Source organism: Pseudarthrobacter sp. CC4, assembly GCF_048957775.1.
Classification (GTDB): domain Bacteria; phylum Actinomycetota; class Actinomycetes; order Actinomycetales; family Micrococcaceae; genus Arthrobacter.
On sequence record NZ_JARCCZ010000035.1, the window covers coordinates 1 to 42231 of the forward strand.

General features: G+C 65.9%; 30 protein-coding genes. 11 read left to right on the forward strand and 19 right to left on the reverse strand.

The window, feature by feature from the left end:
- Nucleotides 1-584 precede the first annotated feature (584 nt).
- From PV768_RS19450 to PV768_RS19465, 4 genes are all read left to right on the forward strand, one after another.
- Complete coding sequence (locus PV768_RS19450; RefSeq protein WP_009358243.1) at nucleotides 585-872, forward strand: HU family DNA-binding protein; 288 nt, start codon at nucleotides 585-587, stop codon at nucleotides 870-872.
- Between the two features lie 115 nt (nucleotides 873-987).
- Complete coding sequence (locus tag PV768_RS19455) at nucleotides 988-3156, forward strand: cytochrome c oxidase assembly protein (protein WP_421093955.1); 2169 nt, start codon at nucleotides 988-990, stop codon at nucleotides 3154-3156.
- Nucleotides 3156-5183, forward strand: a complete 2028-nt coding sequence (locus PV768_RS19460; RefSeq protein WP_421093956.1) for an NHL domain-containing thioredoxin family protein — start codon at nucleotides 3156-3158, stop codon at nucleotides 5181-5183. The genes PV768_RS19455 and PV768_RS19460 overlap by 1 nt, the downstream gene beginning before the upstream one ends.
- Nucleotides 5184-5405: 222 nt before the next feature.
- Nucleotides 5406-6224, forward strand: a complete 819-nt coding sequence (locus tag PV768_RS19465) for an endonuclease domain-containing protein (protein WP_421093957.1) — start codon at nucleotides 5406-5408, stop codon at nucleotides 6222-6224.
- Nucleotides 6225-6370: 146 nt separating this feature from the next.
- Here the strand turns inward: PV768_RS19465 and PV768_RS19470 are convergent, their stop codons facing one another.
- From PV768_RS19470 to PV768_RS19500, 7 genes are all read right to left on the reverse strand, one after another.
- Nucleotides 6371-7363 carry a hypothetical protein gene (locus PV768_RS19470; RefSeq protein WP_157240421.1) on the reverse strand — a complete coding sequence of 331 codons (993 nt, stop codon included), beginning with the start codon at nucleotides 7361-7363 and terminating at the stop codon, nucleotides 6371-6373.
- A 70-nt stretch (nucleotides 7364-7433) separates the two neighbouring features.
- A complete protein-coding gene (locus PV768_RS19475) occupies nucleotides 7434-9134 on the reverse strand; it encodes a helicase HerA-like domain-containing protein (RefSeq protein ID WP_421093958.1) in 1701 nt (566 codons plus the stop codon).
- 152 nt (nucleotides 9135-9286) lie between these two features.
- Nucleotides 9287-10084, reverse strand: coding sequence for a polyphosphate--glucose phosphotransferase (gene ppgK / locus PV768_RS19480; protein ID WP_157240424.1), 798 nt, complete (start codon nucleotides 10082-10084; stop codon nucleotides 9287-9289).
- On the reverse strand, nucleotides 10084-11760 hold the full coding sequence (locus PV768_RS19485; RefSeq protein ID WP_421093970.1) for an alpha-amylase family glycosyl hydrolase: 1677 nt from the start codon (nucleotides 11758-11760) through the stop codon (nucleotides 10084-10086). The genes ppgK and PV768_RS19485 overlap by 1 nt, the downstream gene beginning before the upstream one ends.
- 92 nt (nucleotides 11761-11852) lie before the next feature.
- Nucleotides 11853-12743 carry a carbohydrate ABC transporter permease gene (locus PV768_RS19490; RefSeq protein WP_157240426.1) on the reverse strand — a complete coding sequence of 297 codons (891 nt, stop codon included), beginning with the start codon at nucleotides 12741-12743 and terminating at the stop codon, nucleotides 11853-11855.
- Complete coding sequence (locus tag PV768_RS19495; protein ID WP_421093959.1) at nucleotides 12740-13678, reverse strand: carbohydrate ABC transporter permease; 939 nt, start codon at nucleotides 13676-13678, stop codon at nucleotides 12740-12742. The genes PV768_RS19490 and PV768_RS19495 overlap by 4 nt, the downstream gene beginning before the upstream one ends.
- A gap of 39 nt (nucleotides 13679-13717) precedes the next feature.
- Entirely contained in the window at nucleotides 13718-14995 is a 1278-nt protein-coding gene (locus PV768_RS19500) for an ABC transporter substrate-binding protein (RefSeq protein ID WP_421093960.1), read from the reverse strand.
- An 80-nt stretch (nucleotides 14996-15075) separates the two neighbouring features.
- On the opposite strand from PV768_RS19500, the gene PV768_RS19505 reads away from it, so the two are divergent.
- Nucleotides 15076-16296 (forward strand): ROK family protein, encoded by a 1221-nt coding sequence (locus PV768_RS19505; protein ID WP_421093961.1) that lies wholly within the window; start codon nucleotides 15076-15078, stop codon nucleotides 16294-16296.
- 72 nt (nucleotides 16297-16368) lie between these two features.
- Here PV768_RS19505 and PV768_RS19510 read toward each other — a convergent pair whose 3' ends face one another.
- Nucleotides 16369-19524 (reverse strand): glucan 1,4-alpha-glucosidase, encoded by a 3156-nt coding sequence (locus PV768_RS19510; protein ID WP_421093962.1) that lies wholly within the window; start codon nucleotides 19522-19524, stop codon nucleotides 16369-16371.
- A 123-nt stretch (nucleotides 19525-19647) separates the two neighbouring features.
- On the opposite strand from PV768_RS19510, the gene PV768_RS19515 reads away from it, so the two are divergent.
- On the forward strand, nucleotides 19648-20871 hold the full coding sequence (locus PV768_RS19515; protein ID WP_321214693.1) for an ROK family protein: 1224 nt from the start codon (nucleotides 19648-19650) through the stop codon (nucleotides 20869-20871).
- Between the two features lie 160 nt (nucleotides 20872-21031).
- On the opposite strand, the gene PV768_RS19520 is transcribed toward PV768_RS19515, so the two are convergent.
- The 4 genes from PV768_RS19520 to PV768_RS19535 all read right to left on the reverse strand — a co-directional run bounded on the left by PV768_RS19520 (nucleotide 21032) and on the right by PV768_RS19535 (nucleotide 26611).
- Entirely contained in the window at nucleotides 21032-22633 is a 1602-nt protein-coding gene (locus PV768_RS19520; RefSeq protein ID WP_157240437.1) for an APC family permease, read from the reverse strand.
- An 89-nt stretch (nucleotides 22634-22722) separates the two neighbouring features.
- Complete coding sequence (locus PV768_RS19525; RefSeq protein WP_421093963.1) at nucleotides 22723-24366, reverse strand: GMC family oxidoreductase; 1644 nt, start codon at nucleotides 24364-24366, stop codon at nucleotides 22723-22725.
- A complete protein-coding gene (locus PV768_RS19530; RefSeq protein ID WP_323058208.1) occupies nucleotides 24367-25884 on the reverse strand; it encodes an aldehyde dehydrogenase family protein in 1518 nt (505 codons plus the stop codon).
- A 100-nt stretch (nucleotides 25885-25984) separates the two neighbouring features.
- Complete coding sequence (locus PV768_RS19535) at nucleotides 25985-26611, reverse strand: TetR/AcrR family transcriptional regulator (RefSeq protein ID WP_421093964.1); 627 nt, start codon at nucleotides 26609-26611, stop codon at nucleotides 25985-25987.
- A 256-nt stretch (nucleotides 26612-26867) separates the two neighbouring features.
- Here PV768_RS19535 and PV768_RS19540 point away from each other — a divergent pair, with 256 nt between their 5' ends.
- Nucleotides 26868-29405, forward strand: coding sequence for a PxKF domain-containing protein (locus PV768_RS19540; protein WP_421093965.1), 2538 nt, complete (start codon nucleotides 26868-26870; stop codon nucleotides 29403-29405).
- 88 nt (nucleotides 29406-29493) lie between these two features.
- Here PV768_RS19540 and PV768_RS19545 read toward each other — a convergent pair whose 3' ends face one another.
- Together PV768_RS19545 and PV768_RS19550 are read right to left on the reverse strand one after the other, a co-directional pair.
- Complete coding sequence (locus tag PV768_RS19545) at nucleotides 29494-30192, reverse strand: type 1 glutamine amidotransferase domain-containing protein (protein WP_157240446.1); 699 nt, start codon at nucleotides 30190-30192, stop codon at nucleotides 29494-29496.
- 24 nt (nucleotides 30193-30216) lie between these two features.
- A complete protein-coding gene (locus tag PV768_RS19550) occupies nucleotides 30217-31089 on the reverse strand; it encodes an aldo/keto reductase (RefSeq protein ID WP_421093966.1) in 873 nt (290 codons plus the stop codon).
- Nucleotides 31090-31231: 142 nt separating this feature from the next.
- Here PV768_RS19550 and PV768_RS19555 point away from each other — a divergent pair, with 142 nt between their 5' ends.
- From PV768_RS19555 to PV768_RS19565, 3 genes are all read left to right on the forward strand, one after another.
- Nucleotides 31232-32221, forward strand: coding sequence for an LLM class flavin-dependent oxidoreductase (locus PV768_RS19555; RefSeq protein ID WP_321214685.1), 990 nt, complete (start codon nucleotides 31232-31234; stop codon nucleotides 32219-32221).
- A 320-nt stretch (nucleotides 32222-32541) separates the two neighbouring features.
- Nucleotides 32542-35172 carry a trehalase-like domain-containing protein gene (locus PV768_RS19560; RefSeq protein WP_421093967.1) on the forward strand — a complete coding sequence of 877 codons (2631 nt, stop codon included), beginning with the start codon at nucleotides 32542-32544 and terminating at the stop codon, nucleotides 35170-35172.
- A 65-nt stretch (nucleotides 35173-35237) separates the two neighbouring features.
- Entirely contained in the window at nucleotides 35238-36716 is a 1479-nt protein-coding gene (locus tag PV768_RS19565) for an MFS transporter (RefSeq protein ID WP_421093968.1), read from the forward strand.
- 6 nt (nucleotides 36717-36722) lie between these two features.
- On the opposite strand, the gene PV768_RS19570 is transcribed toward PV768_RS19565, so the two are convergent.
- The 4 genes from PV768_RS19570 to PV768_RS19585 all read right to left on the reverse strand — a co-directional run bounded on the left by PV768_RS19570 (nucleotide 36723) and on the right by PV768_RS19585 (nucleotide 40369).
- On the reverse strand, nucleotides 36723-37865 hold the full coding sequence (locus PV768_RS19570) for an FAD-dependent oxidoreductase (RefSeq protein ID WP_421093969.1): 1143 nt from the start codon (nucleotides 37863-37865) through the stop codon (nucleotides 36723-36725).
- Nucleotides 37866-37883: 18 nt separating this feature from the next.
- Nucleotides 37884-38810: an AEC family transporter gene (locus tag PV768_RS19575; RefSeq protein WP_321214681.1), complete on the reverse strand. Its 927-nt coding sequence runs from the start codon at nucleotides 38808-38810 to the stop codon at nucleotides 37884-37886.
- A gap of 66 nt (nucleotides 38811-38876) precedes the next feature.
- A complete protein-coding gene (panD, locus tag PV768_RS19580) occupies nucleotides 38877-39302 on the reverse strand; it encodes an aspartate 1-decarboxylase (RefSeq protein WP_197432448.1) in 426 nt (141 codons plus the stop codon).
- Between the two features lie 152 nt (nucleotides 39303-39454).
- Nucleotides 39455-40369, reverse strand: a complete 915-nt coding sequence (locus PV768_RS19585; RefSeq protein WP_157240456.1) for a LysR family transcriptional regulator — start codon at nucleotides 40367-40369, stop codon at nucleotides 39455-39457.
- A 155-nt stretch (nucleotides 40370-40524) separates the two neighbouring features.
- On the opposite strand from PV768_RS19585, the gene PV768_RS19590 reads away from it, so the two are divergent.
- Nucleotides 40525-41988 (forward strand): amino acid permease, encoded by a 1464-nt coding sequence (locus PV768_RS19590; RefSeq protein WP_321214680.1) that lies wholly within the window; start codon nucleotides 40525-40527, stop codon nucleotides 41986-41988.
- Between the two features lie 128 nt (nucleotides 41989-42116).
- Here PV768_RS19590 and PV768_RS19595 read toward each other — a convergent pair whose 3' ends face one another.
- Complete coding sequence (locus tag PV768_RS19595) at nucleotides 42117-42227, reverse strand: IS3 family transposase (RefSeq protein WP_421093971.1); 111 nt, start codon at nucleotides 42225-42227, stop codon at nucleotides 42117-42119.
- Between the last annotated feature and the right edge of the window lie 4 nt (nucleotides 42228-42231).

A 42231-nucleotide genomic window follows, 5' to 3' on the forward strand; every position in this document is an offset into this window, starting at 1 on the left:
TGGGAGAGTAGGTCACCGCCGGACAACCATTAGGTCGAGGCCCCAACCACCAGGTTGGGGCCTCCCGCATTTAACGCGCCCTCCCGGGGGACCCTCTCTCACTTAACGCACCCTCCCGTGGGGGCCCTCTCTCACTTAACGCACCCTCCCGTGGGGGCCCTCTCTCACTTAACGCACCCTCCCGTGCGGGCCCTCTCTCAATTAACGCACCCCCCGACGGGACCCTCTCTCACTTAACGCCCCCTCCCGGGGGACCCTCTCTCACTTAACGCACCCCCCGGGGCCCTGCCGCACTGCCCGGCCGGCCCGCCGTCGACCACCAGCGCCAAACTGCGAGAGCATCCCAGGAAACCCCACATCAACCGAGAGAGCATCGCCGAAAAGCCCGCATCAACTGAGAGAGCGTCCGCTGGCGGCTGAATCCGGGGTGAAAAACCCGGAAAATCCGGTGATTAACCTCAAAAAGTCGCGGAAACACGCGGAATTTGCGGAACGCGGAGGCCCAAGCTGGTAAGTTTTCGAACAGTGGCTTGTACGCATGCCGCGTATAGGCTCCAGAATCATGACCGTCCAGGAGGACATAAATGGCTAAGAACCGTAGTGAACTTGTTGCAGAGGTAGCTGGCAAGGCCGGCACCAGCCAGGCAGCCGTCAACTCCGTCCTCGACGCACTGTTCGAGGTTTTCGAGACTTCTGTCGCAGCGGGCGAGAAGATCACCATTCCGGGCTGGCTCGCCGTGGAGCGTACCGACCGCGCAGCACGCACCGGCCGCAACCCGCAGACGGGTGAGACCATCCAGATCGCGGCAGGCCACAGCGTCAAGCTGACCGCCGGCTCCAAGCTGAAGGCTGCAGTTTCCAACAAGAAGTAGGCTTCTTCCTCCCCGGCACGCGGCCGGCGCGGAAAAGGAGCGGCAACCACCAGGTTGCCGCTCCTTTTGTCTTTTAAGCCGATTCGCGGCCCGGGCAGGCGTAGCGGACAATGGAATGGTGTCTTCTGCCGCAAAACCACGTTCCACCCAGCCCCCGTCCGTTCCCGGCAAGGGAGTTCGGGGCAACGGTGCGCCGGCGGGGGACAGCGGTGCCTTGGGGATCTCCCGGACATGGCAAGTGGCCGGGCTGGCCGCCCTCTTCCTGGGCCTGGCAGCTGCGCTCATCTTCTCCGGGGCTGCCGGCGCCAGGGCAGTCTCTGATCCTGGAGCGCTTGTCCGTTGGGGGCTCCCCGTCAGCAAGGCAATCCACAACGTGTCGCTGGCCACCGTCATCGGCGGCCTCGTCTTCGCCGTCGGCATCCTGCCCAGGAATGCGGGGCCCCGCAGCCGGAGCAAAGAGAGCAGTGAGGCACCCGAACACCCTGCCTTCAGCCGCGCCCTGGCCGTAGCGGCCGCAGCAGGTGCGACGTGGACATTGTCGGCCATCGCGGTCCTGGTCCTCACCTACTCTGATGTTGCCGGACAGGGACTCTCCGGCGATGCCGAGTTCACCCAGGCCCTGGTCTACTTCATGACGGATATCGAGACGGGGCGGGCCTGGCTGGCCGTCACCATCATCGCCGCCGTCGTGACAACGGCCCTGTTCGGAGTGCGGTCCCTCGGCGGCCTGGCGCTGACCCTGATCCTCGCCCTGGCCGGCCTGGTACCCACAGCACTGATCGGCCATTCTTCAAGCTCCTCGGACCACGAAGGCGCCATCAACTCCCTGGGCCTGCACCTGGTAGGGGTCAGCACCTGGGTGGGCGGCATCATCATGCTGGCCCTGCTGTCCGGAATCCTGACCGGCCCCAAAGCCGCAACCGCCACCGACATCACCGAGCCGACGCTCCGCCGGTTCTCGTCGCTGGCCGGTTTTGCCTTCGTGCTCGTGCTCGCGTCCGGCATCATCAACGCCAGCATCCGGGTCACCAACTGGGGTGACCTCTTCGGTTCCCCCTATGGCCAGCTCATCCTGGCCAAGGCGATGGCCACCCTGGTCCTGGGCGGAATCGGGTTCATGCACCGGCAGTGGGTGATCCCGCAGCTGAGCCGCAAGGGCTCCACCATGTCCTCGCGGCGGGTCCTCTGGCAGCTGGTCCTGGCGGAATTCCTGGTGATGGGAGCAACGTCGGGTGTCGCCGTCGCACTGGGGCGGTCCGCCCCGCCGGAGCCCACAGCCTTCGCGCCCGATGCCACGCCCGCCTTCATCCTCACCGGGTACGAGCTTCCCCCGGAGCTGACCCCCGAACGCTGGCTGACAGAGTGGCGCCTGGACTGGCTCTGGATCGCCGCGGCGCTGTTCGGGCTTGTGTCCTACTTCCTTGGCGTGGCCAAGATCTACCGGCGCGGCGACAAGTGGCAGTGGTTCCGCACCGTGAACTGGGTCATTGGCCTGCTGGTGCTCACCTACATCACCTCTGGTCCGCCGTCGGTCTATGGCCGCGTGCTGTTCTCCGCCCATATGGTGGACCACATGGCGCTGACCATGGTGGCGCCGATCTTCCTGGTGCTGGGGGCGCCTGTGACCCTCGCACTGCGGGCCCTGCCTGCCCGTGCAGACGGTTCCCGCGGGGCGCGTGAGTGGCTGCTGGTGTTCGTCCACTCGAAGTTCTCGCAGCTGGTCACGCACCCGCTCTTCGCCGCCGCGAACTTCGCCGGCTCGATTGTGCTGTTCTACTACTCGGACCTGTTCGGCTTCGCCATGCGCGAGCATGTGGGCCACGAGCTGATGACCGTGCACTTCCTGCTGACCGGCTACATCTTCATCCTGAGCATGATCGGCACCGACCCGCTTCCGCTCCGGGCGCCGTACCCCATGCGGCTCGTCCTGCTCCTGGCCACCATGGGCTTCCACGCGTTCTTCGGCGTGGCCATCATGGGCGGGACCAACCTGCTGGCCGCGGACTACTTCGGGAACCTGGGCAGGGCCTGGGGCCAGTCGGCACTCGCAGACCAGCAGACCGGCGGCGCCATGGCCTGGGGCATCGGCGAGGTGCCCACGCTCCTGGTGGCGATCGGCGTCGCCATCATGTGGTCCCGGTCGGACGCGCGGGAGACCAAACGCGTGGACCGGGCGGCAGACAGGAATAACGACGCCGATCTCACCGCTTACAACGATATGTTTGCCAAGTTGGCTGAACGCGATGCCAAGCTGGCTGAACGAAACAAGCTGGAAGGACGCTGATGAGCGAAACCGTACGCACGCATGCCCGGGTCCGGGCTTCCGAACTGGTGGGCCGTAACTGGTTGAACACCGGCGGCAAATCACTGGACCTTGAAGCCCTCCGCGGCAAGATCGTGCTGCTGGACTTCTGGACCTTCTGCTGCATCAACTGCCTCCACGTCCTGGACGAGCTGCGGCCGCTGGAGGAACAGTACTCCGATGTCCTGGTGACGGTGGGCGTCCACTCGCCCAAGTTCGAGCACGAGGCCGATCCCGTAGCGCTGGCTGCCGCCGTGGAGCGCTACGAGATCCACCACCCGGTCCTGGACGACCCGGAGCTGGAGACCTGGAAGGCCTATACCGCCCGGGCCTGGCCCACCCTGGTGGTCATCGATCCCGAGGGCTACATCGTGGCGCACCTCTCCGGCGAAGGCCACGCGGACGGCCTGGCCGTGCTGATTCCCGAGCTGATCGCACAACATGAGGCCAAGGGGACGCTGCACCGCGGTTCCGGCCCGTACGTGGCGCCCGAGCCCACGTCCGGCACCCTGCGCTTTCCCGGCAAGGCGCTCTTCCTCCCGCCGGGCCGCGGTTCCACCGCCTCGGAGGGAACGTCCGACGGCGGTACCGCGGCGGGTGCCGCGGCCGCCGGTGCCGCAGCAAGTAAGGGCTCGTGGCTGGTCACCGATACCGGCCACCACCGGCTGGTGGAGCTTGCCACCGACTTCCACACTGTCCTGGGCACCTTTGGCTCCGGCAGCCGGGGCTACTCCGACGGCCCGGCCGCCGGTGACACAGCCGCGGCCCGGTTCAACGAACCCCAGGGCCTGGTCCTGCTGCCGGAAGACGTGGCAGCCAAGGCGGGTTACGACGTCGTCATTGCCGACTCCGTCAACCACCGGCTCCGCGGGCTGTCCCTCGCGGACGGCAAGGCCTCAACCCTGGCCGGCAGCGGCGTCCAGCGGCTGCTGGAGGCGGGACCCGCGCGCGTGGATGAGGACGCGGCGGGATTCACCGGCGCGCTCGGCGGGCACCCGCTGGATGTTGCCCTGAGTTCGCCGTGGGATGTTGTCTGGTCGCGCAAGCTCAACGCCGTGGTGATCGCCATGGCCGGGACGCACCAAATCTTCAGCTTCGATCCCATCACCGGATCTGTTGCCATTGTGGCCGGCAACGGGCTGGAGGGCCTGCTGGACGGCGCCCCGCACGAGGCCTGGTTCGCGCAGCCGTCCGGCCTGGCCGAGGACGCGGACGGGAACATCTGGGTGGCAGACTCCGAGACGTCCGCCCTCCGCAAGCTGGTGATTGACGACGACGGCAGCGTCACGGTGGAGTCCGCCATCGGCAAGGGACTGTTCGACTTCGGCTTCCGGGACGGCCCCGCCGCAGAAGCCCGGCTGCAGCACCCCCTGGGTGTGACAGTCCTGCCGGACGGATCAGTGGCGATCGCGGACACCTACAACGGTGCCGTCCGCCGCTACGACCCCGCCTCGGGCACGGTGTCTACGCTCGCGCGCGGCCTCCTGGAGCCGTCAGACGTGATTGTGGACCACACGCATTCGGCCGGGTCCGAGCCCCTGCTGGTGGTGGTTGAGGCCAACAAGCACCAGATGGTGTTCGTTCCCATCCCCAAGGAAGCCCAGCAGGTGGATGAGGGAGCGGTCCAGACCCACCGGCCCAAGAGCCCTGTGGCGCCAGGACCCGTTGAACTGGCCGTCCGCTTCACCGCCCCCACCGGGCAGAAGCTCGATGACCGCTGGGGCGATCCCACGCAGCTGAAAATCTCCTCCACCCCGCCGGAGCTCCTGGTGTCCGGCGGCGGAACGTCCGTGGGGCTGCTGCGGACGCTGGAGCTTTCACCTGAGGTGGCCGAGGGCGTCCTGCACATCACGGCCCGGGCTGCTGCCTGTGACGGCCCCGAGACCGAGGACGGCGAAATCCCGGACCACGCCGCCTGCCACCTCTACCAGCAGGACTGGGGCATCCCCGTGGTGCTGCAGCGCGACGGCGACCGTGAGCTGGTCCTGGACCTCCGCGGGATGGACTGACGCGCCGCCGTCGTAATTTAGCTTAAGGCTGCCGTCCGGGACTGACACGTCACGGACGGCAGCCTTTTGGCATTGGGGCCTTACGTCAACCTTGATTTTGCAGGGGTGTGTGGCCGCGAGGGTCGTAAAAGGGTGCTTGCTGTGACGGCGCTGCCGGCTTGGCTGTCCACATAACGGCGGGTGCCGCTGCCGAACACTTCTCAAAGCGGCCACCATGGCCCCATGGACGTGTCAAAAGCCTTGGATCGTTGCGGCGGAGCTGCCCGCCGGCCCGCGCTTGCCCGGCTCGGCGTGGACGATGCCGCCCTTCGCCGCGCCGTCCGCGGCGGGGTCCTGCAGCCGGAACGAGGACTTTATGCGCTTCCGACGGCGCCTGCCGGACTCGTTGCCCTGCTGCAGAACCGGGAGCTGCTGACCTGTTCCAGCGCCGCCGGCCACCACAGCCTCTGGTCCCTGCCGTCGGCGGGACCCCGCCACGTTTACCATCGGAGGGAAGCCGCCGTCCGGGGCGACGCGATCCACCACGCGGGATTGCTGCTGCCGCCGTGCTCCAACCGGCCGGTTGCAGCCCTCGCTGATGTCCTCATTCACGCCTTGCGATGCCTTCCGTTCGCTGAATCACTGGTCATGGTGGAGAGCGCCGTGTCCAGGGGCGACATGACGGTCGAATTCCTCCGGCAGCGCCTCCCCGGCAAGCGCAACGGCAAAGCGCGGGCGGTCCTGCAGTGGGTGGACCGGGGCGCGGACTCACTCCTCGAGACGCTGGCGCGGACCTACTTCCGCCAGGCGGGCATCACGGTTCAGCCTCAGGCCTACCTGGAACGGGTGGGGTACGTCGACCTGCTGCTGGATGGATGGCTGGCGGTGGAACTGGACGGGAGGCACCACGCCGAGTGGAACCAGGTCAAGAAGGACCACCGGCGGAACAACGAGTCCGTGCTCCAGGGATATACAGTGCTGCGGTACTACTACTCGGACGTGGTGTACAACCCCGCCGCCATGGTTGCCCAGGTTCTGGCGGTCCTGGGCCGACGGCGCTAGAAAGGCGCAGCGTCATGGGGAACACGGTTCTGGAATCCTGCCGGGACGGGGCCCGCGGGATTCCGCGGAAGCGGAGGGAAGCTAAGCCCAAAATCGTGCCCTGCGTGACGCAAACAGGCCACTCTGGTTGGTTAGGGGAGCAGGGGCTAGAAGCTCAGCACCGGCGTGACCTTGACCGTGTCTCCTGAGACGTCCAGCCGGGTGGTGAAGCTGAAGTCCACCTCTTCGCTGAGGGGGTACCAGGCGCCGGTGAACAGGTTCTGCTGGAGGGCCTCAACCTTGGCCTTGCCGTCGAGCGGAGCCACCACCCAGCGCCCGTCGAAGGGCTCGATGGACACGTTGGGGTACTCCGTCACGGTCCACTTGATGGTGCCGTCCTGCACCCTGTTGTTGCTGGCGTAGTAGAACGGGCAGTCGGGCTGGAGCTTCTGCTCCTTGGCTGCTTCGGCTGCGCAGCTGTCCAGGAATTCCTTGACCTTCGCCGAGACGTCCTTCTTCAGGGTGTCCGTGGCCTGGGTGAGGAGGTTGAGCGGCGCTACCGGGGCGTCCCGCGCCGTCACGGTGGCCCTGGTGGGTGATGCCGAAAAGTACTGGCCGTTCACGGTGGCCTCGTACTCGCCTGGATAGAACACCGCAAAGGAGTTCCGGCCGTTCGGCATGTTCACCGGCACGCCGTTGACGGTGGCCTCGCTGGCGTTGACCACCGTGATGTCAAGAGTGGGAAGCCTCGACGGAACAAAGGCCCACGTGTTGAAGAAGAGCCACTCGGTTCCGGTTTTCTCCAGCAGGAACTCGGTGCGGAGCCGGCTGCCGTCAATGGTGTATTGCATGGGCACCATGACCTGGTTGTCCGGGAGCTCCACCGCGTCACCGATATCCACGTTCGTGAACCGGGACGTTGCAGTCTGCAGGGCGGTTCCGTCCAGCATGGCGGCGTTGCTGGGCGGCACGGTTGCCCTAAGCAGCCCAAGTGCCTTGCCGCCGTCGCCGCTTTGCAGTGCCTCCAGATACTCCCGGACCGGCTGCTGCGGGCCAGCCACCGTATTGTTGACCAGGTTCACCGCAACGACGGCTCCGGCGACGGCAAGCATGAGTCCCAGCAGCCATCCGGCCGCGATCCTCACCAACGCTTGACTCATCTGCACTGTCATTACGTTACCTGCCAAGCGGCCGACGGCGGCAGTCGGGCATGGCGGATGCGGTACCTGGTCAGCGGCGGCGCCGCCGGGACGACGTGCCGAACACCCCGCGCAGCAGCTCCCGCCCAAGCTGCGTGCCGATGGACCTCGCCATGCTCTTCAGCCCGCCGCCCAGGGCTCCGCCCAGCACGCCACCCAGATCCCCCATCATCGAATCACGCGTCTCGGGCCGTGGTTCCCGCGGTTCTTCCGTCCGGGAGCGGCGCGTTCCATCCCCGGAAGCTGCCGGCCGGCTGCTGGGGCGGCCGAGGATCTCCTCCTCGATCCGGCGTGCCTCGGCGTCGATGTCGGTAGTTCCGCCGGCAGCCCTGCCGGGGACGGCCACCCGGCCATCGGCGGTCGGCCCCGTGGGAGCGGCAGCCTTCCCGGAAAGCTTTTCGAAGGCCGACGGATTGTCCACCGCCGTTCCGTACCTGGCCAGCAGGGCTGACGCCGCCACGGTGCTGCGGACCAAAGCCTCGTCGCTCGGACCCATCACGGACTCGGGCGCCCGCAGGCGGGTCAGCGCCACGGGGGTGGGGGCACCCTTCTCATTCATGACGGTGATGACGGCCTCGCCGATGCCGGCGGACGTCAGGGTTTCCTCCAGGTCGTAGTCGCTGAGCGGAAAGGTGGAGACCGTGGCCTTCAATGCCTTGGCGTCCTCCGGGGTGAACGCGCGGAGGGCATGCTGCACCCGGTTGGCGAGCTGGCCCAGGACCTCGGCCGGGACGTCCTTGGGGGTCTGGGTGACGAAGAAGATTCCCACGCCCTTGGAGCGGATGAGCCGGACCGTGGTGGTGATGGCCTCCAGGAAAGCCTTGGAGGCGTCGTTGAAGAGGAGGTGGGCTTCATCGAGGAAGAACACCAGCTTGGGTTTGTCCAGGTCGCCGGCCTCGGGGAGGTCCTCGAACAGGTCGGCCAGCAGCCACATCAGGAAGGTGGAGAACAGCATGGGCTTGGTCTGCAGCGTGGGCAGCTCCAGGCACGTGATGACCCCGCGGCCGTCCGGGGCGGTCCGCAGCAGCTCCGCGGTATCGAATTCGGGTTCCCCGAAAAACCTCTCCAGTCCCTGCGCCTCGAGGCTCACAAGCTCGCGCAGGATCACCCCGGCGGTCGCCTTGGACAGGCCGCCGAGTTCCTCGAGCTGGTCTTTGCCCTCGTCCGAGGTGAGGAACTGGATGACGGCACGGAGGTCCTTCAGGTCAATGAGTTCCAGGCCGTTCTTGTCCGCAAAATAGAAGACCAGCTGCAGGCTCGATTCCTGCGTGTCGTTCAGTTCCATGATCCGCGAGAGCAGGATGGGCCCGAAGGAGGACACCGTGGCCCGCACGGGGACGCCGTTGCCATCGCCGCCCAGGGCCAGGAACTCCACCGGGAACGTCTTGCCCTGCCATGGCTGCCCGATGCCCTCCGTGCGTGCGGTGAGTTTTTCACTGCCGACGGCGGCGGTGGCCAGCCCGGAGAGGTCGCCTTTGATGTCCGCCAGGAAGACCGGCACGCCGGCGGTGGAGAGCTGTTCGGCCATCATGTGCAGTGTGACGGTCTTGCCCGTGCCGGTGGCACCTGCCACGAGGCCGTGCCGGTTCATCATGGAAAGCGGCAGCCGCACCGGCGCGTCCTTGTGGAGCTCGCCGTCCACGATCGCGGCTCCCAGCTCTATGGTGGCGCCTTCCAGCGTGTAGCCCTTCTGGAGGGTGGCAAGCTTCTCTGCTGTGGTTTTGTTGGCCATGGCGTTAGCTTAGCGGCGGCCGCAACCCCGCACCGGTCCGCGCGTCGTGACTAAGGACCGCTTGGGCGGGTGGCAGCTTCGTTGGAAGGGCCGACGGCGGCGTGGTGAGTGCCGCCGTCGGCCCTTTTTGGGGACGGTTTCGTCGGGTGCCCTCAGGCTGCAGCTGCCTGCAGGGCAGCACCCACGACGCCCGCAGAGTTTTCCAGGCTGGCCGGGATGACCGGGGTGCGCAGTGACAGGCGAGGCAGGTATTCGTTGCTGCATTCCGAAATTCCCCCACCGATGATGATCAGGTCGGGCGAGAAGAGGAACTCCACATGTGACAGGTACAGCTGGAGCCGGTCCGCGTACTCAATCCAGTCCAGGCCTGCATTTTCGCGGGCGACGGCCGATGCCCGGGATTCTGCCTTGTGCCCGTCGATTTCCAGATGCCCCAGCTCGAAATTGGGTATCAGCTTTCCATCAACGATGAGTGCTGATCCGATGCCCGTTCCCAACGTGAGGACCAGGACAACGCCGCGTTTGTCCTTCCCGACGCCGTAATGGGCCTCTGCCATACCAGCGGCGTCGGCGTCATTCACCACGCAAACGGGCCGGCCAAGCCGTTCCCGCAAGTAGGCTTGAACATCCAGTCCGATCCAGCCGGCGTCCATGTTTGCTGCCGACCTGGCCACTCCGTGCTGGACTATCGAGGGGATGGCGACGCCGACAGCAGGGGCGCTATGGCCGGGGCTTTCGGATTCGAGCTCATCGATGAGCTGGTCCAGGGTGTTTGCGACTTCATCAACCGTGCCGCAGGCAGGTGTCCGGAGGCGACGGACGCCGCCGACCGGGGTGCCGCTGCCCATGTTGATGATTGCGCCCTTGATCCACGTCCCGCCGACATCGATGCCGATCCCGAAATCCAGTCCGGACGGCACGTCCGTGGTATTGGCCGAGGGTCCTGTCATCACGCTTCCTGGAGCCAGGCCGTGGCCGCTCCGGGCAGGGAACCTGCCGGGAGGGGCGAACTGGAGACCAGTACCTTGCCGGCGGGCAGTTCGAAGGCTTCCGTGCCGAAGTTCGTTACGGAGGTCCAGCCGTTGGGGCGCCGGAAGGCCAGGACGTCAGGCCGGCCGGTTTCCAGCCATTCCAGCGCTTCAGTGGTCTGCAGCCGTGACCGCAGGGCAAGCGCCCTGCGGTAGAGGGACAGGGTTGACTCTTCCCGGGCCTCCTGGGCTTCCACTGAGTAGCCTGCGAACCAGTCCGGTTGCGGCAGGTGGGCGCCGCCCGTCCCGAAACCGAACGAGGTGCCCGAGCCTGTCCAGGGCAGCGGCACGCGGCAGCCGTCGCGGCCGATTTCCACGCCTTTGTTGCGGAAGAAGGCCGGGTCCTGGCGTTCTGCGTCGGGGATTTCGCTGCCGACTTCCTGCAGGCCCAGTTCCTCGCCCTGGTAGAGGTACGCGGAGCCTGGAAGGGCGAACATCAGCAACGATGCGGCACGGGCGCGGCGCAGGCCGAGTTCCACGTCGACGTCTTCCTGCTTGCCGCCGGCCAGCAGCCACTGCTTGCCGGCCTCGCCGGCCATGATCCCGCCCTCGGCCGAAGGTCCGGAGACTGGCAGCCCGTAGCGTGTGGCGTGCCGTACGACGTCGTGGTTGGAGAAAACCCACGTGGAGGAAGCGCCGGAAGCCTGGGCCTCGGCGAGGTTCTTGGTGATGATCTTCCGGTACTGGGCGCCGTCAAAGTCTGCCTGCAGCAGGTCGAAATTGAAGGCCTGGCCAAGGCCCTCCGGGCTGGCGTAGCGGGCCCGGCGGTCCGAGTGCACCCAGGCTTCGGCGACGGCGGTGCGCGGCGGGTTGTACTCGTTGAAGAGCTTGCGCCACTCGGCGTAGATCTCGTGGACTTCGTCGCGGTCCCAGTACGGATGCGCACCGGCAAGGTACAGCGCCTCGCCCTGGGTTTCGAGGTCTGCCTTGGTGGGCAGGGACTCTTCGAGGTTCTTGGTCAGGGCATGGGCGACGTCAATCCGGAAACCGTCCACGCCCCGGTCGGACCAGAAGCGCAAGGTCTTCAGGAAGTCTTCGCGAACCTCGCGGTTGTCCCAGTTGAAGTCCGGCTGTTCCTTGGCGAAGATGTGCATGTACCACTGGCCCGGAGTTCCGTCGGGTTCTGTGATGCGTTCCCAGGCGGGACCGCCGAACACGGAGTCCCAGTCTGACGGCGGAAGTTCACCGTTGTCGCCGAGTCCGTCACGGAAGATGTAGCGGTCGCGGGCGGGGGATCCCTTCGGGGAGGCGAGGGCTTCCTGGAACCACTCGTGGCGGTTCGAGGAGTGGTTGGGCACGATGTCCACGATCAGCTTGATGCCGGCGGCGTGCAGGGCGGAGGCCATGTCGTTGAAGTCCTCGAGAGTGCCGAGCCGCGGGTCAACGTTACGGTAGTCGTCCACGTCATAGCCGCCGTCGGCGAGGGCTGAAGGGTAGAACGGGCTCAGCCAGACCGCATCGATTCCCAGAGCCTTCAGGTAAGGGACCTTGGCGGTGATGCCGTTGATGTCACCGATACCGTCGCCGTTGGAGTCGGCGAAGCTGCGGGGGTATATCTGGTAGACCGAGGCCTGGCGCCACCAGTCGGGGTCGGTCATCTGCTTGGGCCCGGTGCTGGTTGCCTTGGTGGCGATGGAGGGCAAGACTTTGTCCTTTACTTTTGTGTCTGTGGTCGGTTTGGCGGCTGGCGTCACTTGACTGCGCCCTGGGTCAGGCCGGACATTACCCAGCGCTGGGTAAAGAGGTAGACGACGATCGCCGGCGCCATCGCCATCAGGTACGAGGCGAAGGCGACGTTGTAGCTGTTGCTGAACTGCGTCTGGAAGATCTTCTGCAGCACCGGGATCGTCTGCAGTTCCGGGTCGGAAATGATGAGTGACGGCATCATGAAGTCGTTCCATGACGCGATGAAGGCGAAGATGCCCACCGTTGCGCTCATCGGCCCGAGCAGGGGGAAGATGAGCTTCCAGAACACCTGCCACGTGCCGGCGCCGTCAATGCGCATGCTTTCCTCCAGCTCCAGCGGGATGGAGCGCAGGAAGGCCGTAAAAAGCATCGTGTTGAACGCCAGGGCAAACACGATGTGCAGGATCGCGACGCCGAGTGGATTGTCCAGTCCGACAAGGCCCGTGAGCTGGATCTGCGGCAGCGCCACCACGGGGAACGGGATGAACATCGCCGCGAGCAGGTAGAAGAAGGACCAGCGGAAGAGCCGGCGGTCCCAGTTGCGGACGATCGCGTAGGCTGCCAGCGCCGACACGATGATTTCCCCCGCGACGGCGGTCACGGACACGAACACCGAGATTCCGAAGCCGCGCGGGAAGTTCGTGAGCGTCCATGCCTGGACGAAACTGTCGAAGGTCAGGGGGCTCGGCAGCGAGAAGGCGTTGCCGTCCACCGCCTGGCCGGTGGTTTTGAACGCCATGCTGATCGTGACGTACAGCGGGACGAGCACGCTGAGCGTGCAGACGATAAGGATGATGGTCGCAGGCCAGTTGCTGCGTTTTTTGCCGGCGCGGATCGGATGTTTCTTCCCGGCGGCCGTGGGTCCTGCTGTGATGGTGCTGGGTGCGCTGCTCATGCTGCGACCCCTCCTTTGCCACGAGTGAAGCGAAGCTGGATGAGTGCGATGACGATGCTGATGAGGAAGAAGATCACGGCATTGGCCATCTGGTACGCGTAGTCGCCGCCTTCGAAGCCACGGAAGATCGACATCGCGACGCTGCGTGTGGCGACTCCGGGGCCGCCGTCGGTAAGGCCAACGATGATGTCGTAGGCGTTGAGGTAGTTCTTGAAGCCAAGGACCATATTGATGACCGCATATCCGGCGACCAGCGGCAGGGTGATGTGCCGCAGGTTGTGCCAGGGCGAAGCTCCGTCGATGGAGCTTGCCTCGTAGACCTCGGCAGGAACCGTGAGAAGCCCTGCGATGTAAATCAGCATCGCACTCGGAATGGACTGCCACGCCGCGACGAAGACGATCGCCAGCCACGCCAGATCGGGGTTGGCGAGGATGCTCGTCGCCAGCGGTTCGATTCCCATGCTTTGGCCCACAAGCGGCAGCGAGTTCGAGAAGAGGTACTGGAAGACGAACGCGATGACGATGCCCGAGATCACCATGGGGATAACGAATACCGTGCGCAGTGCAGCGCGGAAGCGGACACGGGACGTGAGTCCCAGCGCCAGGAGGAAGGCCACGGCGTTGACGGCGATGACGGTCACGAGCGCAAAGGCGAGCGTGAAGCCGTAGGCGCTGAGGACCCCTTCATCCTGGAAAACCGCTATGAAGTTCCGGATGCCGATGAAGTCGAAGTCGCCGAAGCCGACGGAGTTCGTGAAGCTGTAGACGAATCCGAGTACAGCCGGCAGCGTGACGGCGAGGGTGAAAATCGCCAGCGCCGGGAACAGGAAGAAGTAGTAGATCGGATCGAGGCGGCGCTTTCGCGCAACCGTCGCCCTGGGCGCTGCCGGGGCCGTCACCACCGCTCTAGTGGAAGGCTTAGTCGTCGATGACATGAATGGTCCTCGTTTCGTGCATTAGAACGGAAGTGGTGGTCACGCGCGGAAAGCCAGGCGCGCCCAGTCGGCGTCAAGCCGGCGCAGCGTGCTCTCGACGTCGGCGCCGCCGATGATCGACTGAAGATAGTTCGCGGCGGGAATGGAGTTCGGAATGAACTGTGAGGCTCCCATGTAGAAGCGGCCGTCGTCGTAGTACTTCTGCATCTCAACGATCCGGGGGTCGGTCACCGCTGGCGCGTCCTTGGTGGTGCCAAAGCCCAGGAATTCGGCGTTGTAGGAGTTCTGGATCTCCGGCTCCATGAGGTATTGAAGGAAGTCGCGGGCACCCTCCTGGGCGTTGGCGACTTCGGGAACCCAGAGCGAAAGGTCGATGTTAACGCGGACCTTCAGGTCGGCGGGGTCGCCGGTCATCGGCAGCGGAAAGGTGCCGAGATCCACATCTGTGCCGGCCTTTTCAATTTCTCCGAAGGCCCACGGCCCCTGGAAGTACATCGCTGCCTGCCCCTGCGCCATGGCAGTGTTGCCGTCCCCGTAGCCGCGGCTGGACGCATCGGGGTTGACGTACGACGTCAGCTGGACCATGCGCTTCACTGGCTCAAGCAGCGTTTTCTGGAACGACACCTCGGAATCCGGTCCGACCTTCTCGCCGATCCGGTGCATTGCCTTGTAGAAGTCGCGCACGTCGACCATGCCGCCGACCGTGTAGTCGAACAGGCCCTGGGCAATCGTCCAGGGGTCGCGGAAAGTGCCGTAGATCGGTGTGATGCCGGCTGCCTTGAGCACCTCGCAGACCTCGATCAGTTCATCCCAGGTTGTCGGGACGGACAGCCCGTTCTGTTCGAAGATGCGGCGGTTGTAGATGACTGAGGCAGCCATGACCGAGTAGGGGATGACGCTCGTACGGCCCGGGTAGGTGGGATACCAGTTCGTAAGGTCGAGGACGTCGTCCCGGATGGAAGCTGCTGCCGGAAGATCCGAAAGGTCCGAGAGCGCCCCGCGCTCCATGAACCTGGCCATCTCAAGGTTGTAGTTGAGGCAACCGAGATCCGGCGGACTGCTGCGCACAAAGCTGGCAGAAAGATTCGTCGCCATGTCATGCAGGACGCGGACCTGGTCCTGCGACGCGGAAAACTTTGCCGCCAGATCGCGGAAGTATGGGACAGCTTCAGGTTTGGACTGGTGGAACGTGACGGTGGGGCGTGTGCCTCCCGGTGCACAACCGGCCAGGGCGAAAGCGGCCAGCGCGCCCCCGGAAGCGGCAAGGAAGGTGCGACGGGAGACTCGCGTCCCGGCGGACGTCAAAGGTGGCAACATCGGCTCCTAAGTCGAATTTATTTGGATCTTATATTTAGGTCCTATATGAGGATGGGGGATGCGGGCGATATCGTCAAGGGATGAATACGACGTCGGCGAGCTCAACGCAGCTGTTGCGGCAAATCAACTCCGATGCACTGCTTCGCTTCGCCCTCGAGGAACAGGTGTTCACAGCCGGAGAGGCCATGGCCGCGACCGGGCTGACACGCGCGACGGTACTCGGCGTCTGCGACGGTCTGGTCGACATTGGCTGGCTTGAGGAAGTGGAGGACGGGCAGTGCGATGGCCGTACTCACAAAGGCCGGCCGGCCCGCCGCTACCAAGTGCGTGAGGCTGCCGGTGTTGTTGTTGGGCTGGACGCGGGGGAGTCCTACTTCACGGCGATCGTCGCCGACCTGCGCGGCCGCGAGCTGAACACGCGTCGACAAAGTATTGACTCGCATGCGCTGGGGCGTGCCGGCCGCGGTGCGAGTGCACGGGAGATGATCCGTCTGACCCTCCACGACATCGGACGCACCCTCGACGACGTCTTGCTTACCGTCGTCGGCGTTCCCGCGCCGATCGACGCTTATGGCATGTCCCCCGAAGGCGACTTCTGGCATCTGATGAATTCCGGCTTCGCCTCCCATCTGCCGGGCATGGTCATCGTCGAGAATGACGCCAACCTCGCCGCTATTGCCGAACGCGCCCACGACCCGTCAGCTAATCAAGCAACGTTGCTGACAGGCGAGCGATTCGGCGCCGGCCTGATCGTCGATGGGCACTTGCTGCGAGGACCTCGGGGCGGCGCAGGCGAGATGCGATTCCTCGACACTCTTACCGCCGGCAAGTTCGTGCCCGACGAAGGGGGCACGGACGGGTTTGGCGCACTTGCGCGGAAATGGGCACGCTCGCGCGTTCACTCATACGAGGGCAAAACCATGCTGCGGCACATCCCCGAGGGGGAAATCACCGCGGAGGACGTCTTCCAGGCAGCCCGCGAGGGAGATCCGTTCGCGGCGGACATCATCGCCCGGCTCGGCGACCGACTGGCGCGGATTGCGGTTGTGCTCTCCAGCCTTCTGGACGTTGAACGCGTCATCATCGCAGGAGGGATTTCACGGGCCATCGAACCTGTCCTCGAACACGCACGCACCCTGCTGCGCACGGATTCGGACCTGCCGCTGCCGGAACTCGTTGCGAGCACATTGGGAGCGGAGGTGGTGGTCAAAGGCGCCATCGAGTCCGCTTTGACACGGATCAAACACGAACCTGGCGCGTTCCTCCCGCGGCCGCCCGTTCCTGAAGAGCTGCGGGGCTAACTGCAGTGAAACCGGTAGGCCGAATGAGGAAGGCGGGGCCGGAGTTTTCCGGCCCCGCCTTGAGATTAGGACTTATGGTTTCAGCCCGACCATGGGAACCACAACGGGTGATGCTGCTTGCCAGTCAAGAACCGCGGCCTGGCTTTGGCCCTCGCGGACAACCACATCCAGGGCATTTGGATCGCTGGTGTCGGTATCCCGTGAAGGTGTGCTGCCGTCGAATACGCCGGCGCCGCCGCCGAAGCGCCACTCCTTGATCCAGGACGGATCTCCGGCCGCCCAGTATCCGCCGTCGTAGACGGGACGTACGTTGCCGATGCCCTCACCTGGTTCGGCGTTTCCAAACATGGCAACGGCGAATTTTGCGGAGGCAGGATTCAGGTTGCCCAAGCCAGCCTTGGGCACCATGGTGACGATCTGGCGGGCTTCCGGCACCGTCAGCAGTGTCACGGCTGACGTGCGGGTTCCGTCAGGAGCATAAACGCCCGCCCCGTCGAAGCGACCGTCGGTGACAACGACGGAATCCCAGGCATCTTCGACGTTCATGTTTGTGCCCGGCAGGGCCGGGGTGGGGGTCGTATCGCCGTTGCTGAGGTAGACGTTGATCCGCTGGTGTGAGATGCCCTGACCGCCCCAAGGGTTGGTGACCTCGCCTGCAATGGTGGTGACAAACGCGTAGTTATCGTCGGCATCATAGACGTCGACGCCAGTGAGGTCGAAGGCGCCGGGGACGTAGGCCGGGTTGCTCGGGTAGGTGTAGCTTCCAGGACCGTTGTCATCTCCAGACGGGTCCTGCAGTCCGCCGATGCGGGTGCCGTAATGCAGGACGGTCCGGTCCTCGACGGCAGTGCCGCCGTCGGCTCCCACGGCGGCTACGGTCACTGTGTTCTTGGTGCCGGTAAGGGATACGTCCAATGAGAACTTGGATGTGCCGTCGCCCGTCGGGGTAAGCGGGGCCTCGGCAACATTACCGTTGACCGAAACGTATACCTTGGCTGCAGCCGTGATGCCAGCGACAGTGGTGCTGGGGGAGTCGGAAGTGCTGAGCTGGGCAGGTGATTCGACCGTAAGTGCGGGTTCGGCGACAGCGCCTGAACCGTACCGCCGAGCAACGTTCTGCGGTGTCTCAACCGGTGATCCGTTTTCCATGCCCGCAGCAAGCCGCACGTACTGTGCCATTGCCCACGAGAGCGGCGAGGCGGAGCCGGTGCTGCGACCCAGTTCGTGGCGGTAAGTTGTCGGTTCATCCTGGTCCCAAACCTGCTCGGGAATCATGAATCCGTCGTTGGCTGCGGAGTGCATGGTTGCCAGGTACGGGAGCGCATCCTGACCGTTAGCCAGCGCGTATTCGCCCCGCTCACCGGTCAGCAGCGGCCAGAGTCGTCCGATTCCGGTCCCGTCCCATGGCGAACCGTCGGCCTTTTCCCCGTAGCCGTCGTACGTGTAGCGATGCCACATGCGGCCGCCTGGGGTGTCCTGTGAAATGGAGGCGTCTGTCTCGGCAAGGGAATCCGCGACGTGCGCATCGGCGGGCGGCTTCACGCCAAGCCGGACAAACTCCAGGAAGCCGGCGTCCAGCACGGCGTTCTCCGGATGGATGCCTGCACCGTTGCCCCAGTCGCGGACAGCGCCATCGTTGGGGTCGCCGCTTCCGCTGATGCGCAAGTAGTAGTTGCCGTCACCTACCGGTCCGTTGGTCGTGAACATCCACTTTTCCGTGTTGCGCTGCCACTCGTCCGCAGTGGCCCGATAAATCGCAGCGGAACCGGCGTCACCATTCCCTTCTGCTATGTCTCCGGCAGCCGCCAGGGCGGCGATCTGCGACGCCAGGGTCGACGTTGAATATCCGCCTGTTTCCTCCCAGCGTTCCTGCGGGGTCTTGGGGCCGGCGGCAACAAGATAGTCCGCTGCGGGCTTGAGTTCTTTGGCGTAGAAGTCAGCATCTGTGCGTCCAATTTGGCTCGCCAGCAGGATGGGAAACGCTGTTTCATCCAACTGGATCCCGTTCTGGCCCACGGTTCCGTCAACCTTCGACGTCTGCGGGAAATGTCCGTCCGGCAACTGCTGATACTTGAACAGCCACTCAACGCCGCGGCGGGCAGCTTCCTCGTCCCCGGCAGCGAGCAGGGCAGTCACCGATTGGTACATGTCACGTGCCCACACCGCGTGGTATCCCTCACGGTGTTGCTCGGCGTTCGCTACCTGCCCCCACGGCGTGGTCAGCGATGCGATGAAGGCCCCCGGGAAGGTCTTGTCTTCATGGGCTTTGACCGTCATCAGTGAGACGTTGTACTGCGTCAGAAGATCACCGTCCAGGGCCTTGGCCGGCTTGTCCAGGGATTGCAGGTACTGCTTCCATTCTTTGGTGTACTCCTTCGACACTCTGGGGAAGCCTTGCTTCACGCTCGCGTTTGCGGTCTCGAGGGCCTCCTGCGCATTCGCGCCAAAGCCCAGGGCAAGGGAGAATTCCGTCTTTGCTCCCGTCAGCGCGATCGTTCCCGTCTGGGCGATATTCCCGGGCCCGGCGCCGGTGTAGGCGCCGTCGAGTCTGCCATCTGCACCAAGGTCCGTTCCGCCGTCGCTGGTGCCGACATATCCGGTGCTGGTGGCGCTGAATCCTGAGCTTGAAACCACTGCGGAGGCAACCGGGGTGTCCGGAATGGAAAGGTCTTCTGCCACCAGGGCATTACCGACAGTCCTGCCGGAGTCCCCGCCGGAAGTGCCGGCCAGGGAAGGATCGAACAGGGCATGGAGCTGGTAATTCCCGCCGTCGAGCACCTCGAAGGTAACCCCGAGCATCACAGCAGAGCGCTGCGGGTCTGTCACATAGGTTTTCGTCAACCGCCAGCGACTGGCACTGTCTTCAGTGATCTGCCGGTAGCTCAGCGCCTGCGGGTCAGCGAGCTCCACCCGCCGGGTCGTGTCCTCATTCTCACGCTGGGTGCGGGATCCGTCGCTGACGGCAAACTGGAGCTCGCGGGTATTGGGGGTGTCTGCGCGCGGGTAGTACACCTCGCTGAGGGTCCCCTCTGTCAGGGTGTACCAGACCTTCGAAGCTGTGCTGACGGACGAGCCAACGCCCTCCTTGTCGCCTTTTGTCCACGTCGCGGAAGCCCCCGGCGCCCCCGGCGCGGGTTCTGCTTCTGCGCTGGCAGGGGAAAAGGCGACAGTCGACGCCGCAACTGCAAGGGCGACGGCGGCGCAGCCCGTTCTAAGGTGATGCTTCATTGCTCTCCTCGGTTTTTGAGCACCTGGTATCCCCATCAGTGCTCTCGGGACGAATATATAAAAGCCGTTAATAAACGCACCCCTAGTATGGTGAGCAGTAGATAAGCCGGTCAAGGGATGGCGTTGAAAAACAGCACAAGAAAAACGGAGGCCACGCTCCCCGTGCTCCGCAAGATCTCCGCCTCGGCCGTGATGGGAGCCCTCGTTTCCGGCGCCAAACTGGATGCCAGCGGCCTCATGGAAGCGACCGGCCTTTCACGGCCTACCGTCCTGGCCGTCTGCGACGAACTGCTCAAGCTGGGATGGCTGACCGAAGACGGGACCCGCCCGGGATTGCCCACGCGAAGCGGACGCCCATCACGACGGTTCGGGCTGAATGCCAGGGCCGGCTACGTGCTGGGGATAGACCTCGGAGCCACAAAACTGCAGCTGTGCTTGTCCGACCTCGCTGGCACCATCGTCGCCGAATGGTCAGAAAAGTGGCGCGACGAGCACCTCGGGGCGCCTGAACGCCTACTGGTCGCACGGAAGGCCACACGGGAAGTCCTGGCCCGGTCCGGCGTGGATCCGTCCAAGGTGATGGCGGCCGGGATGGCAGTGCCTGCCCCCGTCAGGCCAAACGGACATGCGGTTGCGCTGGAGTCATACCTGCCGGGGCTTTCCTCCCTGGACCTCCGCCTAGCCCTCCGACCGGACTTCAACTGGCCACTGATCGTCGACAATGACGCCAACCTCGCTGTCATCGCCGAGCGCTGGATCGGCGTAGCCCAGGACGTCGATGACGTCGTGGTGCTCCTCTCCGGCGAGCGGTTGGGTGCCGGGATCTACATTGGCGGCCGGCTCATTCGCGGCGGAGGGTCAGCCGGTGAAATGCGGTTCCTCGAACTGGTGGAAGGCGTAGGGAATACAGACGCCATTGGCGGCATGTGCCGGGAACTGGGGGCTATTGCTGCCGCAGACATACTGGACGGCGAGCGGCCGGGATCCCCGAACAGCAGCGAGCTGCTGCGTCTCTGCGGCGGAGTTCCGGCCGCGGTGAACGCCGAGATGGTGATCGAGGCGGCCCGGAAGGGCGACCCCGCAGCATCCGAAGTGATCGATATAGTCACGGAGCGCACAGCCCGTGCCATTGCTGTTGTAGCTACCCTCCTGGATCCCCAGCTGATCGTACTCTCCGGCGGCCCGGCAGGGGCGGGGGATGTCCTCATCCCGTCGCTCGACGAAAAGCTGAAAGAGCTTAATTCCGCTCACCCACGCCTCGCCGCCTCGACACTCACTGACCATGCGGCCCTCCGCGGGGCAGTCCGGGTCGCGCTTGACCACGCCTTTGCATTGTTACTGGACTAGGACAGAATCCTGGCAGGGGTAGCGATCCGTGTGACGGTGGTTCGCCTATCAATGGAGGCCTTGGCGGAACGCTAAAGGAAGGGGCGACGGCGGCACTGAGGTGAGTGCCGTCGTCGCCCCTTCCTTGAAGACCGTCAGCTGACGGTTTAGGACACTTGCCCTAATGCACTTTGGCGTCCACCACGTCCAGTTCTTCCGGAGCCGCCGGAACTACCGGACCTGACGACGGGTGCGCCGCGACTGCCGCGGCGTGCTCCGCCAGCACCCCGGTCTGATGGCGGATCTTCAGCCGGTACAGCAGGGCCCCGCCGCCGGCGACCGCCGCCACGAAAAGCACCCCGCCCCACTGCAGGTACCACTCGAACGGCGGCACGGAGTTGTAGATCTCCTGGCGCGGCCACACCAGGTTCACCGTCATGGCGCCGCCCCACAGGACCGCGAGGATGTTCACGGGCAGTCCCCACGTGCCCAGGCTGAAGCCGGGCTCGGAGCCGTCCTCGGCAAGCGGCCACTTCTTCAGGAGCCGGTTGCGCAGCAAGGGAACGGTGACCAGCAGGTAGGACAGGTAGATCAGGACGATGCTGATGCTGGACATGATGGTGAAGATTGCCGGCTGCATCACATTGACCAGCAGCGGGATGACGGCCATAACGCCGATCACGATGGCAGCGACGGTGGGGGTCCGGCGGACCGGGCACACCTTGCCGAGCTGCCGGCTGAACGGCAGGTTGTTGTCCCGCGCCATGGCGAACATCATGCGGATCGCGGCGGCGTGGACGGCGAGGGTACAAACCACCACGGCCACCACGATGCAGGCGAGGAATGCCTTGCCGAAGGGGCCCCCGAGGACGGAGAGCACCAGGTACTGCAGCCCGCCGTCGGCCGCCCCGAGCTTGGGGTCGGCCAGGTCCGGAGCCGCGAGGATGCCAAAGAGCAGGATCAGCCCGCCCAGCACGAAGGATGCCGTGACGGCACGCAGGATGGCCTTGGGTGCCGTGCGTTTGGGGTCCTTGGTTTCCTCTCCGAGGGAGCTGGCTGTGTCGAAACCGTACATAACGTAGCCGGAGGCCATGGCGCCGATCAGGAACACGCCGAAGAAGCCAAGGTCGTGGCTCTCCCCGAAGCCTGCGGTGTCGAAGAAGACCTCAGGCCCACGCATCACGTGCCAGCCCAGTGCGAGGATCAGGAGTACGGCGGCGATCAGTTCCACGAAGACGCCGATGCTGTTGATCCTGGTCATCAGCTTCACGCCGAAGGCGTTGATCATTGTGGAAATACCGATCATGATGCTGGCCAGCACCACACCGTTCATGGCGAAATCGTACGGGCCGGTGCCATCACCGACGAACTGGAAGCCGGACCAGAGCTGGGGCAGGGTGAGCTGCAGGGCAAGGGCCACGGCGCCGAGCGCCACGATGGACGAGATGAGCAGCAGCCAGCCCGCCAGCCAGGACCAGGTCCCGGAGGCGAGCCGCTTGGCCCAGTTATACACCGATCCGGCCACCGGGTAGCGGCCCGCCAGTTCGGCAAAGCACAATGCCACCATCAGCTGGCCCGCGAAGACGAGGGGCCAGGACCAGGCGTACGCCGGGCCGGCCATGGAAAAGCCAAAGTAGAACAGTTGAAATACACCGGTGAGGATGGAGATGTAGCTGACGCCTGCCGCGAAGCTGGCAAACTTGCCGATGCTCCGGTCCAGGGTCTGCGTGTAGCCAAACTCGTCCATGCCGCTTGAATCAATACTCTTGCTGGGTTCCGCCATGTGGACTCCTAAATCAGAAAAGCACGATGATGATGACCGGCCGGCTGTGGCGCATGGAAGGTTGATGCCCGCCGCCGGGACCTTGCCGCTTAGGCGAGGGACGCGGTGAGCTCCATTTCTTCCATGGTCATGGTGTCGCCGGACCGGCCGGCGCGGATGAGGTCCGCGCAGCGCTCGCCGATCATCATGACGGTGATGTTGGGGTTGACGGTGACGTGTTCCGGCATGACCGAGGCATCGGCGACGCGCAGGCCGGTGACGCCCTTGACACGCAGCTCGGGATCCAGCGGTGACATGTCGTCGTCGGAAGGGCCCATCCGGACGGTGCCCACCGGGTGGTAGACGGTGTTGTGGGTCTTGCGGATGTACTCCCGCAGTTCCTCGTCGGTTTGTGCCTCGATGCCGGGCGAAAGCTCACGCCCGGTCCATTCCGCCATGGCGGGCTGCCCGGCGATTTCGCGGGCCTTGCGGATGCCGGCCACCATGACGCGCATGTCGTGGCCGGCGGGGTCCGTGAAATAGCGGGGGTCCACCATCGGCTTGTCGCGGAAGTCGCGGCTGCGCAGCCGGACGGTGCCGCGGGAACGGGCGTGCGTGACGTTCGGGGTGAGGCTGAAGCCGTTCTCCGTGGTGGGGTAGCCGTGCCGCAGGGTGTTCATGTCGAACGGGACGGAACCGTAGTGCATCATCAGGTCCGGGCGGTCCAGGCCGTCCTCGGTGGGGGTGAAGATGCCGATCTCCCACCACTGCGTGGACGTCTGCACCATCGGCTGTTTGGCCTCGAACTGCACGACGCCTTCGGGGTGGTCCTGCAGGTGCTCACCCACGCCGGGGGAGTCCACCAGGACCTCGATCCCATGGTGGGCGAGGTGCGCTGCGGGGCCGATGCCGGAGAGCATCAGCAGCTTGGGGGAGTCGATGGCGCCGGTGGACAGGATGACCTCGCGGTGCGCGGAGAGCCGGTGGGTCCGGCCGAACGCCGAGTCCACCACGTCCACGCCGGTGCAGCGCTTGTCCGCGTCGAATACCAGCTGGCGGGCGCGGAGGCCGGTCAGGAGCGTGAAGTTTTCGCGCTCGATAATCGGGTGGATGTAGGAGACCGAGCTGGAGGACCGGGTGCCGTCCGCGCGGCGGTTGATCTGGAAGAAGTTGGCGCCGTTGACCACGGTGGTCCCGGTGTTGAATTTGGCGCGGGGAATGCCGGCCTGTTCGCAGGCATCGAGGAGCGCGACGCCGGCAGGATCCACCGGGGGCACGTTCATCAGGTGCACGGGGCCGGAGTCCCCGTGGTGCGGGGCGTCCGGGCCGGCGTCCTCGTTGGTTTCCAGGCGCCGGTACAGCGGCCAGGCCGCGTCGGCGTTCCAGCCGGCGGCGCCGTACTTGGACTCCCACTCGTCCAGGTCCTCCCGTGGAGCCCAGAAGGCGATGCACGAGTTGTGGCTGGAGCAGCCGCCCATGACCTTGGCGCGGGCGTGGCGCATGAAGGAGTTGCCGTTTTCCTGCGGTTCCACCTGGTAGTCCCAGTCGTAGCCGGATTCCAGCAGCTCCATCCAGCGGTCCAGCTGCAGGATCTCGGGGATGTTGCGGTCGTCCGGCCCGGCCTCCACGAGGGCCACGGTCACGTCCGGGTCCTCGCTCAGCCGGGCGGCGACGGCGGCTCCGGCGGATCCGCCGCCGATGACGATGTAGTCGAATGAGCGCTCGCTGAGGTCCTCGATGTTGTCGAAGTGCATCTAGTTCTCCTTGCCGTGGCCAGCGAACCAGCCGGTGACCTGGGGGCTGGTGTTCTGGTAGATGTGCTTGGCTTCCTGGTATTCCGCCAGGCCGGTGGGGCCCAGCTCGCGGCCGACGCCGGACTGGCCGAAGCCGCCCCACTCGGCCTGGGGGAGGTAGGGGTGGTAGTCGTTGATCCAGATGGTGCCGTGCCGCAGCCGGGACGCCACGCGCTGCGCCTTTCCGGCATCCTGGGTCCAGACGGCGCCGGCCAGTCCGTAGATGGTGTCGTTCGCGGTGGCCACGGCTTCGTCCTCCGTGCGGAAAGTCTCCACGGTCACCACCGGGCCGAAGGCCTCGTCCACGACCACGGACATTCCCCTTGTCACGCGGTCCAGGACGGTGGGCTGGTAGTAGAAGCCGCCGTCGTACTTTTCCCCCGCCGGCGCCGCGCCGCCGCACCGCAGCCGGGCACCCTCCTTGATGCCGCGCTGGACGTAGGCGTGGACCTTGTCCCGGTGGGCTGCGGAGATCAGCGGCCCGGTTTCTGCGGTCTCGTCGAACGGGCCGCCCAGCCGGATGTCCTGTGCGCGCCGGACCAGCTCGTCCACGAAGCGTTCGGCGATGGATTCCTCCACCAGCAGCCGGGCGCCGGCCGAGCAGACCTGCCCGGAGTGGACGAAGGCGCCGTTGAGGGCGTTGTCCACGGCGGCATCGAAGTCCGCGTCAGCAAACACCACGTTGGGGTTCTTGCCGCCCAGCTCCAGCGCCACCTTCTTGACGGTGCCGGCAGCAGCTGCGGCAATCCGCTTGCCGGTTTCCAGGCCGCCGGTGAAGGAGACAAGGTCGACGGCGGGATGTTCCGAAAGCGGTGCACCCGCCTCCGCGCCGGGGCCGGTGACGAGGTTGGCCACGCCGTCCGGCAGGCCGAGGTCCTGCAGCAGCTGCATGGCAAGGATGGCGGTGGACGGCGTCAGCTCGGACGGCTTGAGGACGAAGGTGCAGCCGGCGGCCAGTGCGGGCGCAATCTTCCACGCGGCCTGGAGCAACGGGTAGTTCCACGGAGTGATGAGGCCGCAGACGCCCACGGGCTCGTAGACGATTTTGCTCACGACGGCGGGGTCCCCGGCGTCCACCACGCGGCCGGACTGCTGCCCGGCGAGCCGGCCGAAGTATTCGAAGCAGGCGGCGACATCGTCCATGTCGATGCGGCTTTCGGCAATCCGCTTCCCGGTGTCCAGTGACTCAGCGCGGGCGAACTTCTCCCGCCGCTCACGGAGTTCCGCGGCGACCCGGAGCAGGAAGGTTCCGCGCCCGGGCGCCGGAACACTTGACCAGACTCCGGAGTCGAAGGCAGCCCGGGCCGCTGCGATAGCGCGCTCGGTGTCTTCCCGGCCGGCCTCGGAGACCGTGGCGGCCAGTTCACCGTCGGCGGGGTTGTGGATTTGGCGTACTGCGCCGGAGGCTGCCGGCTCCCACGCGCCGTTGATGAAGAGGGTGGATGCTGTCTCGTCGTTAGACGGTGTGGCGTAAGTCATACGGAGGACAGTAGCGGAGGTTGAACGAGTGTTCAATACCTAACTTGAACAGACGTTCAAGATTACGGAGGAGGCGGAAGCCGCCGGGATGGGATGTGCCTTACTGCCCCTGGAGCGCGTCCCGGCTGCTGTTGGCGTCGCCCGGCGGGGCGAAGGCGATCTGCTCCGTGCGTGCGATGCTCCGCTGGATGGATTCCTTGTCCACGCCAAGGAGCGACGTCAACCACATGCCGTTTTGTATGACCACGATGTCGGATGACCGCGCGCGGCATTCCTCCCAGGAGAGCCCGGGCAGGGCGTTGGACACCAGCGCCGCCAGGCCGTCGATATAGCGGTCGAAGGCGGCAGCATTGATCTGTGCATAGTCCTCGTCTGCCTGGGCGAGGGCCCAAAGGTGCAGGCGCAGGGACAGGTAGCGGGTGGTCAGCAGGTCGGCGCCCGCTACCCGCCGCAGGGACTTGCGCAGCTGCTCGTCCGGGGGAGACGACGGATCCTGCGCGACCAGCAGGAGATCGTGCTCGTCCACCCGGCGCAGGGCCGCGCGGATCAGGCTGGTCTTGTCGTCGTAGTAGTAGTTCACCAGGCCCAGGGCGACCCCGGCTTCACGCGCCACCGCGCGCATGCTTACCCCTGAGATACCGTGGCGGGACAGCAGATCGAGCGCTGCTTCGAGGATGCGGGACTGCCTGTCGATCTGTTCGCCATTGTTCACGGTGGTTGTCCCCATCTGGCCAGACTATTGCCAAACCCTTCACGAGTGCACTTTGGGGTTCACGCCGTGGGGCTGGCCTGGCCCTTTCTGCGGTCGCCATCGGGCCGGCCGCAGGCCAAAAACCAAGTAGTGCCGGTCAGCGTGCGCTTCAGAAAACGAGTACTCAAAGAGCAAAGACAGGTGTGCGACTACGCGTGTGCTGTTGCCCCCTCAGCCCATACCTTGAAGTACGTTGCGCCCGCAGTGGGCACATGGTCTTAGGGAGACGCACATGATGAATTCGCCAGGTAGGACGACTGCTGCTGGGGATAGGAGCCTGCTGGGGCGGACGGGCACCCGGGTGGCCGCGGCGGTTGCGGCTGCGGGGCTGGTGCTGGCTGGAGGCGGCGTCGCTTGGGCAGACGCGATTTACAACAACCTTGATGCCACTTTTGATACCGAAGCCGAAGTCATGCCTCTTAACGTCGGCGGTTTGAGCGGCAGCACCACGCTCGCAGTCGATCCGGAGAACAATGACGGCAAGAACGGCTGCAATCTCACCTCACAAAGCACGGTTACGCTGCAACTGGCATCCAGCAACACGTCAGTGGCCACCGTTTCCCCGGCTACTGTCACCTTTAACTCATGTGGTGCCACCCGGGCATTGACGATTAACCCTGTTGGCTCCGGTTCCGCCACGGTGTCTGCGACCGTTGTCACCAACACGACTGGCGGCGCCTTCAATCTTGCGCCCGCTACCTTCACAGTGAACGTGACCGCGCCCGCGCCGTCAAACACAGCACCGGTCCTCAGTGTGTCCGGTGTAACGCTGGGCAGCTCCTACGCCAAGGGCGTCGTCCCCGCAGCGACCTGTAATGTGACCGACGCAGAGGACAGCAATAGTTCCTTCGCCGCAACCCTGAGTGCCGTCTCAGGTGACGACGCTGCTACCGGCATAGGCTCCCAGACAGCGTCCTGCAGCTACACCGACAAGGGTGGGCTCACCGCCGCGAGTTCGGTAACGTACAACATCGTTGACGGCACGGCCCCCGGGATCACCTATACCCTCGACGCGGCGCAGCCGGACGGCTTGAACGGGTGGTACCGGAACGCCGTCACGCTGAAGTGGACCGTCACCGAGGGCGACTCGACCAGCACCCTGAACAAGGTCGGCTGCAACGACGTGACGGTGGCGCTGGACCAGCTGCCTGCTGACTACTCATGCTCCGCGAGCAGCAGCGGCGGCTCGGCCGGCACAGTCACCGTCCCCATCAAGAAAGACGGCACGGCGCCGACGGTGAGCTACGCCGACGCGACAGGAAAGGCCGGCAACGACAACTGGTACACCTCCGATGTACTGGCCCGCTTCATTGCAACAGATGCCACATCCGGACTGGCCCCGTCCTCCCAGGAGGTGTCCTCCAGCGGCGAGGGTGCCGATGTAAGGGTCCTGAGCCCTGCGTTCACGGACAACGCGGGCAATACCGTGCCCGACGGAACCATTTCCCAGTCGTTCAAGATCGACAAGACAGCCCCCAGCGTCACCTATGACGCTGCAACCGGAACCGCAGGCTTTGGCGGCTGGTACACCTCCGATGTCCAGGCCAGCTTCAAAGGAACGGACCTCACCTCCGGGCCCCTCAGCGCAACGCAGACGGTGACCTCGTCCGGGGAAGGGGAAGCCGTGACTGTCCAGAGTCCTGCATTCTCGGACAACGCCGGCAACACCACACCTGCCGGCGCCGCTTCCCAGCAATTCAAGATCGACAAGACGGCGCCGTCCGTTGGCTACGGCGGGGTCGCATCGGGCACGTTGGGGGAGAACAACTGGTACGTGACCGACGTCGGGGCCCGCTTTACGGCAACGGATGCGACGTCGGGACTGCTGACGTCCTCGCAGACGGTGTACTCCAGCGGGGAGGCGGCGGCTGTGAAGGTACTGAGCCCGGTATTCGTAGACAACGCCGGCAACATCACGCCCGCCGGTGCCACGTCGCAGTCCTTCAAGATCGATAAGACGGCGCCGACGGTAGGTTACGTGGGCACGAGCCCCGCAGCCAACGACGACGGCTGGTACAACACGGACGTCGAGGTCACCTTCGGCGCCACCGATCTCGTGTCCGGACCGGTTGACGCGACGAAGAGCGTGACAGCGTCGGACGAAGGGGACACGGTGACGGTCCAAAGCCCCGAGTTCAAGGACCGCGCCGGCAACGTCCGTGCTGCGGGCGCAACCTCTACCACGCTCAAGATCGACAAGACGGCCCCCACGGTGACCTTCGATTCGGTCATCGCGGACGGCTACTACGGGTCGACGCCCGCGGAGCCGACCTGCTCGGCCTCCGATTCACTGTCCGGAGTGCTTGGGACCTGCGAGGTTACCGGTTACGGCACGGGAGTTGGGAAATACACCCTCAGGGCCACGGCCACGGACCTCGCCGGCAACACCACCACCGTTACCCACTCCTACGAAGTCAAGGCCTGGACCATGAAGGGCTTCTACCAGCCGATCGACATGGGCGGTGTCCTGAACACGGTCAAGGGCGGCAGCGCTGTGCCGGCCAAGTTCGAGGTTTTTGCGGGCGAAACCGAGATCACGGACCCCAACCTGATGAAGTTCACCATGGGAACCATCGTCTGTGCACCGAACGCCCAGACCGATGCTATCGAGACGACAGCGGCGGCCGGCAGCACCGTTGTCCGCTATGACGCCATCGCCGGCCAGTTCATCTACAACTGGAAGACGCCTGCAAGCCCCGGCAGCTGCTACCAGCTCACGATGACAGCAAAGGACGGTACCTCGATCAGCGCCAACTTCAAGCTGAAGTAGCGCCAACGGCGGCGGCGCCCAAGGACGTGCGCCGCAGAGAAGGGGCCCGGTCACCAGACCGGGCCCCTTCTCTGCCTGAAGTGTGGGACTAGCCCAGCGCCTTGATGACTTCCTTGGCCACATCCTCGCTGGACTGCGGGTTCTGGCCCGTGATCAGGTTGCCGTCCCGCACAACATTTGACGTCCAGGCGGCAGCATTTTCGATCACCGCACCCTTGTCCCTCAGGGCGTCCTCCACCAGCCACGGCGTGTTCTCGCCGGTGCCGCCGCCCAGTTCCTCCTCGTTGCTGAACACCGTGAGGCGACGTCCCGCGAAAACGAAAGCGCCGCCGTCGTCCGTTGCACTCAGCAGCCCTGCGGGACCGTGGCAGAAGGGAGCGATGACCTTGCCGTCCTTGTCCGCCGCCGCCAGGAGCCGGCCGAGGTCGGCGTCCTGGTACAGGTCGGCCATGGGCCCGTGCCCGCCGGGCATCACAACGGCGTCGTAGCCGGACGGGTCGACGTCGGCCAGCACCAGCGGGCGCGAGAGCTCGCCGTCGATTGAGTCGAGGTAGTCGCGGAAACCTTGCGCCCGTTCCTCGCCGCCTGCTGACTCGGGAGCCAGGCTCACCTGGTCCACGGTGGGCTTGGCGCCCCCGGGGGTCGCGATGTGGACAGTGTGGCCGGCGTCCAGCAGGGTCTGGTGTGCCACCACCAGTTCCTCCGCCCAGAAGCCGGTGGGGTGCTGGCTGCCGTCCTTCATGGTGAGCGAATCGGCGGCCGATACAACCATCAGAATGTTTGCCATAGTGCTGCTCCTGTCTGTGCTTCTCTACTCGCCTGCTGCTTCAAGTTCAGCGTAGGTTTCCTCGTCCAGGGTGACGCCGGCCGCGGCCATGTTTTCCTCCAGGTGCTGCACTGACCCGGTGCCGGGGATCGGCATCATCACGGGAGAGCGGCGCAGCAGCCAGGCCAGTGCAACCTGGGAAGTGGTGGCACCCAAACGCTTGGCGGCCTCGTCCAGCGGCCCGCCTGGCCGGGCGAGCTCACCCGCGGATATGGGAGCCCACGGGATGAAGCCGATGCCGTTCTCCTCCGAGTAGCGCAGGACGTCCTCGGAGCTCCGGTCCGTCAGGTTGTACCGGTTCTGGACCGTGGAAACGGTGAAGTGCTTCCCGGCCGCTTCGAGCTCCTCCACGCTCACCTGCGAGAGGCCCAGCGCCCGGACCTTCCCCTCGTCCTGGAGCTCGCGCAGCACGCCGAACTGCTCCTCGGCGTCCACCTTGGGGTCGATCCGGTGCAGCTGGAGCAGGTCCAGGGTGTCCACCTTCAGCTTCCGCAGGCTCAGTTCTGTTTGCTGGCGCAGGTACTCCGGGCGGCCCACGGGGATCCACTTGCCTGGCCCGGTGCGGGTGAAGCCCACCTTCGTGGCGATCTTCAGCCCGTCCTTGTACGGGTACAGTGCCTCGGCGAGGATTTCCTCGCTGATGTTGGGGCCGTAGGAATCTGCGGTATCGATGAAGTCAACGCCGAGTTCGACGGCGCGGCGCACCACCGCCACCGCCGCCCGGCGGTCCGCGGGCTCACCCCAGACGCCGTCACCCACGATGCGCATGGCACCGAAGCCGAGCCGGTTCACGGTTCCCAGATCCTTCAAATCGATCGTTTCGGACAGTTCCAACTGGTTCGTTGTCTCTAGGCTCATAGGGGCGGCAACGTCATAAGTTTGCTGAGTATTCCGCAGGTTCCAGAAATAAGCCGGGCGCCGCCGTCGTTATGCCTTTCGTGCCCGCCGCGACCCGGCGGGCACATCCCTGCGAAACGTTCCCGAAAGGCCGGCACCTACCGTGACTCTCCCCCTCTCCATCCTTGACCTGGCAACCATCGGCAAGGGCCAGACGGCGGCGGAGAGCTTCGCGGGCAGCGTGGCCATGGCGCAGAGCGCGGAGAAGCTCGGGTACCGGCGGGTCTGGTACGCCGAGCACCACAACATGTCCTCCATCGCGTCCTCCGCCACGAGCGTGCTGATTGCCCATGTGGCCGCCCACACCGAAAGCATCCGGCTGGGTGCCGGCGGCGTCATGCTGCCCAACCACTCGCCGCTGACCATCGCGGAACAGTTCGGAACCCTGGAGACCCTGCACCCGGGCCGCATCGACCTCGGCCTGGGCCGCGCGCCCGGAAGTGACCAGAACACCATGCGCGCGCTGCGGCGGGACCCCATGTCCGCGGACAGTTTCCCGCAGGACGTCCTGGAACTCCAGGGCTACCTCACCGGTCCCACCCGCATCCAGGGCGTTGAGGCCACGCCAGGCAAGGGCACCAACGTGCCGCTGTACATCCTGGGATCTTCCCTGTTCGGCGCGCGCCTCGCCGCCCAGCTGGGACTGCCGTACGCGTTTGCCTCCCACTTTGCGCCGAACGCCCTGCAGGATGCCGTGGCCCTGTACCGCCGCGAGTTCAAGCCCTCCGCGCAGCTGGATGCCCCGCACGTCATTGCCGGCGTCAACGTCATCGCGGCGGATTCCGCCTCGGAAGCGCAGGCCATGCTGCAGGCCACCAAGCGCGCCCGCGTGTCCCTGTTCTTCGGCGGCGGCCGCGAGTTCACCGACGACGAAGCGGACATGATCCTCGACTCCCCGCAGGGCCAGCACGTGAGCCAGATGATGACGTACTCCGCGGTGGGAACGCCCGACGTAGTCCTTGATTACCTGGACGGTTTCGGGCGGCACGCCGACGCCGACGAACTCATTGTGGCCCACCAGAGCACCGGCACCGAGGCGCGGCTGCGCTCCGTGGAACTCCTGGCAGAGGCTGCCGGGCTGGTCCGGGTGTAGCGGGCGGGGTCCTGCGCGTCACGCCCAGCACCCTTTTGGGGAGGCACGACGGCGGGTTCCCCGGTTCCGGGCGGCAGGCGCCGGCGTCGTGGTCCAAAAAGCTGCCCTGGGTGACGCCGGCTCTCCATGACAGCGGCGCTGTCCGTCGGACTTTTACACATACGCAATAAAGGGGACTTTCGGGGGAAACGGCCGGGGCTGAGCATGGGAACTGCCCCCTCGGGAATTACTGGGATTCCCGGGAGGGGCACCAACCGGTAGTCCGCAGGCGATCCAGCGGCTGTAGTCCCGGCCTGGTCCGGCCTCAAAGGGGTACCTGCATGCCTACGCCGTTGAACCAAAGCGTGGCGGATTCCGCACTGCTCACCCGGTCCCTTCCGCTGGACATGCTCCGCGCCTTCATCCAGTCGGATGCGGCGGACAACGGCCTGACGCCTGCGCTGCTGGCCGAACTGAAAGTGCTGGCACGGGTTCCGGGATTGCTGGTGGCCTGCAACTACGGCGGGACCCTGTGCGACGCCGAAGGCATCTCCACCGAGATCCTGCCCCTGGGCAATGCGGCGATAGCCCTGCGCGCCCTGGCTGCCCTACCCAATACCCACGCCGCCATCATTTCGGGACGCTCGCTCCGCGACCTTGCGGCGGTGTCGCGGCTGCCCGTTGAGGTGCACCTGATCGGTTCGCATGGCGCAGAGTCGGATATGGGCTTCGCGCACGCGCAGACCCTGGCCACCGAATCAGTCCTGCAGAAGGTCAACGCGGCGCTCAATGAAGCCGTGGGGTTCCAGGAGGGCATCTGGATTGAACGCAAACCGGTGGCCGTTTCCGTCCACACCCGCCCGGCGCCGCCGGACGTGGTGGAATCCGTGACGGAAACCGCCCGGGAGATTGCCCGCGCCCATGGGCTGTTCTTCATTGTGGACGGTTCCGTGCTGGACCTGTCCGTCGTGGAACCGTCCAAGGCCGAGGCGCTGGAAACCCTCCGGTCCCGGCTCGGAGCCAGCGCCGCGATGTTCGCCGGGGACGCCCACAGTGACGAACTGGCCATCGCCACCCTGCGCGGGCCGGACCTCGGACTCAAGGTCGGGCCGGGGGAGACCGCCGCGGCGCACCGCGTCCGCGACCCCGAAGCCTTCGCCCGGGTCCTGGCCCTCCTCTTCGAGCTGCGGCGGGCCTGGCTGTTCGGCGAGGACGCGGTGGGCCTTGAACGGCACACGATGATCGGCAACGGTTCCTCCACCGCACTGCTGACGCCGGACGCGAAGATCTGCTGGATGAGCCATCCGCTGCCGGATTCCGGGTCACTTTTCGCCCACATCCTGGGCGGAGACGCGGCCGGCCACTTTTCCGTGGAGCCGGTCAAGGCCTCCCAGGTGCTGGGACAGCGGTACGTGGACAGCACCATGATCGTTGAAACCCGGTGGGCGGACGTCACGGTCACGGACTACCTTGAGCCCGCGCCCGAGGGCATCACCAGTTTGGTCCGGGTGCTGACCGGCCATGGTGCCGCCCGGATTACTTTTGCTCCCCGGCCGGACTACGCCAACGCCCCGTTCAGCATGGAGGCCCGCGGCGGGGACCTGCACGTGGTGGGGACCTCGGAGCCCATCATCCTGTTCGCGCCGGGCGCCACCTTCAGCATCACCTCGGACGGGCGCCACGCCACGGCCACGGCGGCGGTGAACCTGCAGGACGGTCCGGTGGTGCTCAACCTGCGCTGCGGCGATACCGAACCGCAGCCTGCGGACCCCGGCGGGGAGACGGAGCGGCGGGCCGGGGTGGCCCTGCATGCCCGCCAGTGGGTGCAGAAACTTGCCCTGCCCTCCGTCAAACCCTCCCTGGTGCGGCGGTCAGCCCTGGTGCTCCGCGCCCTGGTCCATGAGCCCACCGGCGCCGTCCTCGCGGCCCCCACCACGTCGCTGCCGGAGGGAATCGGCGGCACAAGGAACTGGGACTACCGGTACTGCTGGCTGCGGGACGGGTCCATGACGGTCAACGCGCTGGTGGACCTCGGCTCCACAGCGGAGGCCGCCGGCTTCCTGGCATGGCTGGGGCGGATCCTCGAACATGCGCCCGGCCCCGAGTGGCTGCACCCCCTGTACTCGGTGACCGGCGCGCCGCTTTCCACGGAGGCCGTCGTCGACAGCCTCCCGGGGTACGCGGGCTCCCGTCCGGTCAGGATCGGCAACGCCGCGGACCACCAGGTCCAGTTGGACGTTTTTGGCCCGGTTGCCGAACTGATCCACGCCCTGAGTGAGCGGGAGGACGCGCTGGCCGACGACCATTGGGAGCTGATGGTCCAGATGGCCTCGGCCGTCCTGGCCCGCTGGCACGAACCGGACCACGGCATCTGGGAGGCCCGGCGCGCAGCGCGCCACCACGTCTATTCCAAGGTGATGTGCTGGGTGACGCTGGACCGGGCGCTGCGGACGGCTGCCCGCCACGGCCGGGAGCCGGACCCGGCCTGGGCACCCATGGCAGGCACCATCCGCGAGGAGGTGCTGCGCGAGGGCTGGGACGAGTCGGCGAGGTCCTACACCGTGGCCTACGACAGCCCGGACCTCGACGCCGCCGTCCTGCACATCGGCCTCTCCGGCCTGCTGGACGTTTCGGACCAGCGCTTCCTGGACACCGTCACCGCGGTGGAGCGGGAACTGCGCGTGGGTCCCACCGTTTTCCGGTACAGGTACGACGACGGCCTGCCGGGCCTGGAGGGCGGGTTCCACATCTGCACCACCTGGCTGATCGAAGCGTATGTGGCCGTGGGCCGCATCGATGAGGCCTGGGACCTGTTCGACCAGCTGGTGAACCTCTTCGGTCCCACCGGGCTGCTGCCGGAGGAGTACGACCCCGGCACGGAGACACACCTGGGGAACCATCCGCAGGCGTACTCGCACCTGGGCTTCATCCGCTGCGCGCGGCTCCTGGACGCACACCAGGGCAGGCGATAGTCGGGGTCGGCCGCGGGTACCTAGAGTGGAGGTAGCAGGGACCCAAAAAGACTGAAACGAGACTCATGAAGACCGCGCGCGCCCAAGGGGTGGGGTTCCGCTCCGAACGGGGCCCCATCCTCATTGCCCTGATGCTGTCCACCGGCCTGGTGGCCATCGATTCCACGATCGTGGCCACCGCCGTCCCGTCGATCGTCCGGGATGTGGGCGGTTTCGAGTCCTTCCCCTGGCTGTTTTCCGCGTACCTGCTGGCCCAGGCCGTCTCGGTGCCCATCTACGGCAAACTGTCCGACATGCTTGGCCGGAAGCCCATCATCCTGGCGGGCATCGGGCTGTTCCTGCTCGGGTCCGTCCTCTGCGGCATCGCCTGGAGCATGCCCGCACTGATCGCGTTCCGTGCCCTGCAGGGCCTCGGTGCGGGGGCCGTCCTGCCGGTTTCCATCACCATCGCCGGGGACATCTACTCGCTGGAGGAGCGGGCAAAGGTCCAGGGCTACCTGGCCAGCGTCTGGGCTGTCTCCTCGGTGGTGGGCCCGAGCCTCGGAGGCATCTTCTCCTCGCTGGGAATCTGGCGCGGGATCTTCCTGGTCAACATTCCGCTGTGCCTCCTTGCCGGGTGGATGCTGTTCAGGACCCTGCACGAAAATGTTGAACGCGCCAAGCACCGGGTGGACTACGCCGGGGCTGCCCTGCTGGCGGTGTCACTGGGCCTGCTGATCCTTGGTGCCCTCCAGGGCGGCCAGGGCTGGGCGTGGAATTCCCCGATCAGCATCGGCATCTTTGTTGTGGGCGCCGTGCTGCTGGCGGTGTTCCTGGTGGTGGAACGGCGGGCCGCGGAGCCGGTCCTGCCGTCCTGGGTGGTTTCGCGCCGGCTGTTGGGCACCACCACGCTGGTGTCCTTCGGCGTCGGCGCGGTGATGATCGGGCTGACCTCATATGTGCCCACGTTCCTGGAAGGGGCGCTGGACACCTCGCCCTTTATCGCCGGCCTGGCGCTCGCGGCCCTGACCCTCGGCTGGCCCCTGAGCGCCTCGCAGGCGGGCCGGTTCTACCTGCGGATCGGGTTCAAGGCCACCGCCTTGATCGGGATCTCCGTTACCGTGGCGGGACTCCTGGTCCTGGCCCTCACGGCCGCCACACCCAACGTGGCACTGGTGGCCGCCAGCTGTTTCGTGGTGGGGCTCGGCCTGGGGCTGGTTGCCACTCCCACCCTGATCTCTGCCCAGTCCAGTGTTGAGTGGAATGAGCGCGGCGTGGTCACCAGCAGCAACATGTTCGCGCGGTCCATTGGGAGCGCGCTGGGTGTGGCGGTCTTCGGCGCGGTGGCCAACGCGGTCTACGCCACCACGGCCGGCGAAGGCGCGGCACCCGCCGTCGTGGCTGCGTCCGGCGCCGTCTTCCTGGCCGCGCTGGTGGGCGGCATCCTCACCGTGGCGGCCGTGCTGGCAATGCCGGCGGTGAAGGCGGGCGCCTCCCGAAAGGACGACGACGGCGGCACGGGCGGGGAGCCGGCCCTCGCCGAAGCAGAGGACAAGACGCGGTAGGCGCTTTTAGCGGGAAGCGCGGAAGATCTCCGGCGCCGGACGGGTGCCTGTGGCGAGGTCGGCGAGGATGCGGCCAATCACCGGGGTGAACTTGAACCCATGCCCGGAGAACCCGGCGCCGATCACCACGGGGCCGATCCGGTCCAGGATAAAGTCTTCGTCCGGGGTGGTGGTGTAGGTGCAGCTGATGGCCTCGAAGGAATCGGCGTCCACCCCGGGCAGCCACGTCCGCGCGTAGTCCTGCAGGGCGGCGAGTTGCCGGGGTTCGGGCTGGAAGGAGCGCCGGTCAGGATCAACGAGCGGTCCCACTCCGTGCCAGCCGGCCTTGATCCCTTCGCCGGGCGTCTCCATGCCGTACACGGGGGAATACCAGCCCTGATAGTCCGCCCCGGTGCCGGGGCAGTGGTTGAAGCCGGGCCACACTGCGCCCGCGTCCGCCACCCGGAAGTGCGCCGGCTGCTCCTGCGTGACCCGCAGCCTGGGAATCTGCAGCCCCGTACTGGTGCTGTTGCTGAACATCGGGCCCAGGAGTTTGTCCGTCCAGCCGCCGGCCGTGACCACAACCTGCGCAGCGGTGACCACCTCGATGCCGGCGCCGGACTCCAGGCCCAGCCGGACGCCGTCGTCCATCACCTGCAGGTCCACCACCTTGGTGTGGTGCCGGATCTCGGCGCCGCGGGCTGCGGCGAGGCGCTGGAATGCAGGAAGCGCCGCTTCGGGGTTGAGCTGGCCGCCGTCGGGCATGTGCAGTGCCTGCTGGTCGAAGCGGATCCCGCGCCAGCGCTCCCCGGCCTCCGCCGGGGACAGGAGCTCCGCGCGGATGCCCGCCTGCGTCAATGCCTCGGCGATGTCCGGAAGCCGGGGGTCCGGGCCGTGGTTCACAACGCCCGTCCGCGCCAGCAGCGTCTCACCGCTTTCCTGCTCAAGCTCATCCCACAGGGCCAGCCCCTCTGCCAGCATGGCCACATATTCGGGGCGGTGGTAACCGGGGTTCAGATTGCGGGTGGTGCCGTGCGAGGCCCCGATCTTGTGCCCCGGCCCGAACTGCTCCACCAAAGTCACATGCCGGCCCCGGCGGGACAGCGCCCACGCGGCGGCCGAGCCCATGGCGCCGCCGCCGATCACCACGGTGTCCAGAACAGTATTCATCAGCCCTCCAAACTCGGGTCAGGTCAGCAGCAGTGCCACGCCGATCATCGCCGGCACGGCCACAACGGTTGTGATCAGCACGGTGTCTTTCGCCACGGTGAGGCCGGTCTTGTACCGGCTGGCAGCCACAAAAACATTCTGCGCTGTGGGCAGGGCGGCGGTGACCACCACGGCGAACAGGACATGGCCTTCAAGCCCCAGCGCGAACCGGGCAAAGAGATAGGCCAGCGCGGGCTGGGCGGCCAGCTTGAAGCCGCTGGCCAGCAGCGTGTCCAGGCGCCGGCAGGCCGAGGCCTGGAGCGGGCGGGTGCCGTTCAGGCTCATGCCAAAAGCGATCAGCATGGCCGGAATCGCCGCACCGCCGATCAGGTGGATGGGCTCCATCACCAGTTGCGGGACCTGCCAGCCCGTCCCGGCCACGGCCAGGCCCAGGGCCGAACCCACGATCATGGGGTTCCGGAGGATCATCACGATGAAGTTCAGCGGCGTGGTGCGGTGGGAGCTGGTGCTTGAATCCAGGAGCATCAGGAACAGCGGCGTGAAGAAGGCGAGCTGGAAGATGAGCAGCGGCGCCACGTAGCTTGCGTCGCCCAGGACGTACACCGCGATGGGGATGCCCAGGTTGGCGGAGTTCACCAGTGACGCGGCCATGGAGGACATCAGGGACTCGGGCAGCGAGCGTTTGAGCCAGAACCTGGCGATGGCGAAGAAGATGGCCGCGGTGGCCACTGCCGAGACCGCGGCGACCAGCAGTGGCGCCGCGAAAACCTCGGCGAGGCGGGCTTTGCTCAGCGTTTCGAAAAGCAGGGCCGGGCTGGCCACAAAGAAGGTGAGGGAGCTGAGGACCTGCCGGGCGTTGTCGCCCAGGATCTTCTGCCGGCCCACGAACCAGCCCACCAGGATGATGCACCAGACCACAAAGAACCCGGCGAGTACCCCTAGCAAGGGACAATCCGCAGGGAATCAGCCCGGGGGGTGCGGGGGAGCGGTCTGCCGGAAAGCACTCTCCGGTTACAGGGTGGCGTTGTTAAGAGCGAAAGGGGGCCGCATCATTCCCGGCGTGAGGCCCTCGGCCGGGTCATTGCCCAGCTGGATCACCCGGTTGTTTTCATCCACGTGGACCACCCGCGGTTCATAGGCCTTGGCCTCTTCGGTGGTCATCTGGGCGTAGGTGATCAGGATGACGACGTCGTTCTCGTGCATGAGGTGCGCCGCTGCACCGTTGATGCCGATCACGCCCGAGCCGCGCTCGCCGGCGATGGTGTAGGTCTCAAGCCGCGAGCCGTTGGTCACATCCACGATGGAGACGAGCTCGCCGGGAAGGATGTCGGCGGCCTCGAGCAGGTCCAGGTCGACGGTGACCGACCCTACGTAGTGCAGGTCGGCGTGCGTGACTGTGGCCCGGTGGATTTTGGACTTGAACATTGTGCGATTCATAACGGCATCAGTCTAGCGTTGGGGGCCCGCCGGCGCAGTGACGCAGGGAACAGTGACGCCGGGGCGGCTCCTGCGCAGTGACGGAGCCCGTCGTTGCGCTGGCCGGTACCCCTGGACGGACACGCTGGAAGGCCACGCACGACGGCGGCCGGTCACCCGCCGTCGTGCTGTGCCACGGCCGCTGCGGTCGCCGCAAGGGTCTCCCGCGCGGCGAGGATCGCGGGCCGCTGGGCGCTGGAGCGGCGGACGGAGGTGAACACCGTGCGGTGCGGCTTGCCTGGCAGGTCAAGGAGCCGGGCGGTGGTGCCGCGCCCAGTCCACACCAGGTCCGGCATCAGCGCCACGGCGTTGCCGGACTCGATGAGGCGGATCTGGGCCTGGAGGTCCGCGGTTTCAAAACGCACGTCGGGCTCGAACCCCGCACTCCGGCAGGCCTGCTCGGCCCAGTGGCGGGATGCCGCCCCGCGTGGTTCCATGACCCAGGCGAGTTCCGCGGTGTCCTCGATCGAGGAGATGGCGGGACCGCCGTCGGACGCGGGGGGAACGGCGAGCCGGATGGCGTCGGTGGTGAGCTTGACGCGGTCCAGTTCGGGATAGCGCGGGGCGGCGTGTCCGGGGTACTGCTCGGCGATGACAAGGTCGAAGTCGCGTGCCCACGTCTCGTGCAGGGCCGTTTCCGGCTCACGCTGGATCATCTCGATGCGCACTTCGGGATACGTACTGGCCATGCGCGTCAGGGTCTCGGGCATGAGCGCCAGCGCGGCCGACTGGAACACTGCGATCCGCACTGTGCCGGTCACGGTGGTCAGGGACGCCGCAAGGTCCGCCTCGGCCTGTTCCATGGTCTGCAGCAGGCTTGCGGTGTGGGCCACCAGGACCTCCGCCTGCGGGGTGAGCTGCACCCGGCGTCCCGTCTTGCGCAGCAGCTCCACGCCCACTTCCTTTTCCAGCAGCGCCAGCTGCTGGGAGACTGACGACGGGCTGTACTGGAGTGCTTCGGCCACCTCCGCGAGCGTCCCCCGGATGCTCAATTCCCGGAGCAGGCGCAGCCGGCGGACGTCAAGCATGAGGAAATCCTTACCGAAACTAACGAATATAGGTTAGAAGTAGTCACTTTATCTAATGCAAGCCCCCTTGCATACTGTTGGGACCGAGTTACCCCCGTCACAAGCGATTTTTCGCGCGCCGTGGCGGGGTCGCACCCCCCAAGCAGGAGTTCCTGATGAGCACACGAGACATGACCCAGTCGATCATGCGGCGCAAGCCGATTGACGACATTGAAGAAGAGAACAAACATAGTGGCCTCTTTAAGTCACTCGGGCTTTGGCAGCTGACGGCAATCGGCGTTGGCGGCATTATCGGCGTCGGCATCTTCTCGCTCGCGGGGCTGGTGGCCGCCGGTAGCGAAACCACACCCGGGGTGGGGCCCGCGGTGCTGATTTCGTTCCTGATTGCCGGCCTCGCGTCGGCAGCGGCAGCACTGTCCTACGCGGAGTTCGCGGGCATGATTCCGCGAGCCGGGTCCGCCTACACCTACGGGTACGTGGCCTTGGGCGAGATCATCGGCTGGTTCATCGGATGGGACCTGCTGCTGGAATACATCGCCATTGTGGCCGTGGTGGCCATCGGCATCTCCGGCTACTTTGATGCCTTCCTCTCCGGAATCGGCATCCACATGCCGGTCTGGATGACATCCACCCCGGATGAGGGCAAGGGCGGAATCGTCAACATCCCCGCCATCGTGGTCTGCCTGATCGTGACCTGGATCCTGTCGCGCGGAACCAAGGCGTTCGGCCGGTTCGAACTGGTGGCAGTGGCCATCAAGGTGGTCCTGATCCTCTTCATCATCGGCCTTGGTGTCTTCTACATCGACACCAACAACTACAACCCGTTCATGCCGTCCGGCTTCGGCCCGGTTCTTGCCGGTTCCGCCACCGTATTCTTCGCGGTCTTCGGCTACGACGCCATGAGTACCGCAGCGGAGGAGGCCACCGACGGCAAGAAGCACATGCCCAAGGCCATCATCCTGTCGCTCATTATCGCCATGCTGCTCTATGTGGCAGCCACCCTGGTCCTCACGGGCATGCAGAACTACAAGGACATCGACCCGAAGGCCGGGTTCGCGTCAGCCTTCACCGGTGTGGGGCTGCCGGTCATTGCCACCATCATTTCCGTCTTCGCGGTGCTGTCCATCCTCACCGTGATGCTGACGTTCCTGCTCGGCGTTACCCGCGTCTGGTTCTCCATGAGCCGCGACGGGCTGCTGCCCGGCTGGTTCTCCAAGACCGACCGGCACGGCACGCCGCAGCGCGTGACCTGGATCGCGGGCGTCGCCTCCGCGCTCCTGGCGGGCGTGTTCCCGATCAAGGCAGTCGCTGATCTGACCAACATCGGCATCCTGGCGGCGTTCGTCGTCGTCTGTTTCTCGGTCATCGTGTTCCGCTACAAGAAGCCCGATGCCCCGCGCGCGTTCCGCCTCCCGTTCATGCCGCTCGTCCCGGCCTTCGGCGTGCTGGCCTCCGCATTCCTGATGTTCCAGCTGCACTGGGAAACGTGGGCGCGGTTCGGCGTCTGGCTCGTCATCGGCCTTGCCATCTACTTCTTCTATGGCAAGAAAAACTCGCTGATGAATCCCGACAGCCCCCGGCATGAGGAGATTGTGGAGATGCACCGGCCCGTCGGCTGACGCTCTATCACTTAACGTCGCTTAAACACGGACGCTCTCTCACTTAACGTCGCTAAACCCCGGACGCTCTATCACCTTCCTGTGGAGGGTGAACTGGTCCCCGGAAGTTGGACTGGCCAAATAGGATCCTAAGCTGCGAGGGCCTGGGCACGGTATTGGACCGGGTTCAGGCCCTTGAGCTTTGTTGAGATTCTTTTGGTGTTGTACCAGTGGATGTATTCCTCGACGGCGGTTGCCAGGGCG

What these genes read in the sequence shown, in the direction of transcription:
- PV768_RS19450 (WP_009358243.1), top strand. Translation starts at nt 585, where the DNA reads ATGGCTAAGAACCGTAGTGAACTTGTTGCAGAGGTAGCTGGCAAGGCC.
- PV768_RS19455 (WP_421093955.1), top strand. Translation starts at nt 988, where the DNA reads ATGGTGTCTTCTGCCGCAAAACCACGTTCCACCCAGCCCCCGTCCGTT.
- PV768_RS19460 (WP_421093956.1), top strand. Translation starts at nt 3,156, where the DNA reads ATGAGCGAAACCGTACGCACGCATGCCCGGGTCCGGGCTTCCGAACTG.
- PV768_RS19465 (WP_421093957.1), top strand. Translation starts at nt 5,406, where the DNA reads ATGGACGTGTCAAAAGCCTTGGATCGTTGCGGCGGAGCTGCCCGCCGG.
- PV768_RS19470 (WP_157240421.1), bottom strand. Translation starts at nt 7,363, where the DNA reads ATGAGTCAAGCGTTGGTGAGGATCGCGGCCGGATGGCTGCTGGGACTC.
- PV768_RS19475 (WP_421093958.1), bottom strand. Translation starts at nt 9,134, where the DNA reads ATGGCCAACAAAACCACAGCAGAGAAGCTTGCCACCCTCCAGAAGGGC.
- ppgK (WP_157240424.1), bottom strand. Translation starts at nt 10,084, where the DNA reads ATGACAGGACCCTCGGCCAATACCACGGACGTGCCGTCCGGACTGGAT.
- PV768_RS19485 (WP_421093970.1), bottom strand. Translation starts at nt 11,760, where the DNA reads ATGACCGACCCCGACTGGTGGCGCCAGGCCTCGGTCTACCAGATATAC.
- PV768_RS19490 (WP_157240426.1), bottom strand. Translation starts at nt 12,743, where the DNA reads ATGAGCAGCGCACCCAGCACCATCACAGCAGGACCCACGGCCGCCGGG.
- PV768_RS19495 (WP_421093959.1), bottom strand. Translation starts at nt 13,678, where the DNA reads ATGTCATCGACGACTAAGCCTTCCACTAGAGCGGTGGTGACGGCCCCG.
- PV768_RS19500 (WP_421093960.1), bottom strand. Translation starts at nt 14,995, where the DNA reads ATGTTGCCACCTTTGACGTCCGCCGGGACGCGAGTCTCCCGTCGCACC.
- PV768_RS19505 (WP_421093961.1), top strand. Translation starts at nt 15,076, where the DNA reads ATGAATACGACGTCGGCGAGCTCAACGCAGCTGTTGCGGCAAATCAAC.
- PV768_RS19510 (WP_421093962.1), bottom strand. Translation starts at nt 19,524, where the DNA reads ATGAAGCATCACCTTAGAACGGGCTGCGCCGCCGTCGCCCTTGCAGTT.
- PV768_RS19520 (WP_157240437.1), bottom strand. Translation starts at nt 22,633, where the DNA reads ATGGCGGAACCCAGCAAGAGTATTGATTCAAGCGGCATGGACGAGTTT.
- PV768_RS19525 (WP_421093963.1), bottom strand. Translation starts at nt 24,366, where the DNA reads ATGCACTTCGACAACATCGAGGACCTCAGCGAGCGCTCATTCGACTAC.
- PV768_RS19530 (WP_323058208.1), bottom strand. Translation starts at nt 25,884, where the DNA reads ATGACTTACGCCACACCGTCTAACGACGAGACAGCATCCACCCTCTTC.
- PV768_RS19535 (WP_421093964.1), bottom strand. Translation starts at nt 26,611, where the DNA reads ATGGGGACAACCACCGTGAACAATGGCGAACAGATCGACAGGCAGTCC.
- PV768_RS19540 (WP_421093965.1), top strand. Translation starts at nt 26,868, where the DNA reads ATGATGAATTCGCCAGGTAGGACGACTGCTGCTGGGGATAGGAGCCTG.
- PV768_RS19545 (WP_157240446.1), bottom strand. Translation starts at nt 30,192, where the DNA reads ATGGCAAACATTCTGATGGTTGTATCGGCCGCCGATTCGCTCACCATG.
- PV768_RS19550 (WP_421093966.1), bottom strand. Translation starts at nt 31,089, where the DNA reads ATGAGCCTAGAGACAACGAACCAGTTGGAACTGTCCGAAACGATCGAT.
- PV768_RS19560 (WP_421093967.1), top strand. Translation starts at nt 32,542, where the DNA reads ATGCCTACGCCGTTGAACCAAAGCGTGGCGGATTCCGCACTGCTCACC.
- PV768_RS19565 (WP_421093968.1), top strand. Translation starts at nt 35,238, where the DNA reads ATGAAGACCGCGCGCGCCCAAGGGGTGGGGTTCCGCTCCGAACGGGGC.
- PV768_RS19570 (WP_421093969.1), bottom strand. Translation starts at nt 37,865, where the DNA reads ATGAATACTGTTCTGGACACCGTGGTGATCGGCGGCGGCGCCATGGGC.
- panD (WP_197432448.1), bottom strand. Translation starts at nt 39,302, where the DNA reads ATGAATCGCACAATGTTCAAGTCCAAAATCCACCGGGCCACAGTCACG.
- PV768_RS19585 (WP_157240456.1), bottom strand. Translation starts at nt 40,369, where the DNA reads ATGCTTGACGTCCGCCGGCTGCGCCTGCTCCGGGAATTGAGCATCCGG.
- PV768_RS19590 (WP_321214680.1), top strand. Translation starts at nt 40,525, where the DNA reads ATGAGCACACGAGACATGACCCAGTCGATCATGCGGCGCAAGCCGATT.